This is a genomic window from Mycobacterium sp. ACS4331 (genome assembly GCF_001667265.1).
GTDB lineage: Bacteria > Actinomycetota > Actinomycetes > Mycobacteriales > Mycobacteriaceae > Mycobacterium.
Genome location: NZ_LZHW01000049.1, coordinates 1 through 57671 on the forward strand (window position 1 = coordinate 1; position 57671 = coordinate 57671).

The 57671-nt window shown below is 67.5% G+C and carries 55 protein-coding genes (1 of these 55 running past the window's edge); 25 read left to right on the forward strand and 30 right to left on the reverse strand.

Annotated features, from left to right (window positions below):
* Positions 1-103: 103 nt before the first annotated feature.
* Positions 104-1105, reverse strand: a complete 1002-nt coding sequence (locus A5727_RS12025; protein WP_068249289.1) for a PDR/VanB family oxidoreductase — start codon at positions 1103-1105, stop codon at positions 104-106.
* Positions 1106-1110: 5 nt separating this feature from the next.
* Positions 1111-2334, reverse strand: coding sequence for a cytochrome P450 (locus tag A5727_RS12030; protein WP_068249291.1), 1224 nt, complete (start codon positions 2332-2334; stop codon positions 1111-1113).
* A gap of 989 nt (positions 2335-3323) precedes the next feature.
* Here A5727_RS12030 and A5727_RS12035 point away from each other — a divergent pair.
* Genes A5727_RS12035 through A5727_RS12085 form a run of 11 tightly spaced genes read left to right on the forward strand, consistent with a single transcriptional unit; the run spans position 3324 to position 14056 of the window.
* Positions 3324-4127 carry an MlaE family ABC transporter permease gene (locus A5727_RS12035; RefSeq protein WP_068249293.1) on the forward strand — a complete coding sequence of 268 codons (804 nt, stop codon included), beginning with the start codon at positions 3324-3326 and terminating at the stop codon, positions 4125-4127.
* Entirely contained in the window at positions 4124-4978 is an 855-nt protein-coding gene (locus A5727_RS12040) for an ABC transporter permease (RefSeq protein ID WP_068249295.1), read from the forward strand. The genes A5727_RS12035 and A5727_RS12040 overlap by 4 nt, the downstream gene beginning before the upstream one ends.
* A gap of 4 nt (positions 4979-4982) precedes the next feature.
* Positions 4983-6389, forward strand: coding sequence for an MCE family protein (locus A5727_RS12045; protein ID WP_068249297.1), 1407 nt, complete (start codon positions 4983-4985; stop codon positions 6387-6389).
* A 16-nt stretch (positions 6390-6405) separates the two neighbouring features.
* The gene (locus A5727_RS12050; RefSeq protein ID WP_157521343.1) at positions 6406-7434 is read left to right on the forward strand and encodes an MCE family protein; all 1029 of its coding nucleotides are present in this window, start codon (positions 6406-6408) and stop codon (positions 7432-7434) included.
* The gene (locus A5727_RS12055; RefSeq protein WP_068249298.1) at positions 7431-8708 is read left to right on the forward strand and encodes an MCE family protein; all 1278 of its coding nucleotides are present in this window, start codon (positions 7431-7433) and stop codon (positions 8706-8708) included. Before A5727_RS12050 ends, A5727_RS12055 begins: the two co-directional genes overlap by 4 nt.
* A complete protein-coding gene (locus A5727_RS12060) occupies positions 8708-9943 on the forward strand; it encodes an MCE family protein (RefSeq protein WP_068249300.1) in 1236 nt (411 codons plus the stop codon). Before A5727_RS12055 ends, A5727_RS12060 begins: the two co-directional genes overlap by 1 nt.
* Entirely contained in the window at positions 9940-11091 is a 1152-nt protein-coding gene (locus A5727_RS12065; RefSeq protein ID WP_068249302.1) for an MCE family protein, read from the forward strand. The genes A5727_RS12060 and A5727_RS12065 overlap by 4 nt, the downstream gene beginning before the upstream one ends.
* Before the next feature lies 1 nt (position 11092).
* On the forward strand, positions 11093-12538 hold the full coding sequence (locus tag A5727_RS12070) for an MCE family protein (RefSeq protein WP_068249304.1): 1446 nt from the start codon (positions 11093-11095) through the stop codon (positions 12536-12538).
* Positions 12505-13023 (forward strand): Rv1363c family protein, encoded by a 519-nt coding sequence (locus A5727_RS12075; RefSeq protein WP_082949761.1) that lies wholly within the window; start codon positions 12505-12507, stop codon positions 13021-13023. The genes A5727_RS12070 and A5727_RS12075 overlap by 34 nt, the downstream gene beginning before the upstream one ends.
* Positions 13020-13592, forward strand: a complete 573-nt coding sequence (locus tag A5727_RS12080; protein WP_068249309.1) for an Rv1363c family protein — start codon at positions 13020-13022, stop codon at positions 13590-13592. Before A5727_RS12075 ends, A5727_RS12080 begins: the two co-directional genes overlap by 4 nt.
* Entirely contained in the window at positions 13562-14056 is a 495-nt protein-coding gene (locus A5727_RS12085; RefSeq protein ID WP_068249419.1) for a CAP domain-containing protein, read from the forward strand. The genes A5727_RS12080 and A5727_RS12085 overlap by 31 nt, the downstream gene beginning before the upstream one ends.
* Positions 14057-14121: 65 nt before the next feature.
* On the opposite strand, the gene A5727_RS12090 is transcribed toward A5727_RS12085, so the two are convergent.
* Positions 14122-14919, reverse strand: a complete 798-nt coding sequence (locus A5727_RS12090; RefSeq protein WP_231992053.1) for an SDR family NAD(P)-dependent oxidoreductase — start codon at positions 14917-14919, stop codon at positions 14122-14124.
* Positions 14920-15105: 186 nt separating this feature from the next.
* Between A5727_RS12090 and A5727_RS12095 the strand changes: the two genes are divergently transcribed.
* Positions 15106-16026: an alpha/beta hydrolase gene (locus A5727_RS12095; RefSeq protein ID WP_068249313.1), complete on the forward strand. Its 921-nt coding sequence runs from the start codon at positions 15106-15108 to the stop codon at positions 16024-16026.
* Positions 16027-16077: 51 nt separating this feature from the next.
* Here A5727_RS12095 and A5727_RS12100 read toward each other — a convergent pair whose 3' ends face one another.
* The 5 genes from A5727_RS12100 to A5727_RS12120 form a co-directional block, all read right to left on the reverse strand.
* Positions 16078-17226: a TetR/AcrR family transcriptional regulator gene (locus A5727_RS12100; RefSeq protein ID WP_231992054.1), complete on the reverse strand. Its 1149-nt coding sequence runs from the start codon at positions 17224-17226 to the stop codon at positions 16078-16080.
* A 129-nt stretch (positions 17227-17355) separates the two neighbouring features.
* Entirely contained in the window at positions 17356-17772 is a 417-nt protein-coding gene (locus tag A5727_RS12105; protein ID WP_068249317.1) for a MaoC/PaaZ C-terminal domain-containing protein, read from the reverse strand.
* Positions 17766-18215: a MaoC family dehydratase N-terminal domain-containing protein gene (locus A5727_RS12110; protein ID WP_068249319.1), complete on the reverse strand. Its 450-nt coding sequence runs from the start codon at positions 18213-18215 to the stop codon at positions 17766-17768. Before A5727_RS12110 ends, A5727_RS12105 begins: the two co-directional genes overlap by 7 nt.
* Positions 18212-19402, reverse strand: coding sequence for a lipid-transfer protein (locus A5727_RS12115; protein ID WP_068249321.1), 1191 nt, complete (start codon positions 19400-19402; stop codon positions 18212-18214). The genes A5727_RS12110 and A5727_RS12115 overlap by 4 nt, the downstream gene beginning before the upstream one ends.
* A gap of 302 nt (positions 19403-19704) precedes the next feature.
* Positions 19705-20475: an SDR family NAD(P)-dependent oxidoreductase gene (locus A5727_RS12120; protein ID WP_068249323.1), complete on the reverse strand. Its 771-nt coding sequence runs from the start codon at positions 20473-20475 to the stop codon at positions 19705-19707.
* 251 nt (positions 20476-20726) lie between these two features.
* Here A5727_RS12120 and A5727_RS12125 point away from each other — a divergent pair, with 251 nt between their 5' ends.
* Positions 20727-22220: an HNH endonuclease signature motif containing protein gene (locus A5727_RS12125; protein WP_353612257.1), complete on the forward strand. Its 1494-nt coding sequence runs from the start codon at positions 20727-20729 to the stop codon at positions 22218-22220.
* Between the two features lie 11 nt (positions 22221-22231).
* On the opposite strand, the gene A5727_RS12130 is transcribed toward A5727_RS12125, so the two are convergent.
* From A5727_RS12130 to A5727_RS12140, 3 genes are all read right to left on the reverse strand, one after another.
* Entirely contained in the window at positions 22232-22645 is a 414-nt protein-coding gene (locus A5727_RS12130) for a hypothetical protein (RefSeq protein WP_157521344.1), read from the reverse strand.
* 127 nt (positions 22646-22772) lie between these two features.
* Complete coding sequence (locus A5727_RS12135; protein WP_068249329.1) at positions 22773-23876, reverse strand: acyl-CoA dehydrogenase family protein; 1104 nt, start codon at positions 23874-23876, stop codon at positions 22773-22775.
* 8 nt (positions 23877-23884) lie between these two features.
* Complete coding sequence (locus tag A5727_RS12140; protein ID WP_068249332.1) at positions 23885-25117, reverse strand: acyl-CoA dehydrogenase family protein; 1233 nt, start codon at positions 25115-25117, stop codon at positions 23885-23887.
* A 161-nt stretch (positions 25118-25278) separates the two neighbouring features.
* On the opposite strand from A5727_RS12140, the gene lhgD reads away from it, so the two are divergent.
* The gene (gene lhgD / locus A5727_RS12145) at positions 25279-26472 is read left to right on the forward strand and encodes an L-2-hydroxyglutarate dehydrogenase (RefSeq protein ID WP_068249333.1); all 1194 of its coding nucleotides are present in this window, start codon (positions 25279-25281) and stop codon (positions 26470-26472) included.
* On the opposite strand, the gene A5727_RS12150 is transcribed toward lhgD, so the two are convergent.
* Positions 26462-27643: an ROK family protein gene (locus A5727_RS12150; protein WP_068249421.1), complete on the reverse strand. Its 1182-nt coding sequence runs from the start codon at positions 27641-27643 to the stop codon at positions 26462-26464. The two genes, lhgD and A5727_RS12150, sit on opposite strands and share 11 nt — an antisense overlap.
* 177 nt (positions 27644-27820) lie before the next feature.
* On the opposite strand from A5727_RS12150, the gene A5727_RS12155 reads away from it, so the two are divergent.
* Entirely contained in the window at positions 27821-29032 is a 1212-nt protein-coding gene (locus tag A5727_RS12155) for an MFS transporter (RefSeq protein WP_068249336.1), read from the forward strand.
* Between the two features lie 99 nt (positions 29033-29131).
* Here A5727_RS12155 and A5727_RS12160 read toward each other — a convergent pair whose 3' ends face one another.
* The 5 genes from A5727_RS12160 to A5727_RS12175 form a co-directional block, all read right to left on the reverse strand.
* Positions 29132-30016 carry a hypothetical protein gene (locus tag A5727_RS12160; protein WP_068249338.1) on the reverse strand — a complete coding sequence of 295 codons (885 nt, stop codon included), beginning with the start codon at positions 30014-30016 and terminating at the stop codon, positions 29132-29134.
* 6 nt (positions 30017-30022) lie between these two features.
* Positions 30023-30214 carry a YbdD/YjiX family protein gene (locus tag A5727_RS26970; RefSeq protein WP_082949759.1) on the reverse strand — a complete coding sequence of 64 codons (192 nt, stop codon included), beginning with the start codon at positions 30212-30214 and terminating at the stop codon, positions 30023-30025.
* The gene (locus A5727_RS12165; RefSeq protein WP_068249340.1) at positions 30160-32451 is read right to left on the reverse strand and encodes a carbon starvation CstA family protein; all 2292 of its coding nucleotides are present in this window, start codon (positions 32449-32451) and stop codon (positions 30160-30162) included. Before A5727_RS12165 ends, A5727_RS26970 begins: the two co-directional genes overlap by 55 nt.
* An 82-nt stretch (positions 32452-32533) precedes the next feature.
* Positions 32534-34069 carry an ATP-dependent DNA ligase gene (locus tag A5727_RS12170; protein WP_068249342.1) on the reverse strand — a complete coding sequence of 512 codons (1536 nt, stop codon included), beginning with the start codon at positions 34067-34069 and terminating at the stop codon, positions 32534-32536.
* Positions 34070-34077: 8 nt separating this feature from the next.
* Positions 34078-35589, reverse strand: a complete 1512-nt coding sequence (locus A5727_RS12175; protein ID WP_068249344.1) for a molybdopterin-dependent oxidoreductase — start codon at positions 35587-35589, stop codon at positions 34078-34080.
* Between the two features lie 126 nt (positions 35590-35715).
* Here A5727_RS12175 and A5727_RS12180 point away from each other — a divergent pair, with 126 nt between their 5' ends.
* From A5727_RS12180 to poxB, 4 genes are all read left to right on the forward strand, one after another.
* Complete coding sequence (locus tag A5727_RS12180; protein ID WP_068249346.1) at positions 35716-36474, forward strand: SDR family NAD(P)-dependent oxidoreductase; 759 nt, start codon at positions 35716-35718, stop codon at positions 36472-36474.
* Between the two features lie 105 nt (positions 36475-36579).
* Complete coding sequence (locus A5727_RS12185) at positions 36580-38754, forward strand: acyl-CoA dehydrogenase family protein (RefSeq protein WP_068249348.1); 2175 nt, start codon at positions 36580-36582, stop codon at positions 38752-38754.
* Between the two features lie 6 nt (positions 38755-38760).
* Complete coding sequence (locus A5727_RS12190; RefSeq protein WP_068249422.1) at positions 38761-40164, forward strand: FadR/GntR family transcriptional regulator; 1404 nt, start codon at positions 38761-38763, stop codon at positions 40162-40164.
* 9 nt (positions 40165-40173) lie between these two features.
* Complete coding sequence (gene poxB / locus A5727_RS12195) at positions 40174-41907, forward strand: ubiquinone-dependent pyruvate dehydrogenase (protein WP_068249350.1); 1734 nt, start codon at positions 40174-40176, stop codon at positions 41905-41907.
* Between the two features lie 3 nt (positions 41908-41910).
* Here poxB and A5727_RS12200 read toward each other — a convergent pair whose 3' ends face one another.
* Positions 41911-42714 carry an SDR family NAD(P)-dependent oxidoreductase gene (locus A5727_RS12200; RefSeq protein ID WP_068249352.1) on the reverse strand — a complete coding sequence of 268 codons (804 nt, stop codon included), beginning with the start codon at positions 42712-42714 and terminating at the stop codon, positions 41911-41913.
* Between the two features lie 43 nt (positions 42715-42757).
* On the opposite strand from A5727_RS12200, the gene A5727_RS12205 reads away from it, so the two are divergent.
* Genes A5727_RS12205 through A5727_RS12225 form a run of 5 tightly spaced genes read left to right on the forward strand, consistent with a single transcriptional unit; the run spans position 42758 to position 46639 of the window.
* Positions 42758-43549 (forward strand): SDR family NAD(P)-dependent oxidoreductase, encoded by a 792-nt coding sequence (locus A5727_RS12205; RefSeq protein ID WP_068249354.1) that lies wholly within the window; start codon positions 42758-42760, stop codon positions 43547-43549.
* Between the two features lie 5 nt (positions 43550-43554).
* Positions 43555-44421, forward strand: coding sequence for an LLM class F420-dependent oxidoreductase (locus A5727_RS12210; RefSeq protein WP_068249356.1), 867 nt, complete (start codon positions 43555-43557; stop codon positions 44419-44421).
* On the forward strand, positions 44418-44897 hold the full coding sequence (locus tag A5727_RS12215) for a nuclear transport factor 2 family protein (protein ID WP_068249358.1): 480 nt from the start codon (positions 44418-44420) through the stop codon (positions 44895-44897). Before A5727_RS12210 ends, A5727_RS12215 begins: the two co-directional genes overlap by 4 nt.
* Positions 44898-44920: 23 nt before the next feature.
* Positions 44921-45775 carry an SDR family oxidoreductase gene (locus A5727_RS12220; RefSeq protein ID WP_068249360.1) on the forward strand — a complete coding sequence of 285 codons (855 nt, stop codon included), beginning with the start codon at positions 44921-44923 and terminating at the stop codon, positions 45773-45775.
* 54 nt (positions 45776-45829) lie between these two features.
* Positions 45830-46639 carry a class I SAM-dependent methyltransferase gene (locus A5727_RS12225; RefSeq protein ID WP_068249362.1) on the forward strand — a complete coding sequence of 270 codons (810 nt, stop codon included), beginning with the start codon at positions 45830-45832 and terminating at the stop codon, positions 46637-46639.
* Here the strand turns inward: A5727_RS12225 and A5727_RS12230 are convergent.
* The 12 genes from A5727_RS12230 to A5727_RS12280 all read right to left on the reverse strand — a co-directional run bounded on the left by A5727_RS12230 (position 46611) and on the right by A5727_RS12280 (position 55785).
* Entirely contained in the window at positions 46611-47363 is a 753-nt protein-coding gene (locus tag A5727_RS12230) for a DUF6390 family protein (protein WP_068249364.1), read from the reverse strand. The two genes, A5727_RS12225 and A5727_RS12230, sit on opposite strands and share 29 nt — an antisense overlap.
* Positions 47360-47605, reverse strand: coding sequence for a HypC/HybG/HupF family hydrogenase formation chaperone (locus A5727_RS12235; protein ID WP_068249366.1), 246 nt, complete (start codon positions 47603-47605; stop codon positions 47360-47362). The genes A5727_RS12230 and A5727_RS12235 overlap by 4 nt, the downstream gene beginning before the upstream one ends.
* Positions 47605-48075 carry a hydrogenase maturation protease gene (locus A5727_RS12240; RefSeq protein ID WP_068249368.1) on the reverse strand — a complete coding sequence of 157 codons (471 nt, stop codon included), beginning with the start codon at positions 48073-48075 and terminating at the stop codon, positions 47605-47607. The genes A5727_RS12235 and A5727_RS12240 overlap by 1 nt, the downstream gene beginning before the upstream one ends.
* A 3-nt stretch (positions 48076-48078) precedes the next feature.
* Positions 48079-48198, reverse strand: coding sequence for a DUF6893 family small protein (locus tag A5727_RS28525; RefSeq protein ID WP_502687676.1), 120 nt, complete (start codon positions 48196-48198; stop codon positions 48079-48081).
* Positions 48199-48225: 27 nt separating this feature from the next.
* Complete coding sequence (locus tag A5727_RS12245; RefSeq protein ID WP_068249370.1) at positions 48226-49461, reverse strand: hypothetical protein; 1236 nt, start codon at positions 49459-49461, stop codon at positions 48226-48228.
* Complete coding sequence (locus tag A5727_RS12250) at positions 49458-50096, reverse strand: DUF6084 family protein (protein ID WP_068249372.1); 639 nt, start codon at positions 50094-50096, stop codon at positions 49458-49460. The genes A5727_RS12245 and A5727_RS12250 overlap by 4 nt, the downstream gene beginning before the upstream one ends.
* The gene (locus A5727_RS12255) at positions 50093-50713 is read right to left on the reverse strand and encodes a DUF5947 family protein (RefSeq protein WP_068249375.1); all 621 of its coding nucleotides are present in this window, start codon (positions 50711-50713) and stop codon (positions 50093-50095) included. The genes A5727_RS12250 and A5727_RS12255 overlap by 4 nt, the downstream gene beginning before the upstream one ends.
* Positions 50710-51642, reverse strand: a complete 933-nt coding sequence (locus A5727_RS12260) for a NifU family protein (RefSeq protein ID WP_068249377.1) — start codon at positions 51640-51642, stop codon at positions 50710-50712. The genes A5727_RS12255 and A5727_RS12260 overlap by 4 nt, the downstream gene beginning before the upstream one ends.
* A 3-nt stretch (positions 51643-51645) precedes the next feature.
* Positions 51646-53442: a nickel-dependent hydrogenase large subunit gene (locus A5727_RS12265; protein ID WP_068249379.1), complete on the reverse strand. Its 1797-nt coding sequence runs from the start codon at positions 53440-53442 to the stop codon at positions 51646-51648.
* A 63-nt stretch (positions 53443-53505) separates the two neighbouring features.
* Positions 53506-54564, reverse strand: a complete 1059-nt coding sequence (locus A5727_RS12270; protein WP_068249381.1) for an NADH-quinone oxidoreductase subunit B family protein — start codon at positions 54562-54564, stop codon at positions 53506-53508.
* Between the two features lie 81 nt (positions 54565-54645).
* A complete protein-coding gene (hypB, locus tag A5727_RS12275; protein WP_068249383.1) occupies positions 54646-55437 on the reverse strand; it encodes a hydrogenase nickel incorporation protein HypB in 792 nt (263 codons plus the stop codon).
* A 12-nt stretch (positions 55438-55449) separates the two neighbouring features.
* Entirely contained in the window at positions 55450-55785 is a 336-nt protein-coding gene (locus A5727_RS12280) for a hydrogenase maturation nickel metallochaperone HypA (RefSeq protein ID WP_068249385.1), read from the reverse strand.
* 119 nt (positions 55786-55904) lie between these two features.
* On the opposite strand from A5727_RS12280, the gene hypF reads away from it, so the two are divergent.
* Positions 55905-57671, forward strand: partial view of a carbamoyltransferase HypF gene (gene hypF / locus A5727_RS12285; RefSeq protein WP_231992055.1) — the 5' portion only. The gene runs 519 nt beyond the window's last position; only the first 1767 of its 2286 coding nucleotides appear in the window; its start codon is at positions 55905-55907; its stop codon lies off the right edge, out of view.

Here is a 57671-nt window from a genome sequence, read left to right on the forward strand (position 1 = left end):
TATTTTGCCCTCATTCTCTCTGGGGGAGGTGGTGGGCGGAAACGACACCGGGGGGGCCCCCCCCCGCCCCCCCCCGCCGGGCGTCCGCGACATCGGTGGGGGGTTAGATGTCGAGGACGAGCTTGCCGCTGCGGCTACGGGAGACGCAGATCATCATGCAGTCATTGCGTTCACGTTCTTCGTGGGTGAGGACGTCGTCGCGATGTTCGGGAATGCCGGCGAGCACCGGTGTTTCGCAGGTCCCGCACATGCCGGACTGGCACGAGGACATCACGTCGACACCGTGGGCCTCGATCGCCTCGAGCACGCTCTGGTCCGCGGACACAGTCAATGTCACACCCTGCTGGGCCAATTCGATCTCGATCGGGGTGTTGACCCATTCGGTCTCGACAGTGCTGGAGCTGAAGCGTTCCACCCGTAGCGCGCCGGCAGGCCAGGTCGTGCAGCGTTCTTCGACCGCCGTCAGCAGACCCTGCGGCCCGCAGCAGTACACCAGGGTGTCTGCTTGCGGGGTGCCGAGAATCTGTTCCAGGTCGAGCAGTCCACGCTGATCCTGTGGCCAGAACTCGACGTGGTCTCCGTAGGGGGCCAGTTCGTCGAGGAATGCCATGGATTCGGTGCTGCGTCCGCCGTAGACCAGCTTCCAGTTCGCCCCCGCCGCCTCTGCTGCTGCCAGCATCGCCCGGATCGGCGTGATACCGATGCCGCCGGCGATGAACAGGTAGTTCGGGGATGGTGCGAGCTGGAAATGGTTGCGAGGACCGCGAATACGAATCTTGCTGCCCTGCTCGAGGGAGTCGTGCACGTAGATCGAGCCGCCGCGGGACCGCTCATCGGGCTCGCGCAGCACCGCGATGCGCCAGGTGTCCCGTTCCTTGGGGTCACCGCACAGCGAGTACTGGCGTACCAGGCCGGAGGGCATGATGAGGTCGATGTGTGAACCTGGTGTCCACTCCGGGAGCGGATGGCCTCCGACCTCTTTCAACGTCAGGGCGACGATGCCGTCGGCGATGACATCCTTGCCGGCGATGACGACGTCGGCCTCGTACTCCCGCATGACCAGGCGTACGGTGCTCGCCTGCTCCAGGCAATCAGCGTTGGCCATGCGGCCTACCACGTGACGGGCAGCGACTTCAGCCCGAAGATCTTGGCGTCGGTCTTCACCTGGATCTCCTCGGCGGGAACCGCGAGCTTGAGGGTCGGGATGCGGTTGAACAGTGCGGTGATCACCGACTGCAGTTCGACTCGGGCGAGCGGCGCGCCGAGGCACACGTGGATGCCGTGCCCGAAGGCAACGTGGCCTTTGGCGTCCGTGCGCAGGATGTTCAGCGTGTCCGGATCCTCGAATTGCTTGGGGTCGCGGTTGGCCTTGTCCATGGCCACCATCACGATCTCTCCGGCCGGGACGGTCTGACCCGCGAGTTCCATGTCCTCGGTCAGGTAGCGCGGCAGATTTCCGATGATGTCGAGGAATCGCAACAGTTCCTCCACCGCGGCCGGGATGAGTGAGGGGTCCTGGCGCAGCAACTCGAGTTGATCGGGATGCTCCAGGAGGGCATACGTGCTCAGCGAAATCATGTTGCCGGTCGTCTCATGCCCGGCCATCAACAGGAAGGCGGCCATGCCGGCGACCTCGGGGATGGTCAGGTCGCCGCTGCGAACATGGTTGAGCAGCAGGCTGATCAGATCGTCGCCGGGATCGTCCATCTTGGAGACGGTGAGTTCGCCGAGATACCCCATCACCGAAGCGACCGTCTCGGCCGCCTCTTCCGGTGAGGTGTCGAGGCGGAGGAACTTCACGGTCTCTTCCTGGAACCAGTCGTGCCGGTCGTAGGGGATGCCCAACAATTCGCAGATCACCAATGACGGCAACGGGAGCGCCAGAGCCTGGACCAGGTCTACCGGCCCGTCCTGCTCGAGCATCTGATCGATCAGCTTGTTTGTGATCCGCTCCACCGCGGGGCGCATTGCTTCCATACGGCGCGGCGTGAACTCGCGCGAGAGCATCTTGCGCAGCCGGGTCTGCTCCGGCGGATCCATCGCGACGAAGAAGCCGGGCAGCGCCTCGCCGCCCTCGTCGCCCCGGGAGGGGTCAGGGATATTTCGGACGCTGGAGCGTCGATCGCCGAGCACGGCCTTGACGTCGCTGTAGTCGGTGACCAGCCAGGCCGGGACGATGTTCTTGAACGAAACCTTCCGGATCGAGCCGCCGTCGGCGTAATCGGCCGCAGGCGCGAAGGGACACTGCCGCTTGAACGGAAACACCGGCAGCTCTTCGGGATTCGTCGCCGTCGAGGCCGTGCCGGCGCTCGAGGTCTGCTCGCTGGTGGTCACTTGAGGGCCTCCTGGAATGTGGGATCACACCGCTGAAAAATGAATGATCTCTGTCACAACAGTGATTGTCGATAGCATCACATACAAGTTCTTCGGCCGTCAAGAACAGGGTGTTCGCAGTTTCCGAAGGCGCGCAGACCGGGATAGCTGTATGCGTCAAAATACAGTCTATAGCTGGAGATACAGCGGTTCGAAGGTTAGCTGATTCTCGCCGTGAAGGTTTCCCATAGGCGCCGTCGTGAACACGGGTAGTGAATGCTGGTTCTGGATCTGATCGAAGATGAGTGGGGGTCGGGCGCTCCTGTGCAGGTCGCGTTCCGAAGGCGGGCTGCCGCGCTCCGCATTCCCCGGCAGTGATCTGCAGTTGCACGGTGGTGGGGCCAAATCGGCTGCCGTAGGTCCAGATCATCGCCGTCGACGTGACGGCCGACAGACTCGCCGCGGCGATCGGATTCGGTGCCCAAGGCGTCTTCGAGCTCGTCGGTAACGACGCCTTGCGGAGGACGTTGGCGCCGGACAGGGCAAGGCCCAGCGCTGTCCTTGTCCCTGGCGACCGACAGCCTCGGCGGCGGGTCGTTCCATACGGGCAACTAACTGGCGGTGGCGGGTTCGATGCTTCCCCGGCAACTGTCCCTGGCTGGTCGGAAGAATCTTGAAGCCAGAATCATCATTTACATTTAGTGCTCGAATCGGGCCAAGTGGGATGCCCCCGAATGGGGGTGCAGGCCCGTCCGCGGCGGAGCAAAAGACGAGGTGGAACGGATTGCGTACCGGGGAGTCGAGCGGGCTGGGGGACTGCGGCTCGGCATCGCTGCTTGACGGTCGAAATGACGCTATGGGATGCTACGACCGATCACAGTTGTGATCGGTAACACTCCAGCACTGCGGTGTGACACCACTACCGCTATCCGAATGAGAGGCGGCAGGTTGACCGAGGAAGCGCAGAATTGTTCTTCACAATCTGCCGTTCTGCAGTTCGAGGTGTCGCGATGACCACCACTGAGTCGCCGCGGTCGTCGCTCGACGCCATCTCGTCGTCGCGGGGCGCGAAGCCGGTGAACGCGCTCGGCGGCTTCTTCGCGATGGCACTCGACACCCTGATGACGATTCCTCGCAGGCCGTTCGCCTGGCGTGAGTTTCTGGAGCAGTCGTGGTTTGTCGCGCGGGTGTCGCTGGTGCCGACCTTGATGCTCGCGATCCCCTTCACGGTCCTGCTGATCTTCACCTTCAACATCCTGTTGCTCGAGTTCGGTGCGGCTGACTTCGCAGGAACGGGCGCTGCGTACGGAACCGTCACGCAGATCGGTCCAGTGGTGACGGTGCTCGTGGTGTCGGGTGCGGGAGCGACGGCGATGTGCGCCGATCTCGGGGCCCGCACGATTCGCGACGAACTCGACGCGCTGCGGGTGATGGGGGTCAACCCGATTCAGTCGTTGGTGGTGCCTCGGGTGCTGGCCGCGACGTTGGTGGCGACCCTGCTGTCGTCGGTGGTGATCCTCGTGGGATTGGTCGGCGGTTTCATCTTCTCGGTCTTCGTCCAGGACGTCACCCCCGGAGCGTTCGTTGGTGGCCTCACGGTCATCACCGGGGCCGCCGACGTCATCATCTCGCTGATCAAGGCTGCGCTCTTCGGTCTGGCCGCCGGTCTGATCGCCTGTTACAAGGGCATTTCCGTGGGCGGCGGTCCGGCAGGTGTCGGGATCGCGGTCAACGAGACGGTGGTGTTCACGTTCGTCGCGCTGTTCGCCATCAACATCATCGCGTCGGCGGTCGGCATCAAGGCGACACTGTGACCGCCGGCAACCCGAGCAGGCTTCACCCGCACATCCAGCGCACCTTCCGCGGTTGGGTGGACGGGCTGACCCGAATCGGCACCCAGGCGCAGTTCTACTTCCAGACCTTGGGCTCCATCAAGGATGTCCTGATCCATTACAAGGTCGAGCTTCTTCGGCTGATCGCCCAGATGAGCTTGGGCGTAGGCGCTTTGGCGGTCGTCGGCGGGACAGTTGTGATCGTCGGTTTCCTGACCCTGTCCACCGGCGCTCTGGTTGCGGTGCAGGGTTACAACCAGTTCGCCGAAGTCGGCGTCGAAGCCCTGACCGGTTTCGCGTCGGCCTACTTCAACGTCCGGCTGATCGGACCGGTGATCGCGGGCATCGGGTTGGCCGCCACCATCGGTGCCGGCGCGACGGCGCAACTCGGTGCGATGCGGATCAACGAGGAGATCGACGCATTGGAGGTCATGGGTGTCCGGTCAGTCGCCTACCTGGCGTCGAGTCGAGTGCTCGCCGGAGTGATCGTCGTGGTCCCGCTGTACTGCGTGGCTGTCCTGTCGGCGTTCTGGGCCGCGAGATTCGGCACGATCGTGATCTACGGCCAGTCCTCCGGCGTCTACGACCACTACTTCACCACCTTTCTGAACAGCACCGACATCATCTGGTCGTTCTTCCAGGCGGTGGTGATGGCGGTCGTGATCATGCTTGTGCACACGTACTACGGGTTCACCGCGTCCGGTGGCCCCGCGGGGGTCGGCGAGGCCGTCGGGCGTGCCGTGCGCACGTCGCTGATCGCCGCGGTCCTCGTGGTCCTGTTCCTCTCGCTGGCCATCTACGGCCAGTCGGGCAACTTCCATCTCGCCGGGTAGACGCATGGATCACAGAAGCAGTCGTGTCGGCGTCCACCCGATCTGGTGGACCGCAGCCCTGTTCGCGGCAATCATCGCGTTGGTCGCGGTGTGCTCGGCGATCTTCGCCGGCACCTTCCGTCGTTACGTGCCAGTCACGTTGACCTCCGATCGTTCGGGCCTGGTGATGGAGCCGGGTGCGAAGGTCAAGATGAGCGGCGTGGAAGTCGGCCGCGTGGCCGGCATTGCCGGCGGACGGCATCCCGTCGCTTTGAAGCTGGAGATCGACCCGGACAAGGTCTCCTACATCCCGGCCAACGTGGAGGCCGAGATCGCCGCCACCACGGCGTTCGGCGCCAAGTACGTCGACCTCATCTATCCCGATGAGCCCACCACCGAACGAATCACGGCGGGCGCCGTCCTGCGGTCACGCAACGTGACGACCGAGGTGAACACGGTGTTCGACAACCTGGTCGGCCTGCTGAACCAGATCGACGTCGCGAAGCTCAGTGCGGTGCTCACCGCGGTTTCCGAGGGCGTTCGCGGCCAGGGGGAGCGCATGGGCGCGGCCATCACGGACGCCAATGAGGTTCTGCTGGCGATCAATCCGAAGATGGACCAGGTGGGTGCCAACTGGGTGTCGCTCAAGAACGTGAGCGACGCCTACAGCACCGCGGCACGCGACATCCTGACCACATTGGATGCGGCGAGCGGCACCAGTGAGACCATCACCGGTCACGCACAGGACCTCGACGCACTGCTGTTGAGCTCGATCGGCTTCTCCAACAGCGGAATCGACCTCATCGGGCCGAACCGGGACACCATCATCAAGGGCATCAATGTCCTCGAGCCGACCACCAGTCTGCTGCTGAAGTACGACCCGATCTACACTTGCCTGTTGCAGGGTGCGAAGTACGCCCTCGACCACGGCGCATACGAGAACATCGGTGGCAACGGGCATTCGGTGGTTCAGGACGTCGGCCTGCTGCTCGGCGACGACCCCTATCGCTTCCCCGAGAACCTGCCCAAGGTGGGTGCCAAGGGTGGTCCGGGTGGCCAGCCGGGCTGCGGTTCGCTGCCCGACGTCAGCAAGAACTTCCCGGTGCGCTACCTGGTCACCGACACGGGATTCGGCACCGGGATGGACATCCGGCCTAATCCTGGCATCGGGTTCCCGGGCTGGGTCAACTACTTCCCGGTGACCAAGGGTGTGCCGGAGCCGCCACGGCTGCGCCACCCCGGGCCCCCGGCCCCGGGCCCGGCACCAGCCACGCCGGGAGGAGCGCCCTACGGTGCGCCGCTGTACGGACCGGACGGAACCCCGCTGTGGCCGGGCGTGCCCGAACCGCCGGCAGCTGCCGCCCCAGCCCCTGAGGCGGCGCCCGCGCCGGAGGCTCCGCTGCCGGCAGAAGCGGCGGCACCGTCACCATGAGCATCGAGGATCAGCAGTGAACAACAGCCTCAGAAGGGTTGTCATCAACCTGACCGCATTCGTGATGGCCTGTGTCCTGTCCGCGTTCGGGCTGATGGCGGTCTTCGCGAACCTGCGGTTCTCGGACGAGCAGAACTATCGCGCCGAGTTCACCGACGTCAGCGGCCTCGAGGTCAACGACTTCGTCCGCATTGCCGGTGTCGAGGTCGGTCAGGTCAAGAACATCTCCATCGGCCCCGACGCGCGTGCCATCGTCGAGTTCTCCGCCGACCCCTCGGTGGTGCTCACCGAGGGCACCAAGGCCCAGATCCGTTGGGAGAACCCCATCGGCGATCGGTACATGGCACTGCTTGAGGGCCCCGGTGACACCCAGCGGCTCGCCGCGGGCGGCACCATTCCGACGACCCGCACCGAACCCGCCTTGGATCTCGACACCCTGCTCGGTGGTTTCCGCCCTCTGTTCCGGGCACTGGATCCCGAGCAGGTGAACACGTTGTCCAGTGCGCTGATTCAGGCGTTCCAGGGGGAGGGGGCGACAATCGGGTCGTTCATGCGGCAGGCAGCGGCCGTCACCAACACCCTGGCAGACCGGGACGAGTTGATCGGACAGGTGATCGGGAACCTCAATTCGGTTCTGGGGACCTTTGGCGGTCAGACCGAGCAGTTCGGCAAGGCCGTGGACTCACTGTCACATCTCGTGGAGGCGCTCGAGGAGCGCAAGACCGACGTGGCGAACGCGGTCGCCTACACCAATGCTGCCTCGGCGACGGTCGCCGATCTGCTGATGCAGGCCCGTCAGCCATTCAAAGAGGCGGTGGCACAGTCGGATCGCGTGAGTTCGACCATCTTGGCCGATCACGAGTACTTCGACGGCCTGCTCAACATGTTGCCGGATGCGTACAAGAAGCTGGCCCGCCTGGGCAGCCGCGGTGACTTCATCCCGGAGTATCTCTGTGCCCTGTCGCTGAAGTTGAACGGCAAGGGCGGACAGCCGGTCTACGTCAAGATCGCCGAGCAGACGACAGGACGGTGCACCCCCAAGTGAAACCCTTCGCTGAACGCAACCCGTTTCTGGTCGGCCTAACAGGGATGGCGCTCACCGCGGGCGTCGCCGTGTTCGCACTGCAGTACGACAAGCTGCCGTTCAACGGTTCGACCGAGGACTATTCGGCCTACTTCGCCGAGGCCGGCGGTCTTCGGACCGGTGCGCCGGTGCAGGTCGCCGGATTCCGGGTCGGCCAGGTGTCGTCGGTTGAGCTGGAGGGCAACCAGGTTCGGATCGACTTCGACGTGAACAAGGACGTCCATCTCGGCGACCTGACCGAAGTTCATGTCCGAACCAAGAGCCTGCTCGGGTCCAAGGTTCTCGAGGTGACCCCCCGTGGCGACGGCGAGCTGGCTGGGCCCATCCCCATCGATCGGACCAGATCCCCGTACCAGCTGCCGGATGCGCTGGGAGATTTGTCCGCCACCATCAGCGGTCTGGACACCGACACGGTGTCGGAGTCCCTGGCGACCCTGGCGGAGACCTTCCAGAGCACGCCGCCGGATCTGCGCGCTGCGGTGGAGGGTGTGGGCCGGTTCTCGAACACCCTCGGCCAGCGGGACGATGAACTGCGCACGCTGCTGAGCAACGCGAGTAAAGCCACGGGCGTACTGTCCGAACGCGCCGAGCAGGTCGCCGAACTCGTCGCCAACAGCAATGCGCTGTTGGGCAAACTGCGTGAGCAGAGCGCAGCGCTGGAGCAGATCTCCCGCAACCTGTCGACCTTCGCCAGGCAGCTGTCGGGGTTCATCGACGACAACCGTGACCAGATGCGCGGCGCACTGGACAAACTCAACGGAGTGCTGACGATCGTCGACAACCGCAAGGAACGGGTGATGCTCGCGATCAAGTACCTCAACCAGTACACGATGGGCTTGGGTGAAACGGTGGGTTCGGGGCCCTTCTTCAAGGCCTATCTGGCCAACCTGCCGGGCCAACTGGTGCAGCCGTTCATCGATGCGGCATTCTCCGATCTGGGACTGGACCCCAATGTTCTTCCGCCCTCGCAGCTTTCGGATCCGCAGACGGGACAGCCCGGTACGCCCGCGCTGCCCCAGCCGTACCCGCGTACCGGGCAGGGCGGCGAGCCGCACCTGACGATTCCCGATGCGATCACCGGCAACCCGGGTGACCCGCGCTATCCCTACCGGGAGCCCGAACCCGCTCCGCCACCGGGAGGACCCGCGCCCGGACCGCCGGCGCTGTGGCCCGAGGGTCAGCAGCCGACCCCGATCCCGGATCCCGCGCCACAAGGGCAGGACGGAGGACAGTGATGCCCAAGTTTTCTCCGCGCACCGTGCTGGTGGCGGTGCTGGCCGCGGCGTTGGTCGCCGGCGGGGTGGTCGCCCTTCGTGCGTTCAACCACGCCGGCCGCACCCAGCTCGTCGCGTACTTCGACAACAGCAACGGCCTCTTCATCGGCGACGAGGTGCGGATCCTCGGTGTCCCGGTCGGGGCGATCGAGACCATCGAGCCACAACCGGAGCGGGCCAAGGTCACATTCTGGGTCGACGCCAAGCACAAGGTGCCCGCGGACGCCAAAGCCGTCATCGTGTCACCTCAGTTGGTGACCGCCCGCGCCATTCAACTCACCCCGGCCTATTCGTCCGGCCCCGTGCTGGACAGCGGCGCGGAGATTCCTCTGGACCGGACTGCCGTTCCGCTCGAATGGGATGACCTGCGAACGCAGTTGGAGAAGCTCACCGATGCACTTGCGCCCACACAACCGGGCGGCGTCAGCACGCTGGGCCAGTTCGTCAACACCGCCGCCGACAACCTGCGCGGGCAGGGCGCCAACATCCGGGAAACCGTCATGACGATGGGCAAGGCCATGTCGGCGTTGGGCGATCACAGTGATGACACTTTCGCCACGCTGAAGAACCTGTCGGTGGTGGTGACGGCGCTGGAGGACAGCTCGGACCTGCTGGCGCAGCTCAACCGGAACATGGCCGCCGTCACTGGCCTGGTGGCCGACGACCCCGGCGCCGTCAGCGACGCCGTCAACGATCTCAATGCTGTTGTCGCCGAGGCGACGCAGTTCGTCAAGGACAACCGCGAGGCCGCGGGAATCGCCACTGAGAAGCTGGCGTCGATCTCCACCGCGGTGCACGGGGGCCTCGATGACATCAAGCAGGCGCTGCACGCGTTCCCCAATGCTGCACAGAACTTCGCGAACGTCTACCAGCCTTCCCAGGCCGCGTTGACCGGCATGCTCGCGGTGAACAACCTCGCCGACCCCGTGCAGTTCCTGTGCGGAGCCGTCGAGGCGGCATCGCGGGTCAACTCGGTGTACTCGTCGAAGCTGTGCGCGCAGTACCTCGCGCCGATCGTCAAGAACCGGCAGATGAATTTCCCGCCGTTGGGAGAGAACCTGTTCGTCGGACAGCAGGCCCGACCGAACGAACTCACCTACAGCGAGAACTGGCTGCGGCCGGACTATGTGCCACCGCAGGCGTCCGCAGAGCAGGCCGGCCTGTCTGGAATGCTTCTTCCTGGCGCAGGAGGATGAGCGTGAACACTCGTCGAATCGCACTGCGCGCGAAGAGCTTCGCCGCACTCGTCGCCGTCATGGCGTTGACGCTGTCCGGCTGTCAGTGGAGAGGCCTCAACTCGCTGCCGATGCCGGGCACCCAGGGCGGGGGAGACGGCTCCTATCTGGTGCAGGCGCAGCTGCCCGACATCGGCACGATCGAACCGAACTCCCGGGTGCGAGTCGGTGATGTCAACGTCGGCACGATCACCAAGATCGAGCGCCAGGGATGGCACGCGTTGGTGACCATCAGGCTCAACGGGGATGTGGAGTTGCCGGCCAACGCCACCGCGACCGTGGGTCAGACCAGCCTGCTCGGTTCGCTGCACGTCGAACTGGCACCGCCGACGAGCGTGCCGCCACAGGGCAGGCTGCACGAGGGGTCGTTGATCCCGTTGGATGCGGGGTCGTCGTATCCGAGCACCGATCAGACTCTTGCGGCATTGTCGCTGCTGCTCAACGGCGGCGGCGTCGGCCAGATTCAGGACATCACCGCGGCCCTGGCCACCGCCTTCGCCGGCCGCGAGAGCGACCTGCGGAGCCTCATCGAGCAGGTGGATGTGTTCGTGGGACGCCTGAACACCCAGACCGGCGACATCATTGCTGCCAGTGACAGCTTCAACAATCTCGTCGGACAGTTGGCGGACCAGAAACCCATCCTGGACAACGCAATGCGGGCGATCCCAGACGCGTTGGCGGTCCTGAGCGAGCACCGTGGGAACCTGACCGAGGCCGTGGACGGCTTCGGAAAGTTCAGCGCACTGACGGCTGACACGGTCAATCAGACGAAGCAGAGCCTGGTCTCCGAGATCAACGCCGTCGGCCCGGTGATGAAGTCGTTGGCCGACGCGGGCCCGGCGATGACCCGGTCGTTGAGTCTGCTGGCGACGTTCCCGTGGCCGATCGAGAACATCGACAAGGTGGTTCGCGGTGACTACCTCAACACCTCGGTGATCTTCGACCTCACCTTGAGCCGCCTCGGGGACGGCCTGCTCAACGGCACCCGCTTCGAAGGGGACCTGACCGAGTTGGAGATGCAGTGGGGGCGAACCATCGGCCAACTCCCCAGCCCTTACACCGCGGTGAACCCGCTGGTCGCTCCCTACCAGTTCAACCAGGGGCCCTGACATGTTGACCAGGAGAATCAAGCTCCAACTGGCGCTCTTCGCGATCGTCTCCGTGGTCGCTGGCGGAATCATGGCGTTCGGATACGTCAAGGTGCCTGCGATGTTCGGCGTCGGCCAGTACACCGTGACCGTGGAACTCCCACAGGCCGCTGGCCTGTACGAGACCGCAAACGTCTCCTACCGGGGCACCACGGTCGGACGGGTCACCGAGGTGCGGCTGACCCCGACCGGCGGGGTCGAGGCGGTGCTGTCGCTGAACTCTGGAACCGACATCCCGTCGGATCTGATCGCTGAGGTGCACAGCACCTCAGCGATCGGTGAGCAGTACGTCGCCCTGGTGCCGCGCAGTGGCGGTGCGCCACCCTTGGCGGACGGCGACGTCATTCCGCTGGACCGCGCGAAGGTGCCTCCGCCGATCAACAAACTGCTCGACGCCGCGAATGACGGGATCCAGGCCATCCCGCGGGACAACGTCAAGACCGTTGTCGACGAAAGCTACACCGCGGTCGGGCGCCTCGGGCCTGAGCTCTCCCGCATCGTGCAGGGCTCAACGCGGCTGGCTTCGGATGCGCGCGCCAACCTCGATCCGCTGCTCACGCTGATCGACAAGGCCAAGCCGCTGATGGACGCACAGAGTGAGACGGCGGACTCCATCAATGCCTGGGCCGCGAACCTGGCGAACCTCACCGGCCAGGTCCGCGATGCCGACCCTGCGGTCGCCGGCCTGCTCGAGCGCGGCGCGGAGGCGACCGACGAGGCGCGGGCGCTGTTCGACACGCTGAAGCCGACACTGCCGGTTCTGATGGCGAACCTCGTCAGCGTCGGTGAAGTCGCGGTTGTGTACCAGCCCGCGATCGAACAGGTGCTGGTCCTGGAGCCGCAACTCGTTGCCGCTCTTCAGGGCGCGCTGCTGGCGAACCGTGACTCCAAGCGCAAGTCGCCAGGCCTGTACGTGAGCTTCAACCTCAACCTGAACCTGCCGCCCCCATGCACCACCGGGTTCCTGCCTGCGCATCAGCAGCTCACGCCCAATGTGGAGACATCAGCGGATCTCCCGCCCGGCGATCTGTACTGCCGGATACCGCAGGATTCCTGGAATGTGGTGCGCGGCAACCGCAACTACCCGTGCTTGAACCGCCCCGGAAAGCGCGCGCCGACCGCACGCATGTGTGAGAGCGACGAGGAGTACGTACCCCTCAACGAGGGCTTCAACTGGAAGGGCGACCCGAACGCGACGCTGTCGGGGCAGGGTGTCCCGCAGTTGCCGCTCGTGGCCGATCAGCCGCCCGCCGCGCCGGCGGCTCCGGCACCCGTCGCGGTCGCGGAGTACAACCCGGAAACCGGGGAGTACGTGGCGCCCGACGGGAAGATCTACACCCAGGCCGACCTGGGTTCAAAGACGGAAGGCAGGACATGGCAGAGCATGTTGATTCCGCCGATGGGCTGACGGGTTCGACCACGAAGGCCGTAGTCGCGGTGTGCGCGGTGGCGTTCGTGTCCTTGGGTTCCGTCGGAGGCTGGCTGGGCTACCGCCTGGTCGAGGAGCGGCGAGACCAGGCGCAGCAGAGCATGTTCGTCGAGGCCGCGCGGCAGGGTGCGATCAATCTGACGACGATCGACCACAGCACCGTGGACGCGGATATCAAGCGCATCCTCGACTCCTCGACAGGCACGTTCCACGAGGACTTCGAGAAGCGTTCGCACCCCTTCGCCGACGTCGTCAAGCAGGCTCAGTCGGTCTCGGAGGGCACTGTCAGCTCGGCCGCGTTGGAATCCCGCGATGGCGACTCCGCCCAGGTTCTGGTGGTGATGTCGGTCAAGATGTCGAATGCCGGTGCCGCGGAACCAGATCCACGGGTCTGGCGGATGCGCATCGGGGTGCAGCAGACCGGCGACACCGCCCGCGTCTCCGACGTTGCGTTCGTGTCATGACCGTGCTTGAGAGCGGGGCCACCGAGAACGAGGCTCCTGAGGTCGAGGTCCCTGAGACCGAGGCTCCCGAGGTCGCGGACAAGCCCGGCAACCGCGGACACGTGCTCGTCTGGGTGGTGCTGCCCCTGGCGGTGCTGGCGATGGCCCTTGGCGTGGGATACCTGAAGTGGCAGACCAATTCGGTGTCCAGCTCGAATGGTGCGGCCGCGCAGGCGGTGGTCGCTGCGACGGAGGGCGCGACAGCGATGCTGTCCTACCGTGCCGACCACGTGCAGGAGGACTTGACCGCCGCCACACAGCGGATGACCGGTGATTTCCGCAACGAGTACACCACGCTGATCAACGACCTGGTGATCCCCGGCGCCGAGGAGAAGCGCATCTCGGCCGTCGCCACGGTCCCTGCCGCGGCACTGTTGTCGGCCGATGCCGATCACGCACAGGTTCTCGTCTACGTCAACCAGACCACGACCGTGGGGGCCGACCCGCCCACCGACACCCGGTCCAGCGCACGAGTCGATTTGGAGAAGGTCGGAGACCAATGGTTGATCTCAGGGTTCGAACCCCTCTAGTTCTGGCCACGGCGCTGGGCGTCACGCTCGCGTCCGCGGCCGTGACGCCGGCTGCGCATGCCGACAACAGGCGGTTCAACAGCAGCGTGGTCGCCAACGTGTATGCGGTTCAGCGGCAAGCGGAATGCACGGGCGAGCTGAATGTCAGCCCGCAACTGTTGTTGGCGGCCGAATGGCACGCCCGTGATCTCATGGCCAATCGCAGCCTGGGGGGAGACGTCGGCACCGACGGATCCACACCCCAGCAGCGGGCGGAGGCGGCTGGATTCCATGGAACCGCGTCCGAGGCGGTGGCCATCCATCCCGCCTTGGCGATCAGCGGGATCGAACTGATCAACCTCTGGTACCACAACCCCGCGTACTACGCGATGATGGCGGACTGTGGGAACACCCGGATCGGGGTGTGGTCGGAGAACAGTCTGGATCGCACCGTCGTCGTCGCGATGTTCGGACGTCCGGACTGACCGCACGAAAGAAACTGGCGCACCGGCTGCTTGAGGCCGGCGCGCCAGTTCTGTGCTGGGTTCGGCTACTGCGAGGTGGCCGTCGCGGCTCCCATGGAGTCCATGTCCGGAACGAACGGCTGGTGGGCGAGCAGACCACCGTCGACCCTGATGGATTCGCCGTTGATGCCGCGCGAGTCGTCCGAGGCGAGGAACGCGTACACCTTGGCCAGATCGTCGGGGCCGTTCAGGTCAGCGGCGGGCGTATGGCGCCGGTAGACATCGGTGATCACCTTCGGCAACTGCTGGGCCGGCGGGGTCGTGGTGGTGCCGGGGCAGATGGCATTGCACCGCACACCTTCTCGGCCGTACTGGGTCGCGGTGTACTTGGTCAGCGCCAACAGTGCGGCCTTGGTCGCACCGTATCCGGTCAGGCTGGTGTCCCCGGCGAAGGCGTGGGTGGATGCGGTGTTCACAATGGACCCGCCCGCAGCCCGCAGATGGGGCAGCGAATGCTTGGTGGTGAGCAGTGCGCTGCGCAGGTTGACGGCCATCACGTCGTCCCAGACCTCGATCGGCATGGTGGCGACGTCACCGTCCCCGGCGGGAAACACACCCGCGATGTTGAGCAGGACGTTGAGTCCGCCGAAGGTCGAGACGGTGGTGGCGACGAGTTCTGCGATCGCGGCCTCGTCGCGGAGGTCGGTGTGGACTGCGATCGCGACGTCCGGGCCATACTTCTGGTTGAGCTGGTCGGCCAGTGCGGACGCGCCCTCGATGTTGATGTCGGCCAGCGCCACGCGGGCGCCTCCGGCGACCAGTTCGGTGGCCGCGGCACCGCCGATGTTGAGCCCCCCCGGCTCCACGGTCGTGGCGCCTGTCACCAGGGCGATTTTGTCGGAGAGTCGTGGCATGTCGTTCCTCACGTGTTCTGTCCGGGATTCGTTGCCGGGTCCCTTTGTGTGAAGGTTAACTTCATCGAAGATGAGCGTCAATGGTCCGCTGACAAGTTATTATCGGATTCTAGTTAGTTTCTATTCTTGTTCTGCTGAGATGGGTGGTGTGTCGGTATGGGGTCGTCGCTGACGGGACAGGACGTGTCGGAGGTCGACGCACAGGCACTCGAGCGCGCCGACGGCGACCTCGCCCGGGTGTTCGGTGATGGACGCAGGCCGCTGCCCGTGATGCGTGAGAGCCTCGACGAGATGATGTCCTCCTTCGGGCTTCCCGAGGGGGTGATCGTCAGCGAGGTGTCCGCCGGGGGCGTCCCCGCGCTTCGCGTCGCTGCGGGGGATGTCGATGAGAGCGCCGCGGTCGTCTGGTTGCATGGCGGCGGGTACGTCATGGGCTCGGCTGCTGGTTATCGCGGCGTGGCGGCGGCGATCTCGGGGGAGTGTGGTCACCCCGTCGTCGTGCCCGACTACCGTCTTGCGCCCGAATCCCCCTTCCCGGCAGCCGTCGAGGATGCGCAGGCCGTGATGGGCTGGGCCGCCGAGAATTTCGACGGTCGTTGGGTGCTGGCGGGTGATTCGGCAGGTGGCGGTCTCACCATGGCGTCGCTCATGCGGGCCCGCGACCAGAAGACGTCTGCGCCGGCCGGCGCGGTCCTGATGTCACCTCTGGCGGACTTCACCGCATCCGGGGAGAGCTTCGACGTCCACGCGGGCACCGACAAGGCGATCTCGCGTCGTTCGGTGCAGTCGTTGGCGATGGCGGTTCTGCAGGGTCACGATCCCCGGGATCCGCTGGCGTCGCCGGTGTTCGGGCGATTCGATGACCTTCCGGAAACCCTCATCATGGTCAGCGACCGCGAGGTGCTCCTCGACGACGCGAGGATGCTGCACGCCGGGATGGAGCGCGACGGGTCGCCCTCGACACTCTCGGTGTATTCCGGTGTCTGCCATGCCTGGACGATGTTCACGACGTACATGCCGCGCGCACAGTACGCGGCGGCGGAGATCGGCGACTTCGTTCGCAGGGTTCTGAGGTGACGGTCCAAGGGTCGGGCCGCGGCCGCGCCACAGGGGCTTAGGCCACCACGCTTAGGCGGCGAGAACAGCCGAGACGAGTCGGTGCAGTTCCTCCGCGATGCCCGGGCGGTTGCGCATGCTCTGCGTCTGGGTGATGTCGGTGACCAGCCCGATGGCTGCCTGGGCCAGCAGGCGTGCGTGCGGGGCCGAGAGTTCCGGCCGCACTGCAAGAATGGCGGCCACCCAATCGTCGACGTACTCGCGTTCACTCATCCGGATCGCTTCCTGGGCATGCTCCGGGAGGTAGATCAGGTCCGAGGCGAGGATCGCCAGAATCGGCTGATGCGGGCCGAGAGCCAGTTCGATGAGCGTGCAGACGATCGTGTCGATGGCCTCCTGCGGTGTGCTCGCGGAGGGGAGTCGGTGATTGGTGACGTAGTGAAGCCCCTCGGCGCCGCGGTTCAACACGGCCTGCAGCAGTTCGGCCTTACCGCTGAAGTACTGATAGAACGTGGCGATCGCGGTGTCCGACTCGGCCGCGATCTCTTCGATGCCGACCGCGTGGTAGCTCTGCGCGTGGAACAGCCGCGTGGCGGTGCCCAGGATTCGCTCGCGGCGACCCGGCGGGCGCCGCTGTTTCGGGGCGGGTCGCCTGGAAGTGGTCGCGGCGCCGTTGAGCTCACAGTGCAGGATGCCCTCGGACATGCTGTGCAGTAGGCGCTTGATGGTGGAGTCGTCGAGGCGCTTGCGGGCCTGTCCGACGCTTGAGTAGATGGCCAATACGCTCCAGGCCCGCAGTTCGGCGTCGCTGGTGGGCGTACCGCCGTCGCTGAGGCCGAGCGCCTGAACCGTCAGGCGCAGAATGTTGTTGAGCTTTGAGCGGAATTCGTTCTGCTCCTCCTCGGCGAGTTGCCTGCGCTCGCGCTTCCAGAGCAGGACCTCTTCGCGTTCCAAGACCAGGTCGGCGAGGTCGGAGAGGAACATCGTCGCGCGCTTGTCGGGCTCCAGATCGGCTTCGGCGGCCTTGGCCGCAACGGCTTCGACTGCTCCCACCTGCTCAGAGATCGCCTGCGCGAGAATGTCGTGTTTCTTGCGGAAGTGCCGATAGAGTGCCGGGCCAGTGAGTCCGACCGCTGAGGCGACGTCGTCCATGCTGACGTTGTGGTAGCCGCGTTCGGTGAACAGGCGGGCGGCAGCCTGAGTCAACTGCAGTTTGCGCACCGAACTCCGCGCGTGTTGTCGAACGGGCTGCGCCACGTCGGCGGTCCCCCTTTTCTGCCGTTCGGCGGCAATCGGGCCCTGGAAGAGTGAACCATGATTATAGTCCACTCCTCCAGGACTCGTCCGGATCTACGGCAGCGCCACCACGGCTTCGCCGCTGAGCGTCACGGTGCCGTCGGCCAGGGTGATCGTCACCTCGACGGTGGCTCGCCTCTCGCCGTCGACGTCATCGACGCTCACGACGGTCCCCGTGCACGTCGGTTGCGCGAGCACTGGGGTGATCGCGGTGAACCGAGTGCTCAACGCGCGCAACTGCGACTGCGGGACCCATGACGTCACAAGACGTCCCAGGTGGGCCATCGAGAGCATCCCGTGCGCGAACACGTCGTCGAAACCAGCGGCCTTGGCGGCGTCGATGTCGACGTGGATCGGGTTGTGGTCGCCCGACGCACCGGCGAAGAGCGCCAACGTGGTTCGAGAGATCGGCTCCACCACCAGCGGTGGCAGTTCGGTTCCGACCCGGATCTCAGTGGCGGTGGTCACGATGGTGCTCCATTCCGGATGACGGACACGCTCTCCATCTCGGCGACCAGTTCGCCGCCGGAGGACAGCTGGGAACGACGCACCAGAAACTCCAAGGCGCCGTTCTTCTTTGAGAAGTAGTCGGTGAACTCGGCCTGCAGTTCGAGCGTGTCGCCGGCATACACGGGCCGGTGGTAGACGAACTTCTGTTCACCGTGCAGCACGGACGACACGTCAACGCCGTTGGCCTCCAGGACTCCGAGCGTGTCGGAGTGTTCGAGATCAAGCCCGAACACGAATGTCGGAGGTGCGAGCAGGTCTCGGTGACCAGCGGCGCGAGCGGCCTCGATGTCGAAGTAGACCGGATCGGTTTCACCGATCGCCTTGGCGAACATGGCAACACGGCCCCGTTCGACGTCGACGGTGCTCTCCGGCCACTGGTAGCCGTTGAGGGATTCGGCGCTCATCGAGAAGTCCTTTCGTACAGCGTGACGACGCAGGCCCCACCGAGGCCGAGGTTGTGCTGCAGGGCGAGCTGGGCGCCGTCGACCTGACGGTCGCCGGCCTGGCCGCGCAACTGCCACACCAGTTCGGCGCACTGGGCCAGGCCCGTCGCACCGAGCGGATGACCCTTCGACAGCAGACCGCCCGAGGGGTTGGTCACCACGCGGCCGCCGTAGGTGTTGTCGCCGTCGAGGATGAACTTCTCGGCGGTGCCCTCAGGGGTCAGGCCCAGCGCCTCGTAGGTGATCAGCTCATTGGTGGTGAAGCAGTCGTGCAGTTCGACCACCGGAATGTCCTCGGGGCCAACGCCTGCGGCCTCGTAGACGTCCTGGGCGGCCTTCGCCGACATGTCATAGCCGACCACGCGGCGCATATCCTCGCCGTTGTAGGCACCCGGGAGATCGGTGACCAGGGACTGGGCCCGGATGTGGACGGTCTGGTCGATTCCGTTGGCGGCGGCGAACTCCTCGCTGCACACCACCGCGGCAGCAGCACCGCACGTGGGAGGGCAGCACTGCAGTCGCGTCAGGGGTCCCCAGATCGTCGGTGAGGCCATCACCTCCTCCAGCGTCACGGTGTCGCGGAAGACGGCAAACGGATTGCGTGCGGCGTGCTGGCGTGCCTTGACCGAAATGCGGCCGAAAGTCTCTGGTTTGGTGCCGAAGCGCTCCATGTGTGCGACACCGGCACCGCCGAACAGCTGAGCGGCCATCGGTGCCTTCGGCTCGGCGCCGGGCTGGCCCAGCGCGACCTCTTCGAACTTGCCGGTCGAACTGGGCCGGTCATCCCACACCGCGGCGAGCGCGCCCGGACGCATCTGTTCGAAGCCCACTGCGAGAACACATTCGGCTGCACCCGAGGCCACGGCCTGGCGGGCCAGCCACAATGCCGACGACCCCGTCGAGCAGTTGTTGTTGACGTTGACCACCGGGATGCCCGTGAGTCCCAGGTGGTACAGCGTCGCCTGCCCCGACGTCGAATCGCCGTAGACGTAGCCGGCGTAGGCCTGCTGCACCTTGGTGTAATCCACACCGGCATCGGCGAGGGCGGCGCGCGCAGCGTCGGCACCCATCTCCTGATAGTCCCGGCTCTTGCCTGGCTTGGCGAAGGGGGTCATGCCGACCCCCGCGACGCATACCTTGCGTTCCATACCCACCCTCACATTCGGGTTCATAACTAGAATCAGCAATAACTATATGGATGGTCGCTGCACTAATGCAACCATTGGGGGTGGGTGGTGGCTGATATTGCAGATAACTATAGGTTTGACTGGCAGTGCGGCTGAACCACCGTCCGCTCCAGGTTCGGCACGCCCCGAGATCTGTCGCCCAGGGGCCTCGCTGCTCAACGGTGAGGTCGTCCGGCTCGACGCCGCCACCCGCCTGGGATCTGAGAACGTCTGAGATGCAATCACTCCGGCCCCTGTGGGCCGGAGTCATTACGCTTCTGGGATCAGCTCTGCGCGGCCTCGAAGTGCGCCTTGACGTTCGGGTAGCGCATCATGTGGGCGCCGCCGTTGAGGTCGAGCACCTCGCCCGTGAGCCACTGCGCCCGGGCCATGTACAGCACGGCCTGGGCGATGTCCTGCGGAGTGCCGGGGTGGCCGAGCGGGATGTTCTCGACGTACTCACTCTCCACGCCGGGAACACCCAGTGCGCCGGAGGTCAACGGGGTGCGCACCAGTCCTGGTGCGACGGCGTTGACCCGAACCCCGCGCGAGCCGAGTTCCAGTGCCGCTACCTGGGTCAGCATCGAGAGGCCGGCCTTGGCGGAGCAGTAGGCACTCATGCCGACTGCGGGCTGGCGGGCGTTCAGTGAGCTCAGGGAGATGATGGCGCCGCCGTCGGCGATGTGCCGGCCGGCGTACTGCGTGAAAAGGAACGCGCCGGTCAGGCACACATCGACGACGCGGCGGAACTTCGCGACCGGCAGTTCGGTGACCAACCCGAGCGCGGTGATCCCAGCGCAGTTGACCGCGACGTCGAAACTGCCGGGGCGCTGCGTCACCGACTCGAAAAATGCTGCGACGCTGTCCTCGTCGGCGACGTCGACGGCGGCCGCGGCGTGCGCGCCAGCACCGAGTTGGGCCACCAGTTCCTGGGCGGCCTCAAGGTTTCGGTCTCCAATGACCACCGCATAGCCGTGAGCGGCCATGGTGCGGGCGATCTCGGCGCCCAGACCGGACGCCCCGCCGACGACGATTGCGTAGGCATTCTCGGTCAACGCTGACTCCCTCTGTCGGATAAGACTTCTCGTGCGCAACCGGGTGGGGAGCGCGCTGGCTCGGTTGGCATGCGTTGGAGCCTCGCCTGAGCCGGTATTGTTAATTTCTGTTCTACCATAGCCGGGTCGCGGCTGGTGGTTGTCCACAGTCACGGTTTCGTCCACAGGTCGGCGGCTCGGTATGGCGGCGGGTGTGGACGGCGACGACAATCGAACGTATGTGCGATACGGGGTTTGATTCGGAGGACGACGTGTCGGTCGTGTCCGCGATCAGCGCTTTCGCACGCGCGGAGGCTGCCGCGGCGGCGCATCGGCTGGCGGCGATCCATGCGCTGATGGAGTTGCGGGTGTGCGATGACGATGAGCGCGCCCTGTGGGCGTGTGACACCTGGGATGCGTGCGCGGCCGAGATCGGCGCCGCACTGGGGATCAGTGGGCGCAAAGCCTTCGGCCAGATGCATTTCGCGCTGGCCATGCACGTGCGCCTGCCCCGGGTGTTCGGGTTGTTGCGGGCTGGGGTGATCAGTGCGCGGACGGCGTCGATCATCAGTTGGCGCACCCGGATGGTGATCGATGACTACGCCAACGCCGCCATCGACGCTGAGATCGCCACCAGAGCAGAGCGCTGGGGAGCCCTGTCGGAGGCCAGGCTCGACGTGGAGATCGACAAGGTGCTGGCCGAGCATGATCCGGATGCGGTGGCGGCGTTTGAGGCCGCCGCCCGTGGGCGGGATGTGCAGTTCGGCAAGCCCGAGGATGAGACGGGCACCTGCTCGATGTGGGGCCGGATCTACAGCACTGATGCCGCGTTGATCAGGAAACGGGTGGCCCAGTTGACTCGTCACCTGTGTGGTGATGACCCGCGCACTGCGGGGGAGCGTCGTTCCGATGCCCTGGGTGCGATGGCCGCCGAGTCTGGGCCGCTGGCGTGCCGCTGCGGAAAGCCCGAATGTGTCGGCGCCACGGTGAAGCCCAGCCGCAGTCCGGCAGTCATCCATGTCCTCGCTGATGAACGGGCCGTGGCTGCGGCCCGGGCGGGAATCCCGAAGGAAACGCGGCAGACCTCGCAGAACTCCTCTGAGTGCGTGACCGTGCCCGACCCGGCCGCCCGGGCCGCTGGCGCCTCGGCGCAGGACCCGTCAGCCTCACCCGCAGCCACCCCCACGTCGGCGCGGCGACCGGCAGCGGTGTTGCAGGGCGGCGGGATCGTGCCCCAGCCGCTGCTGCGGGAACTGCTGCTCAGTGGCGCCGCCGTCAAACCACTCACACCACCGCCGCAGACCCCAGAGCCTGGGTATCACCCCTCGGCGGCGTTGGCGGCATTCGTCCGTACCCGGGATATGTTCTGCCGCTTTCCGGGGTGCAGCACCCCGGCGCAGTTCTGCCACATCGACCACGCGATTCCCTATCCCGTGGGGCCGACGCATCCATCGGATCTGCGCTGCCTGTGCCGAAAGAACCACCTGCTCAAAACCTTCTACGTCGGCGAAGGTGGGTGGTCGGATGTGCAGCACCCCGACGGCAGCATCACCTGGACCGCCCCGACCGGCCACACCTACACCACCCACCCCGGCAGCCGCATCGTCTTTCCGGACTGGGACACCACCGCGCCGCTGCCGAATCTCGCGCCGTCGAGCACGCCAAGCCTCGACAAGGGTGTGCAGATGCCTCGTCGTCGGCGTACCCGTGAGGAAGACAGACTCCAACGCATCAAGAGCCGACGCGCAAAGCGGGATACAAGCTGAACACCATCGGTTCAGGCATCGACCAGATACCCGATCGCCGAGACGAACAACGAGATCGCGGCACTGGGGTCTGGGCTGGCGACCGCTTTGGTGGCGCCGCCAGAGACCACAAGGCTGTTGCCGGCGCTCACGTAAAGCCTCGCCGGCGAGCCGAACTGGTGATGTCGGCCCAGGCCCTGTGCGGTGCTGAACTGGCTCAGTCCTGTGACGAAGTGCGCCGGTAGGTACACCACTGAATTCGCACCCTGGGCGGCGGCCTGAAGCCAGTTCACCACGCCGCCGTCCCGCACGGCGAACTGTCCCGAGACGTGCTCGACGACCAGAATCTTGCCGTCCGGCACTTTGGCCAAGATCACCTCAACCGACGGCGTGGCGACGCCGTTGTTGTCGTTGTATCCGGTGTCGGCGAACGGTTGCAGCGCCATCACCCGATGATCGCGCGCAAAGACGGGTTATGTTGGCGGTCTCCGAAATTCAGTCGGGGGAGAGACAGCCGCGTGCTCCCCTCGCGCGGCGCACGGTAGGCGACGCGCAGGTCCCCTGCTGCTCAGCCTATGGCTTGGTCAATTCCGCGTACCGCGTGATGTGGTAGTCGGTGGTGCCGAACTCGTACTGCACGGCCGTGAGGCGCTTGAAGTAATGGCCGATCGCGAGTTCCTCGGTCATGCCCATGCCGCCATGCAACTGCACGGCGTTCTGGCCGATGAAACGGGCCGCGCGCCCGATGGTGGCCTTGGCCGCGGACACCGCGCGAGACCGCACCTCCGGTTCGGCATCGAGGTTCAGGATCGCCAAAAACACCGCGGCCACCGACTGCTCGAGTTCCATGTACATGTCGACCATGCGGTGCTGCAGTGCCTGGAAGCTGCCGATCGGCTGCCCGAACTGCTGGCGCTGCTTGGAGTATTCGACGGTGTCGGTCAACACCTTTCGCATACATCCGACGGCCTCCGAGGCCACCGCGGCGGCACCCTCGTCCAGGGCACGCGCCAGCGAGGCCTCGGCATCGCCACTGAGCAGCGCATCGGCGGGCAGGCGCAGACCGCTGAACCCCAGATCGGCGGCGCGCCTGTCGTCGATGGTCCGGTAACTCTGCACCGACAGTCCCGGGGCGGGGGAGGCCGCGTCGAACTCGGTGAGGAACAGCCCGAGACCGTCGGGCGTGCGGGCGGTGACGAGCAGGTGGGTGGCCAAGGGCGCGTCCAGCACGACCGGCTTGGATCCGTTGATGACCCACGCGTCGCCGTCGCGCTCGGCGGTGGCCGGTTCTCCCTCGTCGTGCGAGGCCAGTGCGACGACCGCGGCGCCCGAGGCGATCTGCTCCAGCAGCGCATGAGCCGCAGCGCCGCCGGCGCGCTGCAGCAGTCCGCCGCTGACCACCACGGTGCTCACGTAGGGCTCGACCACGAGAGCGTGCCCGAGCGCATCGGTGATCACCATGAGTTCCTCGGCGCCACCGCCGATTCCGCCGACCTCCTCGTCGAAGGTCGCCCCGAGGATGCCGAGTTCGTCGGCGAAGGAGCGCCAGATGTCGGGCTGCCAGCCCGGTCCGGTCTTGGCCGCGGTTCGACTCGTGGCGAGGTCGTAGCGGGTGTCGAGGAACTTGGCGAGCCCGTCGCGGAGCAGTTCCTGTTCCTTGGTGAGGTTGAAGTCCATGACCTGTCCTAGAGCCCGAGTTCCGCTTTGGCGAGGATGTTCCGTTGAATCTCGTTGCTGCCGGCGTAGATCGAGCCGGCGCGGTCGTTGAAGTAGCGCAGCGGTGCGACCGCCTGCCAGGGCTCTCCGCTGACGTAGCCGTCGGCGGGTGGCTCGTATTCGGTCACCGGGCCGCCGGGACGGGTGGCGTGCGGCTGGTACACCCGGCCGCGCGGGCCTGCGGTCTCCAACGCGAGTTCGGTGATCAACTGGCTCAACTCGGTGGAGAGCACCTTGAGCATCGACGACGCCGTGCCCGGGTTGCCGCCCTCTGCGACGACCGCCAGCGTCCGGAACTCGAGGATCTCAAGCACCTCGGTGCGGATGCGGACGTCGGCGAGTTTGCGCGCGAACGCGGGGTCATCGATCAGCGGGCCGCCGTGCGGGCCGGTCTGCTGCGTTGCGGCAGTGGCGATCTCCTCGGCCATCACCTGAAGAGCCGGTGCGGTGGCCCCGCCGCCGCGCTCGAACTCGAGCAGGTACTTCGCGACGGTCCAGCCGTCGTCGATGCGGCCCAGCACGTTGGCCTTGGGCACCCGCACGCTGTCGAAGAACACCTGGTTCTGCACCTCTTCACCCGAGGTCATGACGAGTGGGTGCACCTCGATGCCGGGCGAGTCCATCTCCAACAGGATGAAGGTGATGCCCTGCTGTTTGCGTTCCAGGCGTGACGTGCGCACCAGGGCGAACATCCAGTTGGCCTCGGTTGCGTGCGTGGTCCAGATCTTGCTGCCGGTCAGGATCAGATCATCCCCGTCATCGACGGCGGCCATCTGCAGCGACGCAAGGTCACTGCCGGACTCCGGCTCGGAGTAGCCCTGGCAGAAGAACACCTCGCCGGTAAGGATCCGAGGCAGGAAGAACGCCTTCTGCTCCGCGGTGCCGAACTTGATGATCGCGTGCGCGACCATTCGGATGCCCATCGGCGACAGCGACGGCGCACCGGCCAGGGTCGACTCGCGGCTGAAGATGTAGTGCTGGGTCAGTGTCCAGTCGCAGCCGCCGTACTCGACAGGCCACGCCGGGGCGGCCCAGCCGCGCTCGTGCAGGATCGCCTGCCACGCCATGCTCGCCTCGTGGTCGGCGTACACGCTGGTCATCAGTCGTCCGGCGGCGCGCAGATCGGGGGTGAGCTTTTCGTCGAGGAACCCTCGCACTTCATCGCGGAAGGCGCGGTCCTTCTCCGACCACTCTAGGTCCATGGTTGTCCTCTGTTGGGTGGTGTGACCGTACACGGCTTGTCTGTCATGGTAGGGATAGATCCGATATTTGATCAAATCTAGGGCGGGTTTGGGGTCGTTTCGCGGCGCGCATGGTGCGGCCATGGTGTTCGTGTCGTGCGGATCGGTAGCAGGATGTCCGGGTGAGCCACTTTCGGTACTGCGTGATCGGCGGCGGAATCGTCGGGCTGTCCACGGCGTATCACCTGCTCGAGGCTGATCCCGACGCCTCCGTCCTGGTGCTGGAGGCCGAGCGTGACGTCGCGTCACACCAGACCGGGCACAACAGCGGCGTCATCCACTCCGGCATCTACTACGAACCGGGCAGCCTCAAGGCCACGCTGTGCAAGGCGGGGGAGAAGGCGACCAAAGAGTTCTGCGCGCAGCACGACATTCCGTTCGAGGAGTGCGGCAAGCTCATCGTGGCCACCACCTCAGCCGAATTGGCCCGGATGGCGGGACTGGAACGACGCGCAGAAATCAACGGCATTGCATACCGCCGCGTGAGCGCCGACGAGTTGGCTGAACTGGAGCCCAACGTCACCGGCCTGGCGGCCCTGCACCTGCCGCGCACCGGCATCGTGGACTATCCGCGAATCGCCCGGAAACTGGCGGCGTTGGTGGCGGCCCAGGGCGCTGTGGTGCGTACGGGAGCACGCGTGGTGGCGATTGCGGAGTCCGCGCAACGGGTTTCGGTGTCGACCCAGGACGGCTCGGTGACCTGCGATCGGCTGATCGCGTGCGCGGGACTTCAGTCCGACCGCCTCGCGCAGATGGCCGGACTGAACATCGACACCCAGATCCTGCCGTTCCGCGGCGAGTACTTCAGGCTGCCGTCGCACCGCGCGGGGTTCGTCACGCGGTTGATCTATCCGGTGCCCGATCCCGACCTCCCCTTCCTCGGAGTGCATCTGAGCCCCACGATCGACGGTGCCATCACGGTCGGCCCCAACGCCGTGCTGGGCCTGGCCCGTCAGCGCTATCCCAAGTTCTCGGTCGACGCCGCCGATGTCGCCCGGATGGCCCGCTTCCCGGGAACCTGGCGGGTCGCCAGCCGCAACGTCGGGGTCGGTCTGCGCGAGATCCGCAACTCGCTGTTCAAGAGCAGCTATCTACGGGAGTGCCGCAGATATGCACCGGCACTGCAGAAGTCGGACCTGCTGCCCGTTCCGGCGGGCATTCGGGCGCAGGCGGTCCGGCGGGACGGCACACTGCTGCACGACTTCGTGCTCGAGAAGACCAATCGCATGGTGCACGTGCTGAACTCGCCGTCGCCGGCCGCGACCGCCGCACTGCCGATCGGTGCGCACCTCGCGTCGGTGGCCGTCAGTCGCTGAGCGCGGCGTCGACCGCGTCGACCGACAGGATCCGGTCGAGGACCAACACGGCTGATCCCTGCGCGGCCGAGCGGTCGCCGAGGGATGCGGGCACCACCTGCAGGGTGCGCGTGGCCAGCGCGGTCGCGTTGCCGTACAGCGTTTCTCGCAAACCGGCCACCAGGATGTCGTACGCGCCGGTCATGTCCCCACCGATGACCAGCACCGCGGGATTGAGCAGGTTCACGGCTGCCGCGATCGCTTCACCGATGTGTCGTCCGCTGTCACGAAGCAGGCGCCGTGCCTCCGGTTCGCCGCGATGCGCGAGCTGCACCACGTCGCGCACGTGATGCACCGCGTGGCCCTGGTGCTGCAGTGTGCGCACCATCTGCCAGCCACCCGCGATGGCCTCCAGGCAGCCGGTGTCCCCGCAGCGGCACAGAACCCCCTGGGCGGCAGGGACTTTGTTGTGTCCGAACTCGCCGGCGGCACCGACCGCGCCGCGCTGCAGCACTCCGCCGGCAATGATGCCCGCGCCCAGCCCGGTCGAAAGCTTGAGCAGCAGGAGATCCTCCACGTCGCGGTGCCCACCCCGCCACTCGGCCAGCGCCATGGCGTTGGCATCGTTGTCGGTCACCACCGGAGCGGAGGTGAGGCCGGAGAAGTACGGGGCCAGCGCGACGCCGTCCCACCCGCTCATGACCGGAGAGTCCAGGCTTGCGCCCGCGGCCAGATCGACCGTGCCCGGCAGGCTCACGCCGACACCGCGCACCTCCGCGGCCTCATGTCCGGTTTCGGTCAGCAGCACCTCCAGGCGCGTGACCAGATCGCGCATCACCTCGTCGGGCCCGGGTGCACCGTCCAGGTCGACCTCGGCATGGGCCCTGACCCGGCCCGCGAGGTCGGTGATCGCCAATTGGGTGCGACTGCGGCCGATCGCCACGGCCGCGACCACGCCCGCGTCGGCGTTGAACCGCAGCAGTGTGGGCGGTCGGCCCCCGGTGGACGGCCCCTCCTCATGCTCGATGACCAGACCGCGGTCGGACAGTGCCGCGACGCGAGCGGCCACAGCGGTCCGGGACAGCCCGGTGGCATGCCGCAGTTCGCTGCGCGTGGTGGCGACGCCGTCGCGGATCAGGGCAAACAGCTCGCCAGGGGACGCCGACCGCGGGTGCGGCGAGCGCCTGAGCATGGACATGGGGCCTATTTAACAATCCATGCTTTATGTCAGCAATGCCTGAAAGCCTCATCACTTATGCCTGAAAAAGACGTAAGTAGACGAGAAATGTGTTGAAAGAACCGTTAGGCTGGGTCACGAACAGGTGTTCTGCAACGGCGCAGGAGCCCTCCTGACGAGACCGGAAGCGGGATGACCGTGACGACTGCCGCTGTGCCCACCGCCCTGGTGGCGCCGCCGCCCGCGGCCTTGAGGTTGGCCGTGCTGGCGCTGGCGCTCGGGGGTTTCGGCATCGGCACCAACGAGTTCGTCGCCATGGGCCTGCTGCCCGACATCGCAGCGGGTCTGGGTGTCAGCGAGCCTTCGGCCGGGCATGTCATCTCGGCGTACGCGCTCGGTGTGGTGATCGGCGCACCCGTCATCGCCGCGCTGACCGCCAAGGCTCCCCGCAAGGCGCTGCTGGTGGCCCTGATGGCGGTGTTCGTCCTGGGCAACGTGGCAGCTGTCGTCGCTCCGACCTACGGCACGCTGGTGGCCGCGCGGTTCGTCGCGGGTCTGCCGCACGGGGCGTATTTCGGAATCGCCGCACTTGTGGCCGCGCGCCTGCTGGGCCCGGGGAACCGCGCCAAGGCCGTCGCGCAGGTCATGACGGGCCTGACGGTCGCCACCGTGATCGGTGTACCGCTGGCATCGTGGCTCGGCCAGCACCTGGGCTGGCGCAGCGCCTTCGTCCTCGTCGTCGGGATCGGCCTCACGACGATCGTCGCGCTGTGGCTGTGGCTTCCCAGCGTCGGCGCCACCCACACCAGCAGTCCGCTGACCGAACTCGGTGCGCTCAAACGCCCGCAGGTGTGGCTGGCGCTGGGCGTCGGCATGGTCGGCTTCGGTGGGATGTTCGCCGTCTACACCTACGTGGCGACCACGCTGACCGACGTCACGGGCGTGGGCCGGGGGTGGGTTCCCATCGGGCTCATGGTGTTCGGAGCGGGAATGGTCGTCGGCAACGTGCTCGGCGGCAGGCTCGCCGACTGGTCGGTGATCCGCAGCCTGTACGCGACGATGGCCGCGTTGGGCGTCGCGCTGGCGGTGTTCGTTGTCGCATCCCACAACTCGATCACCGCTCTGATCGTGCTGTTCGTGATCGGTGCCAGCGGTGCGGCGATCGCACCCGCACTGCAGACCCGGCTGATGGACGTCGCCGCCGACGCCCAGACCCTGGCCGCCGCCCTGAACCACTCGGCACTCAACATCGCCAACGCGGCGGGCGCCTGGATCGGCGGGCTGGTGATCGCCGCCGGGTTCGGCTACACCGCTCCCGCGGCAGCGGGAGCACTGCTGGCGGCAGCGGGCCTGGTGATCCTCACCTGCTCGGTGCTGTTGCAGCGAAAGGAGGTTGACGCATGACCCACATCGAGTTGCATCTGCCCGGACGGATGCGCGTGACACTGACCACGGGGATCGCGGGCCTGGGCCTGCGCGTGCAGCGCAAGCCCGCCGTCTGAGTCAGGCTGAGGTCGCAGCGGCCTCGTCGGCGTACTTGTGCTCCTGAGGCCACAGGTCGAAGGTCTGGGTGATCCAGAAGGTCGCAAACGACGCGATCAACAGGACCTCGGGCCAGAACACCGCCCCCTCGGTGAACAGGCACACCACGGCCCAGCCCACGCCGATCACCATCAGCACCGCCGTCGCGGTGTAGATGGCGGTGTACTTGTCGGTCTCGGCCCACAACGCGTAGTGGCAGACGACACCGGTCATCGCCACGAACATCGCGATCGCCGCACAGCCGTGGGCCTTGTCGGCGAACGTCTGGGGGCTGACGATGAGGACCACCACTCCGAAGGCCACCACCAGGCCGCCGAGGATCCGCACCGTCACCTCGAGTTTCGTGCGCCGGACCCGGGTCGCGCGCGAATTCCCCTGCACCGCATCGACGATCACAAAGAGCGCATAACCTGCTGCGACCGCGATCAGCAGCGCGTAGATGTTGTTGGGGATCGGCGCGTCGGTGTCGGTGTTCCGCGGCAGCCACAACCCGCAGGCCGTCGGCTCGGGATCTCGGCAGTCCGGGCGCGCGGTCGGGACAAGGGCGACGACGAACGCCATGAAGCCGGCGAAGTTCAGCAGCATGTCCTCGGTGATGGCCTCGCCCTTGTACACGATGAGCCCGAGTCCGGTGGCACCCAGGGACGCCACGAAGATGCCGTGACTGACGGTGTAGTAATACGCGCTCACCGAGTCCTGCGGCGCACCCGTGGTCACGCGTGTGATGACGACCGACGCGGTCAGCGCGGCCACCGCGGCGACCAGGCTGATCCGCAGGGTCCGATAGGTCGACAGCGTGGTCTCTGGTTCGACGTACCTGCGCGTGGTGCGATCGACGTCGGTCATGAGAACTCAGCAGCAGCGGGCGCCGGGGTTGGCCTCGACGGCGGCGTCGCGCATCCGCCAGTACTCCCGTTCGGTGCAGACCGGCTCATCGGGGTGCACCCGCCGCCGGTGCTCAACGTACCGGCGGTAGTGGTTGTCACCCATCAATGTGGAGAAGTACCAACGGATCTGCTGGCTGAGGCGGGCAGCGCGTCCCATTGTTTCTGCACCTCCTTCTCTGCGGCCGTCGGGATCATGCCGGACGGGGCGAAGATGCGTGAGGGCACGGGTTCGTCCTCGGCCAGCGGCCGACCGACCCCGCGAACGGAGCGCAGCGCCATGACAACTCCGGCCGTGAAGACGATCAGCACCAACACCGCGAACACGATCGAGAGCGTGCCCTGGATGAAGGTGTTGCGGATGACGGCGTCGATCTGCCCCGGATCCTTGGCCGCGCCGAACGACGTCTGGCCGGCGTCCCTGGCCGCGACGTACTGCGAATGCTGCTTCCAGTAACCGACTTTGGGGTCGGCCGAGAAGATCTTCTGCCACGATGCGGTCATCGTCACCGTCAGGTCCCACAGCAGCGGGACACCTGGGATCCAGGCCCACTTGAGGTGACCCTTCTTGATCACCACCACGGTGACCACGGTCAGCGCGATGGCCGCGAGAAGTTGGTTCGCGATGCCGAACAGCGGGAACAGCGTGTTGATTCCGCCCAGTGGATCGGTGACGCCCATCAGCAGGATCGAACCCCAGGCGGCGACGACGATCACGCTGCACGCCCACGCGCCGACCCGCCAACTCGGGTTGCGCAGCTTCTTCAACGGGCCGCCCAGGTTGCCCAGGCCGTCGGACAGCATGAACCGCGCGACGCGGGTGCCCGCGTCCACGGTCGTCAGGATGAACAGGGCCTCGAACATGATCGCGAAGTGATACCAGAACGCCTTGAGGCTCGCACCGCCGAACACCTGGTGCAGCACCTCCGACATGCCGAACGCCAGCGTCGGCGCACCGCCCGTGCGGGACACGATCGAATTCTCGCCGACCCCTTCGGCGGCCGCGGTGATCTCCTCGGCGGTGATCGGGGCACCGGAGAGGCCGAGGCCGTTGACGTACTCGGCGGCCGACTCCGCGGCACCGCCGGTTGCGGCGGCGGGTGCGTTCATCACGAAGTACAGGTGCTGGTTCAGGATGCACGCGGTGATCAGCGCCATGATCGCGACGAATGATTCGGTCAGCATGCCGCCGTAGCCGATCAGCCGCATCTGGCTCTCCTTCTCGAGGAGCTTGGGCGTGGTGCCCGAGGAGATCAGCGAGTGGAAGCCCGACAGTGCGCCGCAGGCGATGGTGATGAACAGGAATGGGAACAGCGACCCGGCGAACACCGGGCCGTCCCCGCGGGTGGCGAACTGCGAGATGGCCGGTGCCTCCATGAGGGGCCGGGCCAACAGGATGCCGACCGCAAGCAGTGCGATGGTGCCCACCTTCATGAAGGTCGACAGGTAGTCGCGCGGTGCGAGCAGGAACCACACCGGCAGCACCGACGCCGCCAGACCGTAGATGATGATGCACCACGACAGGGTGACCTTTGACAGCGTGAACCAGTCGGCGCCCCACGAGGTCTCGGCGACCCAGCCGCCGGAGACCACGGCCAGCAGCAGCAGCGCGACGCCGATCAACGACACTTCGGAGACCCGGCCCGGCCGGAGGAACCGCAGATACAGGCCCATGAAGATGGCGATCGGGATGGTCATCGCGATCGAGAAGACGCCCCAGGGACTTTCGGCCAGCGCGTTGACCACCACCAGCGCCAGCACGGCCAACAGGATCACCATGATGACCAGCACGCCGATGATCGCCGCGGCACCGCCGACCACGCCGAGTTCGTCGCGCGCCATCTGACCCAGCGAGCGTCCGCGCCGGCGGGTCGAGATCGCGAGCACCAGGTAGTCCTGCACACAGCCCGCGACCACCGCGCCGATGATGATCCAGATGGTGCCCGGCAGGAAGCCCATCTGGGTGGCCAGCACCGGTCCGACGAGGGGACCGGCGCCCGCGATCGCGGCGAAGTGGTGCCCGTAGAGCACCCGCCGGTCGGTCGGCATGTAGTCGGTGCCGTTCTCGAAGATCTCGGCGGGCGTGGCGTTCTCGTCCTTGGGCTTGACGATCTTCATCTCGATCAACCGGGCGTAGAACCGGAAACCGATGATGTACGTGCAGATCGCGGCGAGCACGAACCACACGGCGTTGACGGTCTCACCCCGGAAGAACGCAATGATCGCCCAGGCGATGGCGCCGATCAGGGCGATGGTGCCGAAGATTGCCTTGTGTTTGGTGGTGATGGGGGAGCGGTCGATGATCGCGACCGGCGGCAGGTCCGCGTCGGTGCGAATGTAGGTGATGTCGCCGACCGTCTCCTCGAGACGCTCCGGCGAAGCGGCGGATGTGGCCACGTGTCTCAGATCCCTCCGGTGTCTGTGGTCTTGACTGCGATCCTTGCACTGCGGACCGGGGAATCGAAGCAAATGGGTCGGCTCAGCGCTCGAAGATCGCGCGCACCGCGTCCACCGTGTCCGCCTCAGCGGGGGATTTGTCGTCCCGGTAGCGCACGACACGGGCGAATCGCAGTGCCATGCCCGCGGGGTACCGGGTGGAGGCCTGCACGCCGTCGAACGCGATCTCGACGACCTGCTCCGGTCGAAGCCGCACCACATAGCCGTCGGTCGGCCCGTCGGCGAGTTCGGTGAACCGCTTCGTCTGCCAGTCCAGCATCGCGTCGGTCATGCCCTTGAAGGTCTTACCCAGCATCAGGTATCCGCCGGTGGCCGGATCTCGCGCGCCCAGATGGATGTTCGACAGCTTCCCGGTGCGCCGCCCCGACCCCCATTCGACCGCGAGCACCACCAGATCGAGGGTGTGCACGGGTTTGACCTTGAGCCATCCGGCACCACGGCGGCCAGCCTCGTAGCCCGTGCTCGGGGATTTGGCCATCACACCTTCGTGCCCGGCGTCCAGGGTCGCGGTCAGAAACGACTCCGCGGCCCGCACATCCGAGGTGTGCAGACGGTCGACCCGGTGCTGCGCTGGCACCACGGCATCGAGTGCGGCCAGTCGCTCGGCGGCGGGCGCGTCGAGCAGATCGGTGCCGTCGAGGTGCAGCAGGTCGAAGAAGAACACCGACAGGGGTGTGTCGGGTGTGTCGCCGCCGCCGCGGCGTCCGAATCGTGAGGCCGTGACCTGGAATCGGTGCGGCCGCCCGTCCGGTTGCAGCGCGATCGCCTCGCCGTCGGCGATGAAACTGCGCACCGGGAGGGCCCTCGCGGCATCGACCACCTCCGGCAGCCGGGCTGTGACGTCGTCGAGGCTGCGGGTGTACACCGTGACCTCGGCGTCGTTGCGATGGACCTGGACGCGGGCGCCGTCCAGCTTGGCCTCGAAAATGCCTGTGCCACCGAGCTTCTCCAACGCCTCGGCGACCCCGGAGGCGGTCTGCGCCAACATCGGGCCGACGGGACGGCCGACTTTCAGGGTGAACTCCGCGAGTGCGGCCGGACCCCCGGTGAGCGCCGCGGCGGCGACCGAGGGCAGTTCCCCGCCCAGCATCGCGGCGCGGCGGACCTGCGCTGCGGGCAGGTTCGCGGCCTTCGCGACGGCGTCGGCCATCAGTCCTCGAAGCGCGCCTTGGCGCAGCTCGCCGCCGAGAAGCGCACGCAGGAAGGCCTGTTCGTCGCCGGTTGCGGCGCTGAACAGCCCGGTGAGCAGAGTCGATCGGCGGGCCTGCGACCCCGCACCGGCGACCGCGCCGATCGCGGTGAACGCGGAGTCGACCTCGGCGACGGTCAAGGTGGGGGTGGCGGCGGCGGGCGGAAGGGAACGCAGCGCGGCCCAGCCGACGCCGATCTGGCGTTGGGGCAGGTCCCCGGACAGCCACGCGACGATCACCGCGACCTGCTGGGCCGAGCCCTCGGCGGCCGCGCGGGTCAGCAGGTCGGCGATGTGCCGGGCCTTGGCCAGCCGCGACGAGGTCGCGCCCACCTCGCGTGAGGCCGCGGTGACGTCGTGGAGCAGCATGACATCGATTATCGGACCGAGAACGACACGGCATGCCAGCCCGTCGCCCCGTCGGGCACCGGCAGCGCGTACTCCTCGGTCTGCAGCTGGCCCGTGTTGTCGCGGGCCCGGACCGTGATGGTGTGGACGCCCGGGGACTCGGCCCGCCACGGGAGACTCCAGAGCCGCCACGTGTCACCCGAGTAGCTCGCGCCGAGTTCGGCCGGTTGCCAGATCCCCGTGGCACTGGGGGTGTCGATCCGCACCTCCACGGCGCGCACGCCGCGGTTCTGCGCCCACGCCACCCCGCCGAAGGTCACCGGGCCCACCGGCACGACCTGACCGCTGCGCGGGACGTCGATGCGTGAGGAGGTCTTGATGGGTCCGCGCGGGGACCAGCCCAACTTCGTCCAGTACGCCTGCGCGCGGTCGAATCTGGTGAGTTCGAGGTCGACCACCCATTTCGTGGCCGACACATAGCCGTAGAGTCCGGGCACCACGAGGCGGGCCGGGTATCCGTGCTCAGGCGGCAGGGGCTGGCCGTTCATGGTGATGGCCAGCAGCGCGTCCCGACGATCGGTGAGGGCGTCGACGGGAGACCCGGCGGTGAAACCGTCGATCGAGGTCGACAGCACCATGTCGGCTTCGGGGCGCACGCCCGCCCGCGCCAGCAGATCGCGGACCCGGTAGCCGGTCCAGACCGCGTTGGAGATCAGATCGCCACCGATCGGATTCGACACACACGTCAGCGTGACGACCTTCTCGATCAGTTCGAAGTCCGCCAGATCCTCGAAGGCAAAGGTGATTTCGCGATCGACCAGGCCATGGATGCGCAGGCGCCACTGGTCTCGGGGCAACTGCGGCACCGCGAGCGCGGTGTCGATGCGGTAGAAGTCGGCACTGCTCGTGACGAAGCTGGGCAGCGTGACACCGCGTGGTTGGACGTCCTCGGGGATGGGTGGTGCCCGGACACCGGGGGTGGGGGCGGTGAAGGCGTCACGGTCCGCGTCGACGGAGTGCAGTCGCCGGGACCACGCGACGCCGGCGACACCTCCGACGATGCCGAGGCCCAGGACGCCGAGTGCGGCGAGAACGCGCCGACGCTCGGTGTCGGGAGTGCGCTGTCGCAGCAGCAGCCGCAACGCGGCGATGCCGCAGACCGCACCGATGAGGGCGGGGATCGCGTCGGCCACCCCGGCTCCCGGCCGGCTGAGCACCGCGGCGGCGCCGGCGACACCCGCCACCGCGATCGCGATGCTGCCCACGGGCCTGCGCCGGGTCTCGGCCCCGCCGGTGACGGCGGCGAGCACCAGGATGACGACCACGATCACGACGGACAGGAACACCTTGTCGGCCGTGCCGAAGGTCTGGATCGCCCACTCCTTGACCGGACCCGGGGTGTGGTCGATGACTGTCGACCCGACGGCGGTGCGCGCGTCCGCCTCCGGGCCGAACGGGACGGCAGCGAGTTGGGCGACACCGAGCGCCAAGAGCGCCGCAGCCACCCCGAAGACCGTGCGCTGACCGCGCGGCGCCTCCATAGCCGCCAAGGTACCGAGCGCCGAGCACCCTCGCTGAGTACCGGATACTCAATTCCCCGGGGTGGGTTCCCCAGACGTGACAGGACCCGCTAAATTTGTAACTCAAATCAGGCGAGGAGGACATCTATGGAGATCAACGGCAAGAAGGCGATCGTCGTGGGCGGCGCGTCCGGCATGGGCCGGGCCTCGGCGGAGCTGCTCAAGGCCAAGGGCGCCGACGTGGCGATCCTGGACCGGGAGGGTTCCGACGGCAAGGAGGTCGCGCAGGAGCTGGGCGGCACGTTCCACGCGGTCGACGTCACCGATTTCGAGGGCACCGAGGAGACGCTGGCCGCGGCCGTGGCCGACCTCGGCGGGCTGCACGTCATCGTCACCACCGCGGGCGGCGGCATCGGCGAGCGCACGCTGGGCAAGTCGGGTGTGCACAGCCTCGACTCCTTCCGCAAGACCATCGACCTGAACCTCATCGCGACGTTCAACATCAGCCGGTTGGCGGCGTCGCACATGGCCAAGAACGAGCCGGAGGACGAGGAGCGCGGCGTCATCATCAACACCGCGTCGATCGCGGCGTTCGAGGGCCAGATCGGGCAGGTCGCCTACACCGCGGCCAAGGCGGGCATCGCGGGTATGTGCCTGACCATGGCCCGCGACCTGGGCTCATTGGGCATCCGCGTGCTCGCGATCGCGCCGAGCCTGTTCGCCACCGGTCTGACCAAGGGCATCCCGGACGAGTTCGCCACCGCGCTGACCAAGGACGCGGCGTTCCCGAAGCGCCTCGGCCGCCCGGAGGAGTACGGCAAGCTCGTGACCGCGATCGTCGAGAACCCGATGCTCAATGGCCAGTGCCTGCGCCTGGACGCCGGGCAGCGGTTCGCACCCAAGTAAGACGTCCACGACGGGTGGGCGCCACGGAGTGGACCGAGAAAAGTACACTCTTTGGCGTCACCCGCGCCGGGGCGGGATGCAGCACGCGAAGGGACACAGCTGGGTATGGGTATCGCACTGACCGATGATCATCGTGAACTCGCCGACGTGGCGCGGTCGTTCCTGACCGCACAGAAAGCCCGCGCGGCGGCCCGCGAACTGCTGGACGCCCCCGACGAGTCCCGTCCGGCGTTCTGGGACGACCTCGCCGGGGTGGGCTGGCTGGGCCTGGCGGTCCCCGAGGAGCACGGCGGTTCCGGCTACGGACTGCCCGAACTCGTGGTCGTGGTCGAGGAACTGGGCCGTGCGGTCGCGCCGGGCCCATTCGTGCCGACCGTGGTGGCCTCGGCGACCATCGCCGCCTTCGGCAGCGCCGAACAGCAGGCCAAGCTGCTGCCGGGGCTCATCGACGGAAGCCGGATCGCGGCCGTCGGATTCGGCGGTGAGCTGACCGTCACCGGCGGCAGGGTCTCGGGCGACGCCGGAGTCGTGCTGGGTGCGGGTCTGGCCGATGTGCTCCTGCTCGCCGCCGGCGACGACGTCGTGGTGATCGACCGCACCGCCGACGGCGTCACGGTCGAGGTGCCCGCCAATCTGGACCCCACCCGGCGATCCGGGCGCGTGGTGCTGACCGACGTCTCGGCGGACGACGTCCTCGCCGGTGCACGCGACGGAGCGCTGGCCCGCGCCCGTGCGCTGTTCGCCGCTGAGGCCGCGGGTGGTGCCTCCGACTGCGTCGACTCCGCGGTCGAGTACGCCAAGGTCCGCGAACAGTTCGGCCGCACGATCGCGACTTTCCAGGCGGTCAAACATCATTGCGCCAACATGGCGGTCGCCGCCGAGTCGGCCATCGCACTGGTCTGGGATGCGGCGCGGGCCGCGGCCGAAGACGCCGACAACGCCGAAGAGCAGTTCCAGCTCATGGCCGCCTCGGCCGCGGCACTGGCGTTCCCGGCCTACGTGCGCAACTCCGAACTGAACATCCAGGTGCACGGCGGCATCGGCTTCACCTGGGAGCACGACGCACATCTGCACCTGCGCCGGGCCCTGTCGGTGCGCGCGGTGCTGGGCGGGGACGCGCCCGCTGTGGACGTCTTCGACCGCACGGAGGCCGGCGTCAAGCGCGCCAACAGCCTGGACCTGCCGCCGGAGGCCGAGACGCTGCGGGTGTCGGTTCGCGCCGACGTCGAAGAGATCGCCGGAATCAGCGACGAGCAGGGCCAACTCGACAAGCTGATCACCACCGGCTATGTCATGCCGCACTGGCCCAAGCCGTTCGGGCGGGCCGCCAACGCCGTCGAGCAGTTGGTCATCGACCAGGAGTTCCGTAAGGCCGGCGTCAAGCGCCCGGACTACTCGATCACCGGGTGGGTCATCCTGACGCTGATCCAGCACGGAACCCCGTCGCAGATCGAGCGATTCGTCGATAAGGCGCTGCGCAAGGAGGAGATCTGGTGCCAGCTGTTCTCCGAGCCTGACGCCGGTTCGGACGCCGCGGGCATCAAGACCCGGGCCACCCGGGTCGAGGGCGGCTGGAAGATCAACGGCCAGAAGGTGTGGACCAGCGGTGCGCACTACTGCCGCCGCGGTCTGGCCACCGTGCGCACCGATTTCGACGTGCCCAAGCACGCCGGCATCACCACCGTGATCATCGACATGAAGGCGCCCGGAGTCGAGGTCCGGCCGCTGCGCATGATCTCGGGCGGGTCAGAATTCAACGAGGTCTTCTTCAACGACGTCTTCGTACCCGACGAGGACGTGGTCGGCGAACCCAACACCGGATGGACCGTCGCACGCGCGACGCTCGGCAACGAGCGCGTCAGCATCGGTGGCGGTTCCGGAGTCAGCGGTATCGCCGCCGACACGCTGATCCCGCTGGCGAACGCCCACCCGGATCGCGTGGCGGGGGTCAAGGTTCGGATCGGCACCCACATCGCCGATGAGCACGCCGTGCGCCTGCTGAACCTGCGCCGGGCGGTGCGCAGCATCGAGGGCGCCGGGCCAGGCCCCGAGGGCAACATCACCAAGCTCAAGATCGCCGAGGGCATGAACGAACATGCGGCGATCGCGGTTTCGCTGTACGGCGCCGACGCGGCACTGTTCGACGGCCCGGCCGCGATGGCGACGCTGATGGCGCTGGGTGCGCGCGGGATGGCCATCGCCGGCGGCACCTCGGAGGTCACGCGCAACCAGATCGCCGAGCGGATCCTGGGCATGCCGCGGGATCCCCTGATCAAGTAGGCGGTGGTGGCCGCCGAGTCACCGGGTCCGAGGGCCGCGCAGATCGCCGCGCTCATCGAAACCGAGATCATCCGGCGCGGATGGCCGATCGGTGAGTCCCTCGGATCCGAGGCGGCACTGCAGGTGCAGTACTCGGCCAGTCGATCGGTGCTGCGGGAGGCCGTCCGACTGGTCGAACACCATCAGGTTGCCCGGATGCGCAAGGGCCCCAACGGTGGTCTGGTGATCACCGAACCCGACGCCGCGCCCGCGACCCGCGCGATGGTGATCTACCTCGAGTACGCCGGGGTGACGATCGACGAACTCCTGGCGGCGCGCCTGCTGCTGGAACCGCTGGCCTCCGGACTGGCGGCCGAACGCATCGACGAGGCCGGAATCGATCGACTGCGAACCAGTCTCGCGGCGTCGGGGTCACCGCGCCGCCATGACGAGTTCCACGTTGCGCTCGCCGAACTCACCGGAAACTCGGTGCTGGCGCTGTTCGTCGACATCCTGACGCGGCTCACAGCGCGCTACGCCCTCGACACCCGACTGCCGTCGGAGACCGAGGTCTCCGACACCGTGCGGCGGCTGTCGGCCGACCACGCCGGGATCGTGGAGGCCATCACCGCCGGTGACAGTGCGCGGGCCAAGACGCTCACCGGCGAGCATGTCCGCATGGTGACCGACTGGCTGCGTCAGCACTACCGTTCCGGAACCCGCCGAACCGCCCCGGTGACCACCGAGCCGGGAAAACGGGCGGAGGTGCTGGCGGCCCAGATCCGCCGTGACATCGCCGCGGGCGGGTGGCGGACCGGTTCGGTGTTCGGCGCCGAGACCGACCTGCTTGACCGTTATGCGGTGTCGAGATCTGTTCTGCGGGAAGCGGTTCGGCTGCTCGAATACCACACGGTCGCGCGGATGCGGCGCGGCCCCGGGGGCGGTCTGATCGTGACGGAGCCGCAACCCGGAGCAGCGCTGGACACCATCGCGCTCTACCTGGAGTACCGCCGTCCCACGGCCGCCGACGTGCGCCAGGTGCGGGAGGCGATCGAGGTGGACAACGTCGTCACCGTGGTGCAGCGGCGCGCCGACCCGGCCGTGGCGGCCTTCCTGGCCGAACACGGTACGGCCGAGGCGCCCCCATCGGACGTCGAGAGCGTGGGGCAGGCCGAACTGTGCTTCCACAACGGCATCGCCGACCTGGCCGGCAACCGCGTCCTCAACATGTTCCTGGGCATCCTGGTCGAACTGGTCCGCAGGCATTGGACTCCGACGCAGCAACCCGTTCCGGCCCCCGCCGACGTGGCGGACATGCACCACGCGCACGTCCGCATCATCGAGGCGATCCGCAGCGGGGACACCAGCCTGGCCCAACACCGGTCCCGGCGTCACCTCGAAGCGCTGTCGTCCTGGTGGATGCACGCCTAGTGTGGGGCGATGCCCACTGTCGCCGATCACGTCATCTCCGCGCTGCAGCTGAGCGGTGTGCACCGGGTCTACGGACTGCCGGGTGACAGCCTCAACGGATTCACCGACGCCATCCGGCGCGCCGACGGGTTCACCTGGGAGCACGTCCGGCATGAGGAGGCCGCGGCGTTCGCGGCCGCGGCCGACGCCGCGCTCACGGGCCGGCTCGCGGTCTGCGCGGGCAGCTGCGGCCCGGGCAATCTGCACCTGATCAACGGCCTGTTCGACGCGCAGCGCAGCAGGGTGCCGGTGCTGGCGATCGCCGCGCACATCCCACGCGCCGAGATCGGCTCGCAGTATTTCCAGGAGACCCACCCGCAGGACCTGTTTCGCGAATGCAGTGTGTACTGCGAACTGATCAGCACCCCCGAGATGGCGCCGCGCATCCTGGAGATGGCCATGCGCACCGCGGTCGAGGAGAACGGCGTCGCCGTCGTCGTCGTGCCGGGGGAGGTGCTGCTGGCCAAGGCGCCCGGGCAGTGGTCACCGCATCCGGTGCTGCCGGCCCGATCCGTCGTGCGACCGGACGAGCAGTCGCTGTCCAACGCGGCGAGAATCCTCAACGACGCCGAGCGGATCACGATCCTCGGCGGCGCCGGGGTGGCCGGCGCGCACGACCAACTGCTGGCGCTGGCGGGGACGCTGCAGGCACCGATCGTGCACGCACTGCGGGGCAAGGAGTTCATCGAATACGACAACCCCTACGACGTCGGCATGACGGGACTGCTGGGCTTCGCCTCGGGATACAAGGCGATGAAGGAGGCCGATGTCCTGCTGATGCTGGGCACCGACTTTCCCTACCCGCAGTTCTATCCCGAGCACGCCACGGTGATCCAGGTCGACATCCGCGGGCGAAACCTGGGGCGGCGCACGCCCGTTGACGTCCCCCTGGTCGGCTCGGTGGCCGACACCCTGGAGGCGTTGGCGCCGCTGCTGACCCCGCACCGCGACAGCACCCACCTGAACCGCTGCCTCGACCACTATCGCCGGACTCGCAGGCGTCTCGACGATCTGGCGGTCAACGATCGCGACCGCGCCCCGATCAGGCCCGAATACGTTGCCGCCCAAGTCAGCTCATTGGCCTCCGAAGACGCGGTGTTCACCGTCGATGTCGGCTCGCCGGTGGTGTGGGCGGCCAGATATCTGGGGATGAACGGCCGTCGACGGCTGCTCGGATCGTTCAATCACGGCACCATGGCATGTGCGCTGCCGTTGGCGCTGGGCGCCCAGACCGTCGACCGCGGGCGGCAGGTGGTCGCGTTGGCGGGTGACGGCGGTTTGACGATGCTCTTCGGTGAGCTCATCACGCTGGTGCAGAACCGGTTGCCCGTGAAGGTGGTGGTGTTCAACAACTCGTCGCTGAACTTCGTCGAACTGGAGATGAAGGCCGCGGGCATCGTGAACTTCGGCACCGAGCTGACCAACCCGGACTTCGCCGCGGTGGCCCAGTCCCTGGGCATCTTCGGTCGACGCGTGGAGAAGCCCGGTGACCTCGACGGCGCGCTGGCGGCCGCGTTCGCCCACGACGGTCCCGCCCTCATCGACGTCGTCACGGCACGTCAGGAGCTGTCCATTCCGCCGACCATCACCGCAGAACAGGCCAAGGGCTTCTCGCTGTACGCGATCCGCACGATCCTGGCCGGACGCGCCGACGAACTGCTGGACCTGGTCAGCACGAACGTGGCGCGCCGGATTCTGGACTGAGCCTCAGCGCACCACGACGGTGCTGGGCTCGCGCGGTGCTCCCAACATGTCCCGAGGCGACGGTGGCTGCCTGCCGTCCTCGTCGGTGATCCCGTACCGCAGTGCGAGTTCGGCCCCGATCAGGGCGTGACCGCTCAGCGTCGCAAGATCGGGATCGCGGTACAGCGCATCGAGGACATGGCCGGTGAACTCCGGGGTCTCGGCGTGCTGGGAGAACTGCGCCAGCCCGGCCGGGTTGTCGGTGAAGGCGGCCCGCAGCTTCTCGGTGAGCAGGATGCCCATCCAGATCGACACGGCGGCCACACCGGTGCCGCGGAAATCGACGGCCATGTCCGCGACCATCTTGTCGACGCCGGCCTTCTGCGCACCGTAGGCCGGGCCGTGCATGTAGCAGACCGCGCCAGGGGAGGAGGTGAACGCGATCAGACCGCGGTCCCGCTGAATGAGAAGCGGTGCGGCGTGCCATGTGGCGCTGTACGACGATCGAAGTCCCACGTCTAAGATATCGGCCAACCGAAGGGGCTTCTCCCAGAATGGTTTCGGGCTCACCAATTCGTCGGCGACCGCGGCGGCGTTGTTCACCAGCAGATCCAGCCGACCCTCGTCCCGGCTCACGCGGTCGAAGAGGGTGGCCACCGCCGCGTCGTCCCGATGGTCCACCCGCACAGGAACGACGCCATCGGGCGTGTCCCCGCTGCGTCCGGTCCCATAGACCCGCCACCCTCGCGCGGCCAGCGCCGTGGCGATGCCCCGACCGGCTCCTCGGGTGGCGCCGGTCACCACGGCCACGGGCGTCTCGTGCGTCATACCGCGAGATTACGGCGTCACCTTCCCAGCTAGTGTGCGAGCTGTGACCGACCTCGCGAAGTACGGGCCGTGGGCAGTGATCGCCGGGGGCTCAGAAGGCGTGGGCGCGGAGTTCGCGGCGCAACTGGCGGCCGACGGCTTCAACCTCGTGCTGATCGCCCGCAAACCCGGCCCGCTGGAGGAGACCGCCGACCGCTGCCGCAGCCTCGGCGCCGACGTGCGCACGGTGTCTGTGGACCTGCTGGATCCGGATGCGGTCTCGCAGATCACGGCCACCACCGATGACCTCGAGGTCGGGCTGTTGATCTACAACGCCGGCGCCAACACCTGCAGTGAACCGTTCCTGGACGGCGAGCTCGCCGACTTCGGCCGCGTCATCGACCTCAACATGACCCGAATGCTGGAGCTGGTGCAGCACTACGCGCGCCTGATGCGCCCGCGCGGCCGGGGCGGCGTGCTGCTCGTCGGATCGATGGTCGGCACGCACGGATCGATGCGGCATTCGGTGTACGCCGGTGTCAAGGCGTTCGGTCGGCTGTTCGCCGAGAGTCTCTGGCTGGAACTTCGTGAGCACGGGATCGACGTCCTGGAGCTGGTGCTGGGCGTGACCCGCACGCCCGCCATGGCCCGCGTGGGGTTGAACTTCGATGTGCCCGGGCTGACGGTGTCCGAGCCCGCCGACGTGGCGCGCGAAGGCCTGGCGAATCTCGCCGCCGGTCCGGTGTTCATCGCGGGCGGGAACGCCGATGCCGTGCATCAGGGCAGCGGACCGGACCGGGCCGGCATCGTGCTCGGGGCGCATCGCCGGATCCAGCAGCTGCTGGGCAGGCAGTGAGGCCGATGCGGCTGGGGCTGTCGACACCCGGGGTGATCCAGATGCCGGGCGTCGCCGCCGGCTGGGAGGCCGGGCTGACCCCTGCCGACCTGGCGACCGTGGCCAGGGCCGCCGACGAACTGGGCTACGACTACCTGACCTGCGCCGAACACGTCGCGGTGCCGGTCGCCGAGCGTGCCCGTCGCGGGGACGTCTACTGGGATCCGGTGGCCACGTTGAGTTACCTCGCGGCGCACACCAGCAGGATCCGGCTGGCCACCTCAGTGGTGGTGCTGGGGTATCACCACCCCCTGCAGATCGCCAAGAGTTACGGCACTGTCGACGTGCTCAGCGGTGGCCGCCTGGTGCTCGGTGTCGGGGTGGGATCGCTGCAACCCGAGTTCGAGCTTCTGGGGGCAGCGTTCGAGGATCGCGGCGCGCGCGCCGACGACGCGCTGCGGGCGTTGCGGGCGTGCCTGTCGGAATCCGAGCCGGCCTACGACGGCGAGTACTACGCGTTCTCGGGCATGTCGGTGCGGCCATGCGCCGTGCAGTCCCATGTGCCGATCTGGGTCGGAGGCAGAACCAGACGGTCCCTGCGCCGTGCGGTCGCACTGGCCGACGGCTGGATGCCGTTCGGGCTCGCGCCGGATGCGCTGCAGACCATGCTGCGGTCCGTGGATCTGCCCGACGGTTTCGAGGTCGTGCTCAGCACCACGGCGCTGGACCCCGCGGCCGACCCGAAGCGTGCCCGGACGCAGCTTCGCGCCCTGCGCGCGGTCGGCGCGACCGCGGTCACCTGCACCGTCAGCGCGGTGTCCGCCGAGCACTACTGTGAACAGTTGGCAGCACTGAGGGGGCTTGCACAGGAGCTGGAGGGCGATCCCGCATGAGCGAACTCGACGACCTGCTGGCCCGCGTGCGCCAACTCGAGGATGAGCGTGACATCGCGCGGATGATCGCCTCCTATGGTCCCGCCGTCGACGCCGGGGACGCCGACGCGACGGCCCGGCTGTGGGCGGCCGACGGCGTGTACGACGTCGAGGGCTGGCAGATGGGCTCCCGGGCCGACGTCCACGCCATGGTGAGTTCGTCGTCGCATCAGGCGCTGGTGGCCAAGGGCTGCAGCCATTTCCTCGGACCGTGTGTCGTCACGGTCACCGGGGACGACGCGGTGGCGGTGTGCGAATCCCTGGTGCTGGTCAACGATGGTGACGGCTTCCGTGTCTGGCGCGCCACGGCCAACCATTTCGCGCTGCGCCGCGGTGCGCATGGGTGGGAGATCACTCGGCGCACCAGCCGGCTGCTCAACGGCGATGCGGGCGCGCACGGCCTGCTGCGCGCCGGGCTGAGCGGCACACAGGTCTGATCGGAACGGAAGACGGAGGAATCATGGGGACGTATGCGGTGACCGGGTCGGCGTCGGGGATGGGACGTGCGGCGGCCGACAGGCTGCGCGCCGCGGGACACACCGTGATCGGGGTGGACCTGCGCGACGCGGAGGTCATCGCCGACCTGTCGACACCGCAGGGGCGACAGACGGCGGCCTCCGGAGTGCTCGACGCGGCCGGCGGCCGACTCGACGGAGCCGTGCTGGCCGCGGGCGTCGGCCCGACGCCGGGTAAGGACCGCCCGCGGCTGATCCTGCAGATCAACTACTTCGGTGTCGTCGAACTCCTCGAAGCCTGGCGGCCCGCACTGGCATCGGCTGGAAACGCCAAGGTGGTGGTGGTCGCGAGCAATTCGACCACCACCGTGCCGGTGGTGCCGCACCGGACCGTCCGCGCCCTGCTGGCCAAAGACGCCGACCGCGCGCTGCGTCCGCTGCGCAAGTTCGGCAAGGGCGCGCCGTCGATCGCCTACGCCGGATCCAAGATCGGGGTGGCGCGCTGGGTCCGCCGGATGGCGATCACCCGGGACTGGGCCGGCGCCGGGATCCGGCTCAACGCGATCGCGCCGGGGGCGATCATGACCCCGCTGCTGCAGAAGCAGCTGGACACCCCGTCCGAGGCCAAGGCCGTCAACTCCTTCCCGGTGCCCATCGGTGGATTCGGCGAGCCCGACGACCTCGCCGCCTGGATGGAGTTCATGCTGTCGGACAAGGCCGACTTCCTCTGTGGCAGCGTTATTTTCGTCGACGGCGGGTCCGACGCCTACTTCCGCGCCGACGACTGGCCGGGTGCGGTCCCGGTGGCCGGTCTGCCGCGGTACCTGTGGCGGTTCGCCAGGTACAAGCGCTCCCGCTGAGCTCAGCTCGGCGAAACGCCTGACCAGCGGCCCGGCGCGGAGCACACTGGACGCGTGGACGCCGAGTTGGAGGGCAGGCACCGCACGCTGTGGGGGCAGGGGGACTACGCCGCCATCGCGGAGGTGGTCGAGCCGTTGGGCCGGATTCTGGTGGAGGCGGCGGGGATCGGGCCGGGCACCCGCGTGCTCGATGTGGCTGCGGGCACGGGCAACGCCGCGATCCCGGCGGCCGTAACGGGCGCCGACGTGGTCGCCACCGACCTCGTGCCCGAGCTGCTCGACGTGGGCCGCTCGCGTGCCGAGGCCGCCGGCCTGTCGTTGGACTGGCGGGAGGCCAACGCCGAGGCGTTGCCCTTCGGTGACGCCGAGTTCGACGTCGTGATGTCATGCATCGGCGTGATGTTCGCACCGCACCATCACGCCGCCGCGGACGAGTTGACGAGGGTGTGCCGACCCGGTGGCACCATCGCACTGATCAACTGGACACCCGAGGGTTTCGTCGGGCAGATGTTCGCGACCATGCGGCCCTACGTCCCCCCGCCGCCGCCGGGCGTGTCTCCGCCCCCACTGTGGGGCAGCGAGGGACATGTGGTGGTGCTGCTCAACGGCGCGGTCGACGACGTGGTCGTCGAACGCCGGTCGCTGACAGTGGACCGCTTCGCCGACGGCGCGGCGTTCCGGGACCATTTCAAGGCCTACTACGGTCCGACGATCACGGCGTATCGGGGAATCGCCGACGATCCGGACCGCGTCGCAGAGCTCGACGCCGCGCTGGCCGCACTCGGCGATGCCGCCCTGGGCGGCGGTTCGACCATGCAGTGGGAGTACCTGCTGGTCATCGCGCGCCGGGCAGCAGCAGGTTGACCGTCCGCAGCGTCGTCGCGGTGGCCGAGGCCAGCGCGTCACATTCGCCGCTGTCCAACCTGGCGCAGACCCAGTCCCAGTGCGCCGACACGATGTCGCCGGGCCTCGGCCGGGCCGTCAGCGACGTACTTCCGCGTGCCCAGCGCACCGACTCGGGAACGGCGGGCCCCAGGGTCAGCGCTCCCTCGGTGAACGCCAGCGGACGCGACAGCAGAATCACCCGGTCATCCTTCACCGACTCGACTGTGCCCCAACGGATCCGGCATGACTGCAGAATCCGCATCGGGGTCGTGGGGTCACCTCCGGTGCTCAGGAAACGCACCCACGGGTACACCGCGAAGACATGGAAGCTGTGGTCGGCACACGCATGGTGTCCCAGGTCGGGGTGATTCAGCAGGCCGACCGGTTGGCCCCGCAGCGCCCGCCGGAGATGCGCCACCAACCGCGCGCCGTCGACTCGGGGCAGGCCGGTGGTGCCCAGCCAGTAACTGCGCACCACGTCGGCATCGAGCGGATCGGAGATCCCCGCCGCCTCGGCGATCACCTCGAGGTAGGGCCACGCACCGTCGAAACCACGTGCATGCGTCGCGATTTCGGCACCGGCATCATCGGAGAGCAGAATCTTCGAATCGGGCGGCCCGCAGTACCCGAGTTCGTTCGGCGGGTAGGCATAGCTGGCGAACAGCTGCCATCCGCGAGGTGGGGACCGGGTCTCGGCCGTCATGGCTCGACCTCACCGCGCCCCATGAGCTGCAGCCCGGCCATCGCCTCGGCGGCGCCGGCCTCGTCGGTCTTCTCCACGACGAACCCCATGTGGATGATCACCCAGTCACCCGGCGCGAGCGACTCGTCGGCCAGCATGCCGATGTTGACTTTGCGTTGTTCCCCGGCGACGTCGGCGAGCGCCAACTGCCCTTCGTAGCCGTCGAGAACGCGGACCACACGGCCCGGAATGCCCAGGCACATCAGTTCGCACTCCCGAGCAGTGCGACCGTGTCCTCGACCGCGCGCACCGCCGCGGGCACGGCCGCGCGCACCGAATCGGACAACCCGATGCCCTCGGCGACGTCGTGCACCTGAGCGCCCACCACGATGGTGCGCGGCGGGGTGCCGCCGAGGGCGCGCAGGCTCGCGAACACCGTGGCCGGATCCATTCCATGCGCATCGAGGCCCGCGGTGCCGGAATCGCTTTCGTGGTCGGCCTGGAACACCTCCAGTCGTCCGGGTTCGCCGCGGTCGGGCAACGCATCGACCAGGATCAGCGCGTCCCACTCGTCGAGCAGGTCGTACGCGAGGTGCATGCCGCGGATCCCGTAGTCGACCACCCGTACGCCGGCGTCCGCACCGCACCGCAGGTTGCGCACCACCTCGGATCCGAAGCCGTCGTCGCCCAGGAAGATGTTGCCGATGCCGGCGATCAGGATGCGGGAGGGCACGGGCTACATCTGCCGCATCTTCAGGTAGCGCTGAACGTCGGGGAGCGAGCGCACTCCGATCACCAGACCCACCATCAGCAGCAGTGCCACGATCACTGTGGCCACCCAACCTACGACTTCCATGGCTGTCTCCTTCTCTTTCGGCTCAGTTCACGGGCTCAGGGGTTCGATTTCGTCGGGGGCGAAGAACAGGTGGCGGCCATACCACTCGTGCATGTCGGTCGCCGCGTCGTCGTCCATCACGACGGCGACATGGGTGGCGCCGTCGAGGTCCTCGTGGACCGCCGTGACGCGGGCGATCCGGCCGCTGACGAACATGTCCTGCGCGTCGGCGCGCCGGGACGGCCGCAGTCGCACCCGGCTTCCGGGGACCACCCGCACCCCGTCGACCACGACCCCAACCAGCGGGTCCGACCACACGCCGTGCAGGCCCAACATCGCCTCGGCGGACATGCCGTCGCATTGATCGATGATGCGGGCCGCCCGCGCGTCGGTGGCCCGCGCCTGCGCCTTCTCCTCGTCGGTCATCGCCATCACGCGCAGCGTCAGGATCTCGTCGATCTCGGTCGAGTCGTACAGTGCACCGCCGCTCTGTTCAGCGACCTGGGGATGGTCGTAGAGAATGATGGGTGAGACCAGCAGCAGCCGATCGTCACCGGGTGGCCCGGCCAGCACTGGGAAGCAGCGGTGCTGACGACACTGCGCGGCCGCGGCGATGGCGTCGTCGGACGGTTCGAGCAGTGAGATGAAGCCGCCGTCGAGAGCTTCGACGAGCACATGCGCACCGATGAGCGACCGTTCGATCGCGTCTTGGCGGTCCGATGCAGCGGCACCGGTGTTGCGCACCGTGAGCGTGACGCGCTCGATGTCGCCGGTCCCGCGGCCGTGCAACTCGATCTGCACCACGGCGTGCACGCCATGACGTTCGCGGACCAGCCGGCCCCCGGCGACCGTTTCGACCTCGATGTGGGGCGCCGCGGCAAGCGGCTGCGACCACGTCCGGGCCGCCGTGAGATCGACCGGGCCGAAACAGATCTCGGTCTCGACGGCCTCGTCCCAGCTCAGCCAGGATCCGGTCGGAGTCACGAGTTCGGCTACAGGGACCCAATTCTGGTGTTCCCACCGCTGCGCGCGCCGATTCTGCAGGTGCAGGAACCGGACGGTGAATCGCAGTTGGGTGCAGTCCCGCACCAGGAACTCGGCCATGAGTTGGGGATCCTCGCCGAGGCCGGCGTCGGCGGCTCCCGGCGGTCCGAGCACACCGAACTGCCAGCGCTGAAGATTCTTCGCAGAGGTGGCACGGTACGGGTACAGCAGGTAGCCCTCGTAGAGCACCGCGTCGGCCACCGCTCGGGCCCGTTCCCACACTGCGGAGTCGACGGTCATGGCGTCTCCTCGACGGTGCGAAGCAGCCTGGTGACCGCGTCGTCGAGGTTGAGCACACCGCACCGTGACTTGTAGGCGGCCAGCATGCTGATCGTCTCGTGCCCGAGGCGCACCCAGCCCATGTCGGGAAAGTGCATCGCGATCAGCTTGTGCCACACCGACACCGGCATGTCGTAGTGATCGTCGCAGTGCCAGGGCACCTGCTGAACGCGGAATCCGCTGTCGCCCTTGTAGAAAACGGTTCCGCTGAACAGGAACTGCAACGGAACCGTACCGTCGCGTAACGCGTGCATGTATTTGGCCGCGGCGACCTCGAAGTCATAGGTGCACAGCAGGGGCAGCGGGGTCGTCACCGCCCCGGAGAATCCCGGCACCATCGCCGTGGTGTGCTGCCACAGGAAGGTGTGCTGGGTGGCGGCCCAGCGGTCACGAGTTCCGAACAGGTCGAGCAGCCCGGGCTCCTCGGCCTCGGTGTAGGTGCGTCGGGACGGTTCGATGCGCACCTGACAGCGCAGCGCGATCGCCTGGACCGGATCGTCCGTGGCCCCGGCCAGCCCGATGTGCGCGGTCAGCGTGGGCGTCGCCGAGTAGGGTTCCGGTTCCACACCGAGCACCGAGAACGTGAGGTCGCTCATCGCTGTTCCCCGCTCCTGGCGTCGAGTGCGGCGAAGAAGCCGTCGATGAACCGTCGTGCGTCGCCGCCGCCGTCGAACCCGTGCCAGACCGTGCGCAGCCCTCCGACAAACTCGTAGCAGACGTCGACTGGGACCAGAAAGCACTGCGGTGGGCCGACTTCGGGCAACCGGATGAGCAGCGCCTCGACATCGTCGACGAGTTCGGTGGTGCGGGGGTCGGCTGCGGTGATCGTCTCCCACTGCGCGAGGTCGAGTTCGCATTCGCAGGCCCCCGCCGGCCCGGGATAGAAGGCGACGATGCGGCCGAGGGCGGAGTTCCGGAAGAAGAACGCCACCCCGACGGGGATCTGCAGCGCGTTCCAGGCGTGCCGGTCGACGGCGAAGTCCGGGAACGACAGGCACCGGTCGGGCACCGCGCGGTAACGAAGGTCGGCGGTGCTGTCGGTGAACAGCAGCCAGCAGCCGCGGCATACGCACATCAGTTGGCGGCCGGCGACGTTGACGACATGTTGATGCTCGTCGGCGATGGGCTCCGCGCACATCTCGCACCGCTCACCGACCGGCGGTGGTGGCCGGCGGGAGGTGATGCGCGAGAGGATGCGCAACGGGCTGGTCATGCCGAGACCTCGGTCGGTTCGACGTCGACTGCCAGGCTCAGCACACCGTCCCGGATCAGCAGCGGCAGCGGTTCCAGGTGCCCGGGAGTGTCCTGCAGTCCCGCACCGGCGCGCACGGCGTCGTAGTGCGCGTGGCAGCGGGGGCAGCGCAGCACGGCGTCCCGCGAGTCTGCGGCGCGATGCAGGGCAGCGCCGGCCAGCGACCCGTCACACGACGCGCAGTGGTCACGGTAGGCGTAGAGGGACTCACCGATCCGGCAGGCCAGCACACCGGTTCCGGCCACCTCGAATCCGCCGACCTCGCCGGGTGACAGATCGCCGAGTTCCGGTACCGCATGCCAGACGGTTCTGGACTCTCGTCCCCGCACCCGCTCCAGCAGGGAAGCGGCCGGGATCACCGGCGTGCCGGGTCCGGCGGAGTCGGCCGGTACGGCGACCACCTCAATGGTCGTGACCTCCGGCGCGGCGGCCCGTACGGCGTCCTCGACCGCGAGTTCGAGGGTCACCGCCGAGGACGGGCAGCTCCGGCAGCTGCCGGCGAACCGCAGTCGGGCGGTGTGCCCCTGCGGCCCGTTCACCACCTCGACCAGTTCGACGTCACCGCCGTGCGACCCCAGATAGGGACGCACCTTCTCCAGGGCGTCAGACACCCGGCGGTGCACGTCGTGCGGGTGCAGGCCGTGCACCAACAGAAGGCTGGCCACCAGATCGTCCTCGGTCAGTCTCGCGATCTGCGCGTCGTCGGCCAGCGCGAGCACGCGATGCAGCGCCTCCCCGTAGAGGTCGACGACCTCACCGACGAGCGCTTCGGCGCGCTCGCGGGCGCGGGTGCCGCCGGCTCCGCCTGCGGCGTCGAGCAGCGCCTCGATCCGGTCGCCTGCCGCGCGCCATCGGCCGTCGTCTGCCGAAGGATCCGCACGGCCCGCCATGTGCTACTCCCCGGTGGCGGTCTGGGTGGGCGAATGCAGCCTCTGCAGGGTCTTGCCGGCACCGAGGTACATGTGCACGCCGCAGGGCAGGCAGGGGTCGAAACTGCGGACCGTGCGCATGATGTCGATGCCCTTGAAGTTGTCGCGGTTGTTCTCCTCGAAGATCGGCGTGCCCTGCACCGCATCCTCGTAGGGGCCTGGGGTGCCGTAGCTGTCCCGCGGGCTGGCGTTCCATGGGGTGGGCGGGTACGGGTGGTAGTTGGCGATCTTGCCGTCGCGGATCACCATGTGGTGGCTCAGCACGCCGCGCACCGCCTCGGTGAAACCGCAGCCGATGCCCTCATCGGGCACCTCGAACTTCTCCCAGGTCTTGGTTCGGCCCGCGTTGATCTCGGTGATCGCCTTCTCGGCGAAGTGCAGCGCGGCCGCGGCGGCGTAGGCCTGGAAGTAGCTGCGTGCGCGGTTTCGCTCCAGGGTGTTCGCGCCGGCTTTCGGAATGTGCCACTCCAGTTCGACCGGCCCCTTGAGCGCGGTCTTGGGCAGGTTGATCTGCACGCTGTGCCCGGTCGACTTGACGTAGCCGATGTCGACCAGACCGGCCAACGCCGTCGACCACATCCTCGCCAGCGCACCGCCACCGGTGTCCAGGGCCAGGTGGTCGGTGCCGTCGAACCAGCGCGGTGACATGACCCAGCTGTACTTGTCCTCCAGGTCGCGCCGTCGCGGGTGTGGGTTGGTGTGCTGGTTCCACGGGTGCCTGCGGTCGACCGGATTGCCGAGCGGGTCGCGATGCACGAACATCTCCTGATCGCCCCAGTCGTCGTAATACGAACTGCCGAGCAGGATTCGGATTCCGAGGTTGATGTCGACGAGCGAATGGGTGTGCAGCCTGCCGTCGATCACCACGCCCGGGGTGACGAACATCGCGTTGCCCCAGCGCTCCATGTCCTTGTAGGCGAAGTTGCACACCTCGGGGTCCTGGAAGCTGCCCCAGCAGCCGAGAAGGGTGCGCCGCAGGCCCACCTTGTCATAGCCCGGTATCGCGTCGTAGAAGAAGTCGAAGAGGTCGTCGTGCATCGGCACGACCTTCTTCATGAACTCGACATAGCGCATCAACCGGGACATGTACTCCGTCATCAGCTGGATCGTGGCCGAGACGCCGATACCGCCGGGGTAGAGCGTCTGGGGATGGACGTGGCGTCCCTCCATCAGGCAGAACATCTCCCGGGTGGAACGGCTGACCTGCAGGGCCTCCCGGTAGAACTCGCCCGAGAACGGGTTGAACGCGCGCATGATGTCGGCAATGGTCCTGTGGCCGTGGGCATCGGCGTGCGGCGCCGCGGTGTTCTCGGCCTTCTTCAGCACGCTCGGGTTGGTCTCCGACACCATCTTCTCGCAGTAGTCCACCCCGACGAGGTTCTCCTGAAAGATGTTGTGGTCAAACATGTATTCGGCGGCCTCACCGAGGTTGATCAGCCATTCGCCCAGGTGCGGCGGCTTGACTCCGTAGGCCATGTTCTGGGCGTAACACGAGCACGTGGCATGGTTGTCACCGCAGATCCCGCAGATTCGACTGGTGATGAAGTGCGCATCACGCGGATCCTTGCCCTTCATGAACACCGAGTAGCCGCGGAAGATCGATGACGTGCTGTGGCATTCGGCCACCTGCTGGTTCTCGAAGTCGACCTTGGTGTAGATGCCCAGGCTGCCGACGATCCGGGTGATGGGATCCCAGGCCATCTCGACGAGTTGACCCGGTTCATTCTTGATCTCGGACGGCCCTGGAGTGATGGTGGTCATCGTGAGTGCCTTCGATTCCGTTGGTGGGTGAGCTGAGGCCATCGGCCATCGGTCGACGCGTCGCTACCAGGTGCGTCGTGCCCCGGTGACGAGTTCCTTGCCGCGGTGCCGCCACTTCGGTTCCTTCTCCAGCGTGCGGCCGGTGATGTGCCGCAGGCTGCGGATGACAGAGCCGTACATGCCCGACGCGGTGCTGGAGAGCAGTCCGCCGGGCGGCTCATCCATGAACGGCATGAACTTGTCCGGGAAGCCTGGCATGGTGCAGCCGATGCAGATGCCGCCTACGTTGGGGCAGCCTCCCACGCCGTTGATCCAACCGCGTTTGGGCACATTGCATTTCACCACCGGTCCCCAGCATCCGAGCTTGACGAGACACTTCGGCGAGCCGTATTCGGTGGCGAAGTCGCCCTGTTCGTAATAGCCGCCCCGATCGCAGCCTTCGTGCACGGTGGCGGCGAACAGCCACTGCGGTCGGTGCGCCTCATCGAGCGGAATCGTCGGGGCCTGGCCGGTGGCCATGTACAGCAGGTAGAGGATGGTCTCCGAGAGATTGTCCGGCTGCGTGGGACACCCCGGTACGCAGACGACCGGAACGCCGGCCTTGCTGCGCCAGTCCCACCCCAGGTAGTCGGGCACCCCCATCGCGCCGGTCGGGTTGCCGGCCATCGCATGGATGCCCCCGTAGGTGGCGCAGGTGCCGACAGCGAGGACCACGGTCGCCTTCGGCGCCAGTCGGTCCAGCCATTCACTGGTGGTCCGCGGTTGTCCGGTCGCCGGATCATTGCCGAACCCGCACCAGTAACCACCCTCATCGTGCAGTTCCTCGTTCGGGATCGAGCCCTCGACGACCAGGACGAACGGGTCGAGTTCGCCGCGGTCGGCCTTGAAGAACCAGGACAGGAAGTCATCGGCGCCGCCGGTCGGTCCGCACTCGAAGTCGATCAACGGCCAGTGCATGGCGACCTTCGGGAGGCCGGGCAGGGCGCCGAGGGCGATCTCCTCGATCGACGGCTGTGTGGCGGCGGTCAACGCCACCGAATCGCCGTCACAACTGAGACCCGCGTTGATCCACAGGATATGGATCAGTGTCTCTTCCGCTTTGACTGCTGCTTCCGTCAGCATGTTGCAGCTTCCCGGGGCGGGCTGGGCCCCTACGCCGCAGGAGTCGACCGTCGGCCCACTTGCGCGGCGTTAAGTCTGGGTCTACTCCGCGCTGTGGGCGATGTCAACGGACGAGTGTGTGGCGAATCGGCGAAGCCAGTCGAACCAGGCCGACATCCCCGCTCCGGTGCGTGCACTGACCTCGAGGACGGTTGCCGACGGATTGACCCGACGGACATTCTCGGCGTACCGATCGAGGTCCACGTCGAGGTGCGGCACAAGATCGATCTTGTTCAGCAGCACCACATTCACCGACCGGAACATCACCGGATACTTCAACGGTTTGTCCTCGCCCTCGGTCACGGAGTACACCATCGCCTTGGCGTGCTCGCCGACGTCGAACTCGGCCGGGCACACCAGGTTGCCGACATTCTCGACGATCACCAGGTCGAGGGCGGGCAGGTCGAGTCCCTGAATCGCGCGGTTGACCATCGGGGCGTCCAGATGGCATTCGCCGCCGAAACCGTTGCCGGTGTTCAGCAGCGCGATCTGGGCGCCGTGACCAACGAGTCGGGCGGCGTCCAGATCCGTGGCGATGTCGCCCTCGATCACGCCCATCGAGAACTCGTCGGCCAACGCGTCCAGTGTCGCCGCCAACACCGTCGTCTTGCCCGAACCAGGCGAGCTCATCAGGTTCAGTGCCCGAATCCCATTGGCCTCGAACGCGTGCCGGTTGATCGCGGCGCGCGTGTCATTCTCGGCGAAGATCGACTCGAGCACCTCGATGCGTTGCGATCCCGTCGAGTACCCGCTGTGATCGCCGTGATCATGCCCGGTGTCGTCATGGTCGTGGCTGTGTACGGTTCCGTCGTCGTGGCGGTGAAATCGACCCACTGCCACCTCCTTTCACGTGACGTCCAGCGATGTCACCAGGAATTCACTGCCCCGGGTGACCTCGACGTCGGAGCTCTCGCATGCCGGGCAGCAGACCGACCAGCGCGAGTCGATCTGTGAACGCTGCCGACACGTGCGGCACACCACCTCACCGGACACCAGTTCGAGTTCCAGTTCGGCGTCGCCCAGATCCTCGTGCTCCCGCAGCAGCGACCAACAGAACTCGAGCGACTCGGGCACCACCTGACGCAGCGCCCCGACCCGCACCCGGACCACCTCGACATGCCGGCCCTGGGCAGCGGATCTCACCACGGAGACGATCGCCTGGCACAGCGACAACTCGTGCACTCCTCCATGGTGCGCCGTCGCGCGCAGATTCTGTGCCGAATCGTGATCGCGGTGGCTGCCCGCGGGTCTAGCCTGGAAGCTGCCGACGCATCGACAGCCCATCCGGTGCGAGGGGGTCAGTGACCAGCAGATTGACGACGTCTCCGACGACGGTGCGAGTGCGCCTCGACATCGCCGGCGTGGTGCAGGGCGTCGGTTTTCGGCCCGCGGTGGCCCGCGCGGCGCTGCGGCACGGGGCCAGCGGTTTCGTGCTCAACGACGCCGGAGCGGTGCACTGCGAGGTGGAGGGCGCCCCCGAGGTCGTGGATGCCGTGGTGTCCGACATCTGGTTGCGACCCCCGCCGATGGCCAGGATCGATACGCTTCAGCGGACCGATGTGCCACCGCGTGGTGGCGTCGGTTTCGAGATCGTCGACAGTACGTGCAGCGACGACGGACGCACGCTGGTCCCACCGGACATCGCGATCTGCGCCGACTGCCTGCGGGAACTTCGCGACCCGGCCGACCGGCGGCACGGACACCCGTTCATCACCTGCACCAACTGCGGCCCGCGGTACACCGTCATCACGGATCTGCCGTACGACCGCGCGGCGACGACGATGGCCGGGTTCGCCATGTGCGATCGGTGCGCCGCTGAATACCACGATCCGGCTGACCGGCGGTTCCATGCCGAGACCATCGCGTGCCCCGACTGTGGGCCGACCCTGCGCTGGGAGGGGCCTGGGGGTGGCGGCCCCCTGGCCGCGGCGGTGCACGCGCTGCAGGACGGACTGATCATCGCGGTCAAGGGGATCGGGGGATACCACCTGGCCTGCCTGGCCCAGAGCCCCGAGACGGTGGCCGAACTTCGGCGCCGTAAGGCGCGGCCCGCGAAGCCTTTTGCGGTGATGGTGCCGGACATCGCTGCTGCGCGACGGGTCGCGGAGGTCGACGCTGCCGCGGAGGCACTGCTGTACTCGCCGGCTGCCCCCATCGTGCTGGTGCCAGGGCGCGACGAGCGGATCCAGCGCGCAGTGGCACCCGGCCTGCGTGACGTCGGGCTGATGCTGGCCTATTCGCCGCTGCACCACCTCCTGTTCGACCTCCTCGGTGGTGCCGCACTCGTGATGACCTCGGCCAACCAGGGCGGCTCTCCGATTGTCTTCCGTGACGACGATCTGCCCTGGATCGAGGGCCTCGCCGACGGTGTGCTGGCGCATGACCGCCCCATCCACGTCTCCTGCGAGGACTCGGTGCTGGCGGTGGACTCCGCGGGTGCAGCGGTGCCGATCCGGCGGTCCCGCGGCTATGCGCCCCTGCCGGTCTCGGTGCGGGCCGGCAGCGCAGCGGTCGTCCTGGCGACCGGCGGAGACCTCAAGACCACCTTCTGTCTGATGGGCGGTGACGGACACGCGCACATGTCGTCGCACCTGGGCGACATGGCCGACCCGCGGACCCAGACGTGCTTCGAGGCGGCGTACCGCCATCTGGCGTTCATGACCGACCGGGCGCCCGAGGTGTTCGCCTGCGATCTGCACCCACGGTATGCGACCACCGCGTGGGCCTCACGGCGCGGCGCTGCGGTGCACCGGGTGCAGCACCACCACGCGCACGCGGTGTCGCTGCTGGCCGAGCACGGGCGCTTGGACAGTCCGATGATCGCGGCCGCCTACGACGGGACCGGCTACGGTGCGGACGGCACCATCTGGGGTGGTGAGCTGCTTGTGATCACCGACCCGGCGCGGTTCCACCGGTTCGGGCATGTGAAGACGCTCGGGCTGCCCGGCGGTGACGGTGCGGTGCGCCACCCGGCGCGCATCGCGCTCGACCTGCTGTACCGCGCCGGCCTCGACTGGGATGACCGGCTGCCATGCGTGCAGACTCTTGACGATTCCGCGATCAGAGTT

Excerpts from the sequence above, each read along its gene's own strand:
- A5727_RS12025 (WP_068249289.1), bottom strand. The coding sequence starts at position 1,105 with ATGGCCAACGCTGATTGCCTGGAGCAGGCGAGCACCGTACGCCTGGTC.
- A5727_RS12035 (WP_068249293.1), top strand. The coding sequence starts at position 3,324 with ATGACCACCACTGAGTCGCCGCGGTCGTCGCTCGACGCCATCTCGTCG.
- A5727_RS12045 (WP_068249297.1), top strand. The coding sequence starts at position 4,983 with ATGGATCACAGAAGCAGTCGTGTCGGCGTCCACCCGATCTGGTGGACC.
- A5727_RS12060 (WP_068249300.1), top strand. The coding sequence starts at position 8,708 with ATGCCCAAGTTTTCTCCGCGCACCGTGCTGGTGGCGGTGCTGGCCGCG.
- A5727_RS12065 (WP_068249302.1), top strand. The coding sequence starts at position 9,940 with ATGAGCGTGAACACTCGTCGAATCGCACTGCGCGCGAAGAGCTTCGCC.
- A5727_RS12070 (WP_068249304.1), top strand. The coding sequence starts at position 11,093 with ATGTTGACCAGGAGAATCAAGCTCCAACTGGCGCTCTTCGCGATCGTC.
- A5727_RS12075 (WP_082949761.1), top strand. The coding sequence starts at position 12,505 with ATGGCAGAGCATGTTGATTCCGCCGATGGGCTGACGGGTTCGACCACG.
- A5727_RS12080 (WP_068249309.1), top strand. The coding sequence starts at position 13,020 with ATGACCGTGCTTGAGAGCGGGGCCACCGAGAACGAGGCTCCTGAGGTC.
- A5727_RS12085 (WP_068249419.1), top strand. The coding sequence starts at position 13,562 with ATGGTTGATCTCAGGGTTCGAACCCCTCTAGTTCTGGCCACGGCGCTG.
- A5727_RS12095 (WP_068249313.1), top strand. The coding sequence starts at position 15,106 with ATGGGGTCGTCGCTGACGGGACAGGACGTGTCGGAGGTCGACGCACAG.
- A5727_RS12110 (WP_068249319.1), bottom strand. The coding sequence starts at position 18,215 with ATGAGCGCCGAATCCCTCAACGGCTACCAGTGGCCGGAGAGCACCGTC.
- A5727_RS12115 (WP_068249321.1), bottom strand. The coding sequence starts at position 19,402 with ATGGAACGCAAGGTATGCGTCGCGGGGGTCGGCATGACCCCCTTCGCC.
- A5727_RS12130 (WP_157521344.1), bottom strand. The coding sequence starts at position 22,645 with ATGGCGCTGCAACCGTTCGCCGACACCGGATACAACGACAACAACGGC.
- A5727_RS12135 (WP_068249329.1), bottom strand. The coding sequence starts at position 23,876 with ATGGACTTCAACCTCACCAAGGAACAGGAACTGCTCCGCGACGGGCTC.
- A5727_RS12140 (WP_068249332.1), bottom strand. The coding sequence starts at position 25,117 with ATGGACCTAGAGTGGTCGGAGAAGGACCGCGCCTTCCGCGATGAAGTG.
- A5727_RS12150 (WP_068249421.1), bottom strand. The coding sequence starts at position 27,643 with ATGCTCAGGCGCTCGCCGCACCCGCGGTCGGCGTCCCCTGGCGAGCTG.
- A5727_RS12155 (WP_068249336.1), top strand. The coding sequence starts at position 27,821 with ATGACCGTGACGACTGCCGCTGTGCCCACCGCCCTGGTGGCGCCGCCG.
- A5727_RS12160 (WP_068249338.1), bottom strand. The coding sequence starts at position 30,016 with ATGACCGACGTCGATCGCACCACGCGCAGGTACGTCGAACCAGAGACC.
- A5727_RS26970 (WP_082949759.1), bottom strand. The coding sequence starts at position 30,214 with ATGGGACGCGCTGCCCGCCTCAGCCAGCAGATCCGTTGGTACTTCTCC.
- A5727_RS12170 (WP_068249342.1), bottom strand. The coding sequence starts at position 34,069 with ATGCTGCTCCACGACGTCACCGCGGCCTCACGCGAGGTGGGCGCGACC.
- A5727_RS12175 (WP_068249344.1), bottom strand. The coding sequence starts at position 35,589 with ATGGAGGCGCCGCGCGGTCAGCGCACGGTCTTCGGGGTGGCTGCGGCG.
- A5727_RS12180 (WP_068249346.1), top strand. The coding sequence starts at position 35,716 with ATGGAGATCAACGGCAAGAAGGCGATCGTCGTGGGCGGCGCGTCCGGC.
- A5727_RS12185 (WP_068249348.1), top strand. The coding sequence starts at position 36,580 with ATGGGTATCGCACTGACCGATGATCATCGTGAACTCGCCGACGTGGCG.
- poxB (WP_068249350.1), top strand. The coding sequence starts at position 40,174 with ATGCCCACTGTCGCCGATCACGTCATCTCCGCGCTGCAGCTGAGCGGT.
- A5727_RS12200 (WP_068249352.1), bottom strand. The coding sequence starts at position 42,714 with ATGACGCACGAGACGCCCGTGGCCGTGGTGACCGGCGCCACCCGAGGA.
- A5727_RS12210 (WP_068249356.1), top strand. The coding sequence starts at position 43,555 with ATGCGGCTGGGGCTGTCGACACCCGGGGTGATCCAGATGCCGGGCGTC.
- A5727_RS12215 (WP_068249358.1), top strand. The coding sequence starts at position 44,418 with ATGAGCGAACTCGACGACCTGCTGGCCCGCGTGCGCCAACTCGAGGAT.
- A5727_RS12220 (WP_068249360.1), top strand. The coding sequence starts at position 44,921 with ATGGGGACGTATGCGGTGACCGGGTCGGCGTCGGGGATGGGACGTGCG.
- A5727_RS12230 (WP_068249364.1), bottom strand. The coding sequence starts at position 47,363 with ATGACGGCCGAGACCCGGTCCCCACCTCGCGGATGGCAGCTGTTCGCC.
- A5727_RS12235 (WP_068249366.1), bottom strand. The coding sequence starts at position 47,605 with ATGTGCCTGGGCATTCCGGGCCGTGTGGTCCGCGTTCTCGACGGCTAC.
- A5727_RS28525 (WP_502687676.1), bottom strand. The coding sequence starts at position 48,198 with ATGGAAGTCGTAGGTTGGGTGGCCACAGTGATCGTGGCACTGCTGCTG.
- A5727_RS12245 (WP_068249370.1), bottom strand. The coding sequence starts at position 49,461 with ATGACCGTCGACTCCGCAGTGTGGGAACGGGCCCGAGCGGTGGCCGAC.
- A5727_RS12250 (WP_068249372.1), bottom strand. The coding sequence starts at position 50,096 with ATGAGCGACCTCACGTTCTCGGTGCTCGGTGTGGAACCGGAACCCTAC.
- A5727_RS12255 (WP_068249375.1), bottom strand. The coding sequence starts at position 50,713 with ATGACCAGCCCGTTGCGCATCCTCTCGCGCATCACCTCCCGCCGGCCA.
- A5727_RS12260 (WP_068249377.1), bottom strand. The coding sequence starts at position 51,642 with ATGGCGGGCCGTGCGGATCCTTCGGCAGACGACGGCCGATGGCGCGCG.
- A5727_RS12265 (WP_068249379.1), bottom strand. The coding sequence starts at position 53,442 with ATGACCACCATCACTCCAGGGCCGTCCGAGATCAAGAATGAACCGGGT.
- A5727_RS12270 (WP_068249381.1), bottom strand. The coding sequence starts at position 54,564 with ATGCTGACGGAAGCAGCAGTCAAAGCGGAAGAGACACTGATCCATATC.